We start from the raw sequence: 57,671 nt of genomic DNA, 5'->3' as shown, positions 1-57,671 counted from the left end.
ACTATCCCGAAGGTCGCAACGACGAAGTGAGCCCCTGGATCGAAGCATTCGTAAATGCCCGGACCTGGTGCGAGACGAACAAAAAATAAAGACGGATAGTCCAAATAAAATCCCACTCATTCGAGTGGGATTTTTTTATTAGGTACCTGGTTGACTCAACAACCTACTGCAAAAAGTTATTTACTCCGCCACGATCACTTTCACACCCATCTTCTCGATCTTGTTGACGGTATCCTTGCTGACTTCTCCATCGGTGATGATGTAATCGATCTGGTCCAGGTTGGCGATCTTACCCAACCCGCGGCGGTCAAATTTGGAACTGTCGGCCAGCACCACGACGGTTTGGGCCAATCGGATCATTTTTTGATTCAGACTGGCTTCTACGATGTTGGTGATGGTAAGGCCATGATCGAGGTCGATGCCGTCTACGCCCAGGAAGAGTACACCGCAAGACAGCTCATCGAGTATTTTTTCGGCAAAGAAGCCAGCGGTCGAAGACGAACTCTGGTGAACGAGGCCTCCGAGTTGCAGGATTTCTACATTGGGACGGTTGATCAACTCCAGCGCTACTTTCAGGGCCGGGGTAATCACGATAATCCTTTTCTCAGGTTGTAATTGGCGGGCTACTTCAAATACGGTAGTGCCGGAGGCGATGATGATAGAATCATTCTGACCGATCAGGCCCAGTGCCGCTTTGGCAATCTTCTTTTTTTCGTCGGACTTGATAAACTCCTTTTCGTCGATGGGTCGCTCGATTGCGTAGGGGTTGTTGATCGATCCACCACCACGGGTGCGGAAAAGCAACTTTTTCTCTTCCAACAGTTTCAGGTCTTTCCGGATCGTCACGCCGCTTACCTGCATTTCATCCATTAACTGCGGAATGCTCACCTGCCCCTTTTCCGAAAGCTTCTTGAGGATGAATTGGTGCCTGTCTGTGATCGTTTTCATATAATAAAGTTATGTTTCACAAAGTTGTCTTTTATTCCCAATATTTTCAAAAGCTTCCAAAGAGTTTACGATTTAGTAAAGTTTCTGGCTACTTGCTCACCTATTTATACTTACAAAAGCTTTCTTTTTATTTAAAATTGTTTACTTTGATTTAAGTTGGTTACATTTGGTTTGTATTATTGGTACAAACGAAAGCAAATATCTGCTTTTTTACGCCAATTTTGACCACGATTGCCTTTTTCGTCCCGTTATTTCTTAATGATTTGTTTACTGAGGGATAATGTTTTGTTTAATTATGGATCATTCTTTTGCAAAACGTTAATTCTTTAAAAACTAAATGAAACGAAATGAAAGGAATTGACGGGGTAGGAAATAATTAGTTGGATTAAAAACTAAAAGCTGTTATGAAAAAAACTCCCTGCTTTGCCCTAATACAGCAGCAAAGCAATCCCCGGAAACTAGCCGGCAGCTGGCTCCTCAGCCTGTTATGCCTTTTGTTACTTGCTGTGCCTGCCGCGGCACAATCGAAGCGGATCACCGGAAAGATTACGGACGAACAAAACAAACCACTGGAAGGGGTTAGTGTAAGCCTTAAGAGGGCTGGCACCGGAGCGGCCAGTAATGCTGCAGGCGAGTACGCGCTCGAAGTAGCCAACGGGTCCGACGTATTGGTTTTCTCCATTGTTGGGTACGTTGCCAAAGAAGTGGTGATCGGCAATTCGCCGGTGATCAATGTGAGCCTTCAAAAAGACGTTGCGGGGTTGAATGAAGTCGTGGTGGTAGGTTATGGAACGCAGAAAAAGGCCAACCTGACGGGGGCTATTGCGGTGATCGGTAGCGCGCAGATGGAAAGACGCCCGAATACCTCCACCTCCAATGCATTGCAGGGCCTGGCAGCCGGTGTAACCGTTACCTCACAAACCGGTTCGCCGGGTGGTGATGGCGGCCAGATCCGTATCCGTGGTATTAACTCCTTCGGAGGATCCAGCAGCAATCCGCTCGTGATCATCGATGGGGTGGCAGGTTCTCTCGACGATGTAGATGTTAACCTGATCGAGTCGATCTCCGTATTGAAAGATGCTGCTTCGTCAGCTATCTATGGGTCCAGAGCTGCCAATGGGGTAATCCTGGTCACCACGAAAAGAGGAAAAGATAAGCTATCAGTAAACTATAAGGGATTCGTGGGTAAGCAAACGCCCACTGCTATTCCCAAAGTAACGGATGGCTTGACATACATGAAGGTGTTCAACGACGCCAGCATGAACGACAACGGTATCAAGATCTATAGTGATCAGGATATCGAGAATTTCAGGAAGAAGTTTGAGGCTGATCCGAAAAATTACGATTGGCAGGATGCCATTCTGGATGGCAGCGGATTGCAACAAAATCACTTCATTTCTTTGACGGCTAATAGCGGCATTATCCGGGTGGCCCCATCGCTGAGTTTCACCGACCAGGAAGGGATCATCAAGAATACCAATTTTAAACGGTACATCTTCCGCAATAACCTCGACATAACGCCCAGTAAGAAAGTGAACATTCGCTTTGATGTGGCCGTCACCAACCGTAACCGGAAGCAGATTGCCGATGAAGGAACCATCTGGAATTACCTGGGTAGAATGCCTACCAATATCCCCATTCGCCAGGGCGACAAATGGTCCGACGGCTGGGTGAAGATCAACCCGGTGGGATACATCGAAAATGGCGGTAACCGCAAAACCAATAACCTCGAGTTTTACGGAAACCTCAACCTGACCTACAAGCCGGTGGAGTGGTTGTCGCTGACCGGTATGTTTGCTCCCCGCTACCTCACGACCAATGTGCACACCTTCCGCAAAAGCGTGATGACCTATTATGAAGATGGGTCAGAGGCTGGAGCTGCCAACACCTTCACCGAATTGAACGAGTCGGCCATGCGTTATTTCTATGGCACTTATCAATTCCAGGCTACGGCGCAGAAAAGTTTCGGTGATCATAACTTTAGCCTGATGGGCGGCGCTTCGCGCGAAACCTATGATGAAAAGCTGCTGTCTGGTTACAGAAGAGATTTCGTGTACGACACCTACGAGCAACTGACGGCTGGTGCCGACAACGCCACCAAGGATAACAACGGTACACAGAACCAGTGGATCCTGATCTCCAGCTTTGGCAGGTTCAATTATGACTTCAAAGGAAAGTACTTGTTTGAAGCCAATTTGCGGTACGACGGCACATCGCGTTTCACTGGTCAAAACCGCTGGGCTGCCTTCCCTTCTTTCTCTGCAGGCTGGCTTGTTTCGAGAGAAGATTTCTGGGACAATATGAGTTCAGTGGTAAACATGTTGAAGCTTCGTGGATCCTGGGGCAAGCTGGGTAACCAGAACATTGGGTCTTCTTATTATCCTTTTGCAGAAGCTCTGTCGTTGAGCAGTGTGTCTATGGGCGGCAATATGTACCAGATGATTACCCAGACGACCTTGTCCAACCCCAACCTGCGGTGGGAAGAGACAGTCATGAAGGGTATCGGTGTAGACGCCAACCTCTTCAAAAAATTATCGGTAACATTCGATTACTACGACAAAAGAACGGACGGTATCCTGATGAAGTTGAATACTTCGCAGCTTACCGGATTGGCTTCTCCTTATCAAAATGCCGCGGTCGTTACCAACAAAGGCTGGGAGCTTTCTGCACGATATGATGACCGGATTGGTGATTTCCAGTTTGGTATCGGCTTCAACCTGTCGGACGTTAAGAACAAGATCGTTGATATGAAAGGCCAGACTTCCGGCGACCTGTTGCGCCAGCAGGAAGGTTACTCCATCAACTCGATCTATGGATACCTGGCGGATGGACTCTACCAATCGCAGGAAGAGATCAACGCCGGACCTGTACAGATTGGAACATTGAAACCGGGTGATGTACGGTACAAAGACCTGGCAGGCGCCGTAGACGCCAATGGTAAGTCGATCCCCGACGGAAAGATTACCGATGCTGATAAAGTGATCATCGGTAACACCATCCCACGCTACACCTATGGTGGTAACCTGGATCTGGGGTGGAAAGGCTTTCGCCTGGGCGCCCTCGTACAAGGCGTAGGTAAAGTGGACGGCTACCTCAATGCGCACTATGTAATTCCTGCGGCCAACTCCAGCTCCATCAAGCCCTGGCAGTTAGATTATTGGACACCTGAGAACAGGGATGCAGCATTGCCCCGTGTGTCAGTTACTTCCACCAACAATACCCAAAACTCCACCTTGTGGATGCGGAGCGCAGCTTATCTCCGACTCAAGAATGTACAATTGGGATACGAAGTGCCCCAATCGTTCCTGAAGAAGGTGGGATTGCAAAAAGCATTCATCTACGTAAACGGACAGAACATTTTTACCCATACCAAGTTTTACGAGGGATATGATCCCGAGATCAATTTTGACGCCGGTGCAGCAGATGGTGTGTCATTGGGCGGCGGCAATTTCTATCCCCAGGTTAAGGTATTCACATTTGGTATCGATATTAAATTCTAAGAACAATGAAACGCAATAACTCTCTTCATAAAATAGCGGCCATTGCCGTCGGGTCGATCCTGGCCCTGTCTTCCTGCAAGCCCGACCTGCAGTCACTGAATGGACCATCAACGGGCTCCTTTCCGGCAAATGCCAAAGAAGCCGAAATGGGATTGTTCGGCGCCTACCAGATCATCAGCAAAATGGATGCGGCCAGTACACCCATCTGGCATGTCTTGGATAATATTACCGATATCGGGTTTGCCCGTCCGGGTACCAACTATACCTCGCCCATCACCAGTGCTATTACGACCGACAATGCGCTGACCAACAAACCCTGGCAGGTACACTACCAAACCATTGCCCGGGTACATACGGTGCTCGACAACCTGGAGAAGCTGAAAAGCACAATGACGGATGCGGGGTACAAACAACTGGATGCTGAGCTGCGGTTTGTTCGGGCCTATTGTTACTCGCAACTGATCGAGCTCTATGGCGGCGTTCCTTTATTGAAACATGCGGTTGACCTGAGCAATGCCAGCGTACCAAGAACGCCCAAGGCGGAAATCGAACAGTTTCTGTTGGATGAGCTGACGGCGATCGCAGACAACCTGCCTCCTTCCCAATCTCAGTTTGGCAACGTAAGAGCATCGCGCGTGGCTGCCTATATGCTGAAAGCTAGAGTAGCCCTGTACGCAAAAAAGTATAAGGACGCAGCAACGGCGGCCAACACCGCCATTACCCTGTCTAGTGGCCAACATGACCTGACGCCTTTTAACAGCACCATCAACTTCGTGGGCAAGGATCATACGACCGGTGAGCCCGAGCTCTCCAACATATTCGGCCATGCAGGTTTCAAGACCAGCAAAGAGTGGATATGGGTCACCGAGTACAACATGAATATTCCCGGCAATACGCACAACCAGCAATACTACTCGGCTTCCCGCCTGGGTAAGGGTGTATGCTATTGGGGTCCTACGCAAGACCTGATCAATACTTTCCAGGCGAAAGATGGGTTGCCCATCACAGAGTCTCCGTTGTATGACGCTGCCAAGCCATTCGAAAACCGCGATCCAAGATTGGATATGTATTGCGCGCGTCCACACGCCCGCTACGTGGGCTATCAGTTTGAGCCAGCAACCAGTTTCACGACCGTGAAGAATTACTGGCCGGTGATCAATGGCCAGGCAACAACCGCGCCTTCCGTGGCGAATGCTGATGCCACGAATGCTTTCAGGTCGTTCAGTGGCTATCTCTGGCGCAAGCCCATTGACCTGGTTGATTTCAATTCTACTTCTGTAAGTGGCGTGTCTGACCTCAATGTAGGGATCTTCCGCTTTGCGGAGTTGCTGCTGATCTACGCCGAAGCAAAGATCGAGGCCAATGAATTGGACAATACCGTTTACGAAGCAATCAATCGCATTCGTCGTCGGGCACTGATGCCTGAATTACCAACCGGATTGTCGCAGGCGCAATTGAGAACAGCCCTGCGTTATGAGCGTAAAGTAGAGCTGGCCAATGATGGCCTTCGCTGGTACGACCTCCGTCGCTGGGGTATTGCCAATAAAGTCATGAATGGCTATATCTACCTGAACCGGGATGCCAAAGCATGGACCAAAAACGTGCTGACTGGATTTGACGATAGTTATACACCGCTCTATAACCACACGGAGGCAATTAAATATTTCACGACACAACAGGTCGTGTACAAAGAGCAGAAAGATGAGTACTGGCCGGTTCCCAAATCCGAAATGGATGCCAACAAAAAATTGGAGCAGAATCCAGGATATTAAAATGGGAAGGTGCTGTTTCAAAGATCATTAAGTTCATGGAATGAAAGTATTGCTTAGCCCTGATAAGAGACGTTGGTTCATCGTTGCCATTATTTTCCTGGCCATAGTATTCAACTATGTCGACAGGCAGATCGTGTCTATTCTGAAACCAGTACTGAAGGCAGAGTTCACACTCGACGACAGGGGCTATGCAATGATCCTGAACATTTTTACGATATGTTATGCCGTCATGTATCCGGTTACCGGATGGATGGTAGACAGGTTTGGGGCCAGGCTGGTGATGTTTTATGGCATCATCACCTGGTCCCTGGCCTGTATAGGCGGTGGCTTATCCAGGAGCATTGGCCAGTTTAGCTTTTTTCGTGGCTTGTTGGGAGCGGCAGAGCCCACCAACTTTCCGGCCCAATTGAAAGTAATAGCCGTTTGGTTTCCGGGGAAGCTGCGCGCGACTGCCAACAGCCTGTGTGTGGCGGGTAGCTCGATTGGTGCCATCATTGCGCCACCAGCCATTGCCTGGTTGGCACTTACCTATAGTTGGCAGGTGGCTTTCCTCACCATGGGGGCTATTGGGATACTGATTGCGCTGTTGTGGAAACTCGTGTACAGAGATCCTCCGGCAGCCGTGTTGGCAGCCTCCACTACATCCGCCACGGGCGTACCGGTAGAGCCGTTCCAGTGGAAGCAGCTATGGGGTACCCGCAGTTTATGGGGCATACTGCTGATTCGATTTGTCAGTGACCCCGTGTGGTACTTTTGCCTGTTTTGGTTGCCGGGGTATTTGCAGGAGTCTTCCGGACTTACATTGGCGCAGGTAGGTATGTTTGGCTGGATACCTTTTTTGTTTGCCGACCTGGGTGCCATTGCCACTTCTGCCTGGTCCGACAGGTTGGTTCGAAAAGGATGTGCACCCTTAAAGGCAAGGAAAATGATGCTGACCCGGATTGCGGTGCTAAGTCCCCTTTGCGCGTTGACACCCTATCTGGGTGGCGCCTGGGCAACGCTGGCTGTATTCAGCATTGTGGCCATAGCGTGCCTGAGTTGGCTCTTTACCGTGAGTGTGGTCGTGGCAGAAGCCTTTCCGGTCAAGAATGTCGCCAGCGTATTAGGAATCGCCGGAGGGTTTGGCGCATTGGGAGCTGTATTGTTCAACTATTTCGTGGGCCAATTCATGGGTACACTCGGGGCAGAAAAAATATTCATCGCCATGGCGTTCCTGCATCCATTGGCGGTTCTGATCCTGTGGACGATGGTAAAGCCGGAGAAGCCAAAGCCGATGCTTCAATGAACATAGATTATTAAACTAATAAACTGTAAATACAATAGCATGTCAAAAACATTCACAGAGCCAGCCAGAGAAATTGCGGTGCGAAAAGAAACAGATGTACTGGTTATTGGCGGAGGCCCTTCCGGTATCATGGCGGCCCTGGCGGCAGCGGAAGATGGATTAAATGTAATGCTGGTAGAGAGCCGCAGTTTTGTAGGTGGCAATATGACGATCGGCTTGCCCATCCTCGGATTTCTGGGGCAAAAGGGTAACCAGATCATCAAAGGGCTTCCCCAAAAGCTGATCGACCGGTTGAAAGCGGTACAAGCCTCCAGCGAACACCGTCCTTGTCCATTGCACATGAGTCTCACCCTGGTAGAGCCGGAGGCTGTGAAAACAGTCGCCCTGCAAATGCTGGTAGAAAGCAAGGTGGAGGTGTTGTTCTATGCGTTCTGTGCGGGTGTGGTAATGGAAGACGATGCTTTGAAAGGAGTCATCATTGAAAGTAAAGCTGGACGCGAGGTGATCCTGGCCAAAACGGTTATCGATTGTAGCGGAGATGCGGATGTGGCCTACCGCGCCGGTGTTCCCTGCGAATATGGTAATGAGCATGGAGGTGTACAGCCGCCCACCTTGATGTTTTGCCTCGGCGGCGTAGATACCGAAAAGTTGCGCACGAGCGTTGCAGAAGAACCCAGAACATACTTGACCGATTTTATTCCAGCCGAGTATTTTGGGCAAAACAATCAGTTCGTGCTGGTAGGTATGCGCAACCTGATCAAGAAAGCACAGGATGCCGGATTGACCCTGACAACCGAACGCACCATCCTCATTACCGGATTGCGCAAAGGCGAGGTGTGGGTGAACATGACACGCGTAAGTGGCGTCAATGGAACCGATCCCGGAAGTCTTACCCACGGAGAAATTGAAGGCAGGCACCAGATACACGATATACAGCAATACCTGATAGAATACGTGCCCGGCTTTGAGAATGCCTATTTCCTGAAAACGGCCCCCTTCCTCGGCATTCGCGAAACCAGGCGCATACAAGGGCAATACACCATGACGCGCGACGACATCATGACCTGTCGGCACTTCGACGATTCGATAGCCGTGGCTAGCTATCCCCTCGATATCCACCACCCACAAGGTGGCGGCTGTACGCTGGAATGGTGTGGCGATTGTTATGATATCCCTTATCGCTCGCTGATACCGCAAAATGTAAAGAACCTGATCGTGGCCGGACGTTGTATTTCCACCACCCACGAGGCGATGTCTGCCATCCGCGTGATGGCACCCTGTATGGCCATGGGCGAAGCGGCAGGCCGCGCGGCAAAGATGGCGGTTCGCCAAGGTGTTCAGCCCGCAGCGATCGATGTCACACAACTACAGCAGGAACTGCTGGGCAGCGGCGCTTACCTGCGTATTCCCCAAGCAACATTCGCATCATAAAAATAAGTATCATGTCATCTGGCAGAAGACAATTCATAAAAGGAATAGGAGCCGCCGCATTATTGCCGGTATTGCCGGCTGTCGTAAAAGCGGCAGACGCAACACCCGCGAAGTCGGGTACCCACCGCATCCTGAGTTGCAATATCCGCGTAGCGTTGGATGAAGACGAGGCGAAAGGGCTGGGATGGTCAGCGCGAAAGGATATCTGTCTCAAAGTGATCCGGGATAGAAAGCCCGACATTGTCGGCTTTCAGGAAGTGCTGAAGGTGCAGGCCGATGATCTCAGGAGATATTTTACCAACTACCACTTATTTGGCTTTGATGGTCCGGAGATGGATGCCCATACGACTGGCTATTACGGGATCGCCAAGAACCCCATCCTGTTTTCCAAAGACCGTTACGAGTTGCTGACCGGTGGTACCTACTGGCTATCCGAAACACCCCTGGTAGCGGGTAGCAAGTCGTGGGATACGGCAAGGGCCAGGCATGCCAACTGGGTACGGCTGAAGGAAAAGAAGACCGGAAAAGAATTAAGGCTCATCAACCTGCACCTGGATCACATATCGGCCGAAGCAAAGATCCAACAGGCGAAAATGGTGGTAACCGAAAGTGCCCAATACCTGCCCAGTTACAATCAATTGCTCACCGGAGATTTTAACAGCCGGTTCGATAGCAACGTATTTGACGCCGTAAGGCAGGGAGGCTGGAAAGAAAGTTATGAATCCATTCATGGCGAAAAAGAGGCGGGCCATACCGGTCACGAATTTCAGGGAGCTGCTTATGATAAAGCTTCCTCCAAAGGAAGGATCGACTATATCTGGTACAGGGGGCAAATAAAGCCAACAGACGCAACCATTATAAAAGATGCCATCAATGGCAAATACCCCAGTGATCACTTCTTTTTACAGGCAGACTGTATAATCGACTAAACGAATTACCAATGATGAAAAGATTTTTTGTTTGCATAGGCTTGTTGTTGGGAGTCGTGTCCCTGGCTGTTTCCCAGGACAAGTATAAGAAACCTGCCCTGGAGCAAAAAGGATCCTGGTCAATGATCATGGTGCCGGACCTGCAGAACTACGTAAAATGGCAAAGAAATCAACCCCTGGTGGATCTGATGATGGCCTGGATCGTAGACAATATCGATACCCTTAATATCAAGATGGTCATGGGCGTGGGTGACCTGGTGGAGAACGACGGCAAGATTACCAACGATTACGATGGAGATCAAACCTCCAAGAGTCAGTGGGAATATGTCTCCAAAGCGTTTAGCAAGTTAGATGGCAAGGTGCCTTATATGGCTGCCACGGGTAACCATGACTACAGCATCGATCCCAAAGGCAACCGTACCTCCATGTACAGTCAGTTCTTTACGACAGAGCGAAATCATTTGAACCAGAAACTGCTGGTGCAAAACACCCGCAACGAGCAGGGGCAACCTACGTTGGAAAACTCGGCCTTCGAGATCAAAGGGCTGAATGGTAAAGACTACTTGTTTATGACGGTAGAGTTTGGTCCGCGTGATACCGTCCTCGCCTGGGCACACCGCGTAGCTGCTTTGCCACAATACAAAAATCACCGGGTGGTATTGGCTACCCACGAATACCTGAATGCCAAAGATGCGCGTACAACTGGTAAGATCAATTGGATCTACTGGGAGCCTTACAATGTTGACAACATGATCCAGAAGTCGCCTCGCATCGAACTGCCGGGCGCCAACAATGGTCAGCAGATCTGGGAGAAGACCGTGCAACCGGCTTCGAATATTGAATTGGTGTTGTGTGGTCATATCTCCGGCGAAGGGTACAGAAAGGACAAGAACAACGCAGGAAAAACAGTACACCAGATCTTGTTCGACGCACAGTCGATGGGTGGCGGACACCGTGAAGGCAATGGAGGAGATGGATGGCTGCGGATACTGGAATTCTTTCCTGATGGGAAAACCGTAAAAGTAAGAACATTCTCTCCCCTGTTCGGCATATCGCCGACAACGCGCCAGTTTGCCTGGAAGTTGGATGCGCGGAATGAATACACGATCCGGTTCGACTAGAACACACCATTAAACGATTGCTGCATATGAAAAGAAACGAGACCATTGCTGACAAGTTGGGCATTCCTATGCCCTTGCTGCCAGGGTACCTGGGCATTTTGATCTTTATGATGGGCGACGGCATGGAAACTGGTTGGCTAAGCCCTTATTTGATAGAGCGCGGTATGAGCATGCAACAAAACGCTACATTGTTTACAGCCTACGGGGTGACGATTGCCATTGCTTCCTGGTTTTCGGGAGTCATGGCAGAAACATTTACACCAAAGAAGACCATGCTGATCGGTCTGCTGACCTACCTGGCAGGTACGATCGGGTTTGTGGGTATTGGTCTGAAGGACCTCAATTATGCTACGATGCTGATCACCTATGCCCTGCGCGGCTTTGGTTATCCCTTGTTTGCCTATTCCTTCCTCGTATGGGTTTCCTATGCTACGCCGCCTGCTGCACTGGGTCGCGCGGTCGGCTGGTTTTGGTTCGTATTTACCGGCGGACTGAATGTGTTGGGTGCCTTTTATTCCAGTTGGGCCATTCGTGCGCTGGGGCATATCCCGGCGTTATGGAGTGCTATCTTCTGGGTGTTGTTGGGCGCATCCTTTGCCCTGCTGTTCAACAAAGCGCCTTTCCGGGTCAATGAACAGGCGAAGGAAAACAAGTGGAAAGAGCTGCTGAAAGGGTTGACGATCGTGCGCACAGAGCCCAAGGTGGCGATTGGTGGCATCGTTCGGGTGATCAATACGACAGCACAGTTTGCCTTTCCCATCTTTTTGCCAACCTATATGGCATCCCATGGGTTCAATACCACCGATTGGTTATACATCTGGGGGACCATCTTTACCAGCAACATCGTTTTTAACCTCGTGTTTGGGTTTGTTGGTGACCGTTTGGGCTGGCGACAGACGATTGCCTGGTTTGGTGGCGTAGGCTGTGGTATTACCACCTTGTTGCTGTACTACATGCCGCAGTATGCGAATGGAAGTTATTGGCTGATCATGCTGGCGGGCATCGCCTGGGGCGCTTGCCTGGCGGGATATGTGCCGCTTTCTGCTCTGGTGCCGTCATTGGTCAAAAAAGATAAAGGGGCCGCGATGGCCATTTTGAACCTGGGCGCCGGATTGCCGGTTTTCGTAGGGCCCGCGATCGTGGGTGTATTCATAGGCCTGGCTGGTGTAAAAGGCATTATGTGGATATTGGCGGGCTTGTATTTTATCAGCGCGTTGCTGACACGCTTCATCACGTTGCCGGCTGAAGCTGCCGGTAAGGAGCCTATAGTGACCGCTGCAGATACATCGGTATTGCCATCGTGAAATAATAGAATGATTGTAAATAATTAATGTGAAATATGAGAGTACTAGTAACTGCACCTTACCATGAAAAAGGATTATTCGATATCAGGCAAGACCTGGGAGAAGTCATATATCGTCCCTGGAAAGTAAACGGACGTGCTTATAATGAAGATGAACTATTGGCCCTGCTGTATGAAACCGAGGCGGAAGCCCTGATAACCGAGCATGACCATGTGACCGAAAAGGTCATTGCCGCCAATGCACACCTGCAATTCATCGGTGTATGCAGGGGTACACCTTCAAATGTGGCCTTGGCGACAGCGACGAAATATGGCATTCCCGTTTTTTATACGCCCGCGCGTAATGCACAGGCCGTGGCAGAAATGTTTATTTCCAATGTGATCGCCTATATGCGGAAAACGCTGCCCGCCGTCAATTGGCTGCGTGACCGTGGTTGGAATGCAGGAGCCCATACTTCCTACCTGGAGTTTAAGGGTAATGAGCTGGCGGGCAAAAAGATTGGCCTGGTAGGTTTTGGTGCTATTGGCCAACTCATTGCCCGGCTGGTAGAAAATTATCCTTGCGCTATCGCGTACTATGATCCCTATGTAGACGCGGCTGCCTTTCCTGCCTACCACCAACTAAGCCTGGAAGAATTGTTTGCTACCTGTGATATCGTTTCGGTGCACCTGCCGGTATCAGATGACACGAAGGGGATGATCGATCGCCGTTACTTTGACCTGATGAAACAGGATGCGATTTTTGTAAATACAGCCCGCGCGGTGGTGGTGAATAGAAATGACTTGTATACTACGTTAGCAAGCAATAAGATCAACGGGGCCATCCTGGATGTCTTTGATAACGAGCCACCGGATGAGCTGGATTATAAAATAATTGATCTGCCCAATGTGCTGCCAACACCGCATATCGCAGGCGCTACCCATGAAGTAGAGGATCACCATGTGCGCATCTTGAATGAAGTGCTGGTAGCGTGGTTCGTTCACGGCACACATAGCGCGAGCCGGTTGGCCAATAAAGAAATTTTGTCATCAAATATTCAACGATAAAAATAAGTGGATGATACAACAGGAGGCATACCTGGTGCTTGATATTGGAACGGGCAACGTGCGTTCGGCCATCGTATCTCCGGCAGGAGCAATACTGGAGGTAGCAAGAGCCGATATCCGTTACTACCGTGACGAGCTGTACCAGGATTCTATCTACTTCAAGCCAGACGAGCTTTTGGCGCAACTGAAAGACCTCACGGCTGAGGCCATGAAACAGGCAGGAGCTGTGATGATAAAAGCGGCCACGACCACCAGTCAGCGCGAAGGCATTGTACTGGTAAACAAGTCGGGCAGGGCGGTCGTCGGATTGCCCAATATTGATCACCGCGGCCGGGAGTGGGAAAACACGTATACAGATAAAAGCAGAATATACCAGCAGACAGGCCGTTATCCAACCTCGTTATTTTCCGCCTATAAGTTGGTCGGCACAAGGGAGCGGAGACGTGAGATGTGGAGTGAATTATCTTTCTTTCTCAGCATCAGTGACTGGGCCGCCTGGGAACTGAGTGGCGTTGCGGTGTACGAGCATTCGCAAGCGTCAGAAACATTGTTGTATGATGTGGCGGAAGGCCAGTGGAGCAATGAGCTTAGTGCGCTATTTAATATTTCACCGGATGCCTTGCCCCCGTTGTCGCAATCCGGCAGTGTTTTGGGCTCATTCAAGGAGGATGTTGCTGAAGCATGGGGATTGACGCCGGGCGCCCTTGTTGTGACCGGTGGTGGCGACACCCAGCTCGCCATCAAAAGCACCGGACCTTCCGTGGGCGATGTGGTCATTGTTTCAGGCACCACTACACCGGTAGTTAAGTTGGAAGGAAACTATATATTGGATAAACAGGAAAGAACCTGGACAAGCCGGGACATAGCGGAAAACCGGTTTGTGTTTGAAGCCAATGCGGGTGTTACCGGGTTGAACTACCAGCGGTTGAAAGAGGTGTTCTATCCCAATGAAGGTTACGAAGTGATTGAGCAAGAGTTGGCTGCGGATGCACACCGGGTATGTGTGGCGTCCCTGGGTTCGTTGGTGGCTGGTGAAACAAAACCAGTAACCAGGGGTGGGTTTATTTTTCCGGTGCCTGTCACGCATGAACTGCGTCGAAGCAGTTTTGTGTGGGCTACGCTGATAGACATTGCTTTCTCCATCGCGGAGAATTATCGGGTATTGGCGGAAGTGTCGGGCCATGACGAGCCGCATATCTGGGCTTGTGGGGGTGGATTACAAAGTAAAACCCTGCGTGGACTGATTGCGGCTATTACCGGCAAGGAAGTGCGGGTGCGGAATGGATTTGAACAGGCTTCAGTAGTAGGGGCCGCTTTGCTTTGTAAGGAAGCACTCGGCAACGACGGGCAAACTGCAGCAACGGTACAGGAGAGCTCGATGCCCATCGGTAAAGAAGCAGAGAAATACAGGGCTTTTTACGAACAATGGAAGCTGGCCAGGGAGCAGTTCAGGGCCATCAGTTAAAACAGGAAATGAAATGAGTCGGGTATATTTTATAGGAGTCGATATTGGAACGCAGGGAGCGCGCGTGGTATTGATAGATGAGTTGGGACAGCAATATGGAGCTGTAGAGGAAGTGTTTTCATTGGATGCGCGTTACCGCGAAGAGCAGTCGCCACTTATGTGGTGGGAGGCTTGCTGTCGATTGATCCCGGCGTTGTTGCGGGAGGTGAAAACGGATATTCGTTTAGAAAGGATAAAAGCGGCGGCAGTGACTTCTACGTCTGGCACCATAATCCCCCTGGATGGAGATAACAATCCCTTGCATCCGGCGATCATGTACAGCGATCCGCGGTCTGCGCAGCAGGCAGCTTTCTGTAAGCAAATTGCTGAACAGGCCGTGAAAGAGGGGTATACGGCTTACAATGCTTCCAGCGGTTTGCCCAAGATGTGGTGGTTTCTCGAACAGTATCCCGATCAGGTGCCTGTATTGAGAAAGTTTGTACATGCTGCCGACTTTGTCACTGGCAGACTATGTGGTGAATATGGAATTACCGATTATACGAATGCGATGAAATCCGGCTATGACATTCATCGGTATGAATGGCCAAGCTATATTGGGGAGCAGGTCGGCATTAGAAAAGAATGGTTGCAGCAGGTAAGACCATCCGGTGAGGCAATCGGTGTGGTAAAAAAAGCGCTGGCTGCGCAATGGGGATTGCCGGAGGGTGTCGTGGTGACAACAGGTGTTACAGACGGCTGTGCATCTCAAATCGCATCGGGGGCAGTCAGTCCCGGACAATGGAATACGACCATAGGAACGACCCTCGTTATCAAAGGAGTTACCACGCAGGCGGTACAGGATCCGTCTGGCGTTATTTACAATCACCGCCATCCCGCTGGCTACTGGATGCCTGGAGGAGCCAGCAACACCGGCGCCGATTGGGTGAGCAAGCTGTTCGCCGGTAAAGACCTGCTGCAGCTAGGCAGGGATGCAGGGATTCATTTACCCGCCGCATCCTTGGCCTGGCCGTTGATACAGCTGGGGGAGCGGTTTCCCTTCGTGGCGCCACAGGCGGTTGGTTTTTGGCCTGAAGGGGACGATGTGGAAACATTTGCGGCATGTATGGAAGGGGTCGCATTTATAGAGCGGTATGCTTATGAAAGGATCTCTACATTGTCTGGGGAAAAGATAGAGCAGATTTTCTCAGCCGGTGGTGGTAGCAACAGCGATACCTGGTTGCGGATCAGGAGCAGCGTTAGCAAGGTGCCTGTCTGCAAAATGCAAAACGTATCGGGGGCCGCAGGTGCGGCTATACTGGCGGCGTCCAGTAGTCATTATGGATCTTTGCAGGAGGCCGCTGCGGTGATGGTGAAGCCAGACACAATCATACAGCCAGAGGCCGAGTTGGTCATCGCGTATGACCATAAATACGATCTATTTATTCAGGAACTGAAAGCAAGAAAAATACTGGACTAATCATGCTAAAGATCTTTTTACTCCGACATGGTGAAACGGCCTACAATGCAGACAACAATCGCTATTGCGGACGCACGGATATTCCGTTGACCGATAAAGGTTTAGGACAGGCGCAGGAAGTGAAGCGGCATTTGGAAGGCATTGAGTTTGCGGCCGTCTATTCCTCTCCTTTGCAACGAGCCGCAAACACAGCTTGCCTGGCATCCGGAAGAGATCCCATTAAAGATGAGCGGCTGATAGAAGCGGACTTTGGAAATTGGGAAGGAAAAACAAAAGAAGAATTCATTGCGGAGAATGAGTCGCTGTGGGTGAACTGGATGAGCGACCCCGCGGTTTATCGCGCTGGCGGTACGGGTGAAACAGGCACTGAGATTGTAGAGCGGGTCGATGATTTTTTTCGGTCCATTCAGCAGCAACATACTGTGGGGAATATTATGGTGGTGGCGCACAACGGCATCAACAGGTTGTACCTGGCTTACAGGCTGGGCATGCCGCTGCGGAATTACCGCCAGCTGGTACAGCAAAACTCTTCCATCACGTGCTTTACCCTAGACGGTCAGGGGGTATTGACACTTGAATTGTTGAATTCAAAACTCCGTTAAATGAAAGGGTATAATGTAAAAGCAGGGTTGTTCCTGGCGGGGCTATTGGTGGGCTCGGTAGTGCAGGCTCAATTAAACATATTGCCAATCAAGAGTAGCGCAGATCTGCATGCCTTTTTTAAGTATACCAATGGTAGTAAGAAGATCATCAGCGGGCACCGGGGAAGCTACCTGTCAGGCTATCCTGAAAATGCCATTGAGACCTTTGCGTATGTACTGAGGCATACGCCCGCATTTTTTGAAATAGATCCACGGCTTACGAAAGACAGTGTGATCGTATTGCTGCACGATGCCACCCTGGACAGAACAACTACCGGCACGGGCAAATTGTCCGATTATACCTATGCACAATTGAAGCAGCTACGTTTGAAAGATAAAGACGGCAAAACCACTCAATACCGGATACCGACGCTGCAGGAGGCTATTGATTGGGCACGGGGTAAAACTATCCTTAACCTGGACAAGAAAGATGTACCCTTGCAGATGACAGCGGATATCATCCGGAAAAACAATGCTACCAGTTTTGTGATGGTGACTGTACACAATGCAGAGCAGGCAAAATTCTATTACGATGTGGATGCGCAGCTGATGATGTCGGCTTTTGTGAAAACAGAGGAAGCGTTAAAGGCCTATGAGGCTGCTGCCGTTCCCTGGAAGAATATGATTGCATATATAGGTTCGGAGAATAAGCCGGCCAATAAAATGATGTTTGATCTGCTGCATGCCCGTGGGGTGATGTGTATGATCTCAGCTGCACCGGTATACGATAAGCTGGCTTCGGTGGAAGAGCGTGCTGTGGCTTACCGGAGTATTTTTGAGCAGGGGGCAGATATTCTGGAATCCGACCTGCCGGTTGAGGTCGCTGCAGCTACGACGCGTAACGATAAGCCTGATTGATGGCGCAGGTCTATTGAAAAATAAACTTGTCGTGGTAACCACACTAACGGCTGGGGGGCACAGTCTTTGATGCTTCCTGGTTATGGGCCATCAAATCTATAACCGAACGATAAAGGTCGACCAGGTCGACATCTTCTACCGGGAGGCTGGAGACAGCAATAATCCTTCGCTATTACTACTGCCTGGTTTTCCCACCTCTTAGATCATGTTTAAAAACCTGATGACGGCTTTGTCAGACAGGTATTACCTGGTGGCGCCTGATTTTCCCGGGTTTGGGTTCAGTGGATTCCCGTCCCCGGAGGAGTTCGAATATACGTTTAAGAAGATAGGCGCCTGCATGAACCAATTTACAGAGGCGATTGGGTTGAAGTCCTTTACAATCTATTTGCATGACTATGGGTGCCCTGTTGGTCTTCAGCTGTGTATTCATCATCCGGAAAAGATTGAAGGCATCATTGTGCAGAGTGGTAATGCCTATGAGGAAGGCGTTGAAAAGATATGGGATGAGATGCGGGCGTACTGGGCCAATCCCACACCCGAAAAGAAGGAAAAGCTGTATGGGTTCCTCAGTGAGGAAGGAGTGAAATGGCAATACACGGCAGGGGTACCAGCGCATTTGTTGTCAGCCATCAGTCCGGAGTTGCCCCTGCTGGATTGGGAATCCATGAAGCGGCCGGGTAATATAGACATGCAGTATGAACTCAATTGCGATTATAAGAACCACATGGCGATGTATCCTGTATTTCAGGAGTATTTCCGCACGCACCAACCGCGTGCCATCGTAATATGGGGGAAGTATGATCCGTTCTTTAATGCTGAAGTAGCTGCCTGCTATAAGCGGGACCTGCCCAATGCCGAAGTGCATATGATCGAGGGCAGCCATTGGGTGCTGGAAACGAACTTTGAGGAGGTGCTGGGGCTTATTGGCAATTTCTGTAAGCCCCGATTGTAATCTGCATTATTTGAAAGTTGTGTAATAAGTTTATCTCCTGGTGATCCAGGTAAAGAATGTTGAGATATTAGTGTGTCTTTTAATCGGCCTTTGCAAACCTGGGATCTGCTATGATCCTTTTTAACTGATCGATATGCCTCATACGATGGGCGACAAGCAGCAAGCCCAATTGATGAGCATCTTTGATGCTCCGAACGCCTTTGCTATCTATCCTGAAAACATATTGTCTTCTCAGGTCTTTTGACGCATTTGCGATATAAAACTGTTTGGCCAACTCGTTGGCTTCGGTAAAAATGCGCACACAGGTTTGCTTATCGCAGTATCGGTTCCTGGGCAAATTGGTTCCCCTGGCTCTGCCTTTTTCAGGTTGAGTAGCATAGGCCATCGCTTTTTCGTCACCCCCTTTTGTCGAGTCTGCGTAGCTGTCTGGAAAAACCGGTTGAGCCAATGTAAACCACAATTCCCGTATGTAGCCCTCATCGATGAGGCCCAGGTGTTCGACTATATCGTTCGCAGACCAGGAGACGATGTCGACGTGGTGGGAGAACTGCTGCTCAGAAAGCCGGCTGACTATGCTCAACAAGGCCTGGTGAGTGGAGTCCAGTAGCCGTAATAGCCTTTCATTCTCTGCCTGCGTGTATAAGTGTTTGTGCGACTGAGCATGGACTGTCACTGAGCAGGCTAGAAGGGCAATAATTAGTAAGTATTTCATTGGTTGTCTCTATTTAAACACGCCCGCCTACGTCATGCACTTCAGAGTAGCAGATAGTGTACGATGTTAAGCCGGTATAGAGCGTTAATGAGGCAGCAAGTTATCGGCTATGGGTGTGTAGCCGGGTATTATTCGTGTAGCTGGAAGATAAATTGAGTGATTGGCGCCGGTTAGGCTATCCGTTGGTTGCTGGTATAATCCTGCGTGTGGGCGCTATTCTGCGAATTGATTTTCGGGAGTTGAACGAGACCTCGTAGTTGTTGGCAGGAATTAGCGCGGTGTAAGACCTAATCAATTTGCATTAATTTTAAGGCACATTAACTATTCTTCCGTTCCCGGTGTAATCATAATCTGGTCTGTTTGGTCATCCACGATAGCCCTTACTTCCGTTTAAAATAAAGGCAAGTTTCTCCGGGTAACCTTTTCATCTATCCCGTAAGTTTTTCAGGGCTGCAAGCACCAGTTGGAAATTGCTGGCAAAAAACAAAAAAGGCCGCTGACGCGACCTTCTAAGTTCTTGATATTTAAGCTCCCCCTTCAGGACTTGAACCTGAGACCCTCTGATTAACAGTCAGATGCTCTAACCAACTGAGCTAAGGAGGAATTTGTTTGCCAAATTGACCTTTTTAGGTACCTGGCTTACCCCTTTTTCGGAATGAATGTCAGGACTTTAGCCATCCTTTCAACGCATGTCCCTGTAAGGGGTTGCAAAAATAGGAATTTATTTAAATCTCCAATTCCTTTTGACGTTTTTTTTCAGAAAATATTTTCACTCCGCCACCCCCTGCAATACCCCATCATACACAACAAATTATAGTAACTTCCTATCTGATCCCGTCCCACCGTTCAAGCCATGAATTAATAAGCCCAATCATCCATGAAGGCATACAGGTCTATATTATTTGTCATAGTGATAGTTATCGGTGGCGTAGCCTTCTTTTTGGGCGTAGCATCAAAAGACCGGCGTCGTGCCCAACAAGCCCAGCAGCTGCTTACCCACAACAACAGTGTCATCAACGCACTCGACACCGTTCAGATCCTCATCACCTCCAAAGAATCCGCCGTTCGGGGATACACCATCACCGGTGACTATATTTTTATCAGCCACCTGCCTAGATACAACAAAATCATCGCCGCCAGCATCGACAGTGTACGCAGCCTGGTCGCTAGCAATATCGACCAGATTCAGCGACTCCATACCATCACCCGGCTCATCAACGAAAAAGACGCCTTCCAGCAAGAGATCGTGCAGGCGCGCAAGGTCTCCATCGACAGCGCCATGCACCTCACCGCCAGCCTGCGGGGCAAAAAACTGATGGACCAGATCTCATCAAGTCTCGCCACCATGAAAGCAGCCCAGGAACTCCTGCTCGAAGACAGCATCATCCGCTTTCGGGAGTCCAGCCGCCAGGCCTTGCGCACCTCCATCATCGGCGCAATAGCCGTATTGGTATTTATCGGCATTCTTCTTTATCGCCTCAGCAGGGATATTCAACTACGCCGCAAAGCAGAAGAAGAGTTGATGCAAAGCGAAGCCAAATACCGCGAGTTTGTAGAGAACGCCGACGTCATTACCTATACCGCCGACATCCAGGGCAACTTCACCTTCATCAGCAAACAGGTCGAAACATTAACGGGATACCTTCCGGAAGAGCTGCTGGGAAAACATTTCTCCGTGCTTATTCCGCCCGACCATATCCCGAAAGTCGCCGCCGCCTATTACGAACAGTTCCAGGCCCGCATCCGCGAGACTACCCTCACATTCCCGATCATATACAAAAACAATGGCATCCGGTGGGTAGAGCAAAATGCAATACTGTTAGAACGCGATGGGAGAGCTGTGGGTTTTCAATGTGTGGTAAAAGACGTTACAGAACAGGAACTGGTACGACAGAAGCTCGAAAAGATCGAAGCCGAACAGAAAGAATACCAATACCGCATACAAGCCATCCTCGACAACGCACCGTTGATGATCTACGTCAAAGACCTGGAAGGGCGTTACCTGGTAGCCAACCGGCAGTGCCGGGAAGTATTCGGCCTCGCCGACGAAGATATCATCGGCAAAACGGTGTACCAGGTACAGAGCAACCGACAGTCGGCCGAACGGTACGATACCGCCGATAAAGAAGTGCTGCAAAACCGCAAGTCGGTCGAACTGGAAGATGTCTTGCAACTCGCCGACGGCGAGCACCACATGCTGACGATCAAATTCCCGCTGTACGATAAAGACAATAACCTGATCGGACTGAGCGGCTTCATGAAAGACATTACCGAGTCCGTCAAAGCCAGACAGGAAATGATTGCTGCCCGCCAGAAGGCGGAGTCTGCAGAAACCCTGCAGGAGCAGTTCCTGGCCAACATGAGTCACGAGATCCGCACCCCCATGAATGGTATCCTGGGCATGACGAACCTCCTCATGCAAACACCCCTGCGCGAACAGCAGCGGGAATACGTGCACATCATCAAGCAGTCGTCAGATAACCTGTTGGTGCTGATCAATGATATCCTCGACCTCTCCAAGATCAAAGCGGGCAAGATCAGCATCGAGAAAATTCCTTTCGATCTCAAAGAAGTGCTGCAAACCATCAATGCCACCTTCCGCATGAAGGCTGCTGAAAAACAATTGACCTTTTCAACGCTCCTTCACCCTGGTGTTCCGATATACCTCCTGGGCGATCCCCATCGTCTCAGCCAGATACTCAACAACCTGCTGAGCAACGCCATCAAGTTTACAGAACAAGGATATGTAAGCCTGGAGATCAATGTACGGGAACGACAGGATAAAGCAGCCATCATCAATTTCCAGGTCAGCGATTCAGGGATTGGTATCGACAGCAAACAACTGGACCTCATCTTTGAAAGTTTCTCACAAGCCTCTTCCGATACCACCCGCCGTTTTGGTGGTACAGGCCTTGGCCTCGCCATCACCAAACGTTTGGCAGAGTTACAGAAAGGAAGCATCGATGTGGCCAGCAAACCCGGTGCAGGCACAACCTTCACCATATTGTTGCCCTTTGCCATTTCTACTAAAGAAGAAGTCGCTCGCGGCAATACGCAAGCCATACCACAGCGTAGTGAGCTGGACAACTATTCAGGCCACCATGTGCTCATCGTAGAAGACAATGACGTCAACCAGCGCGTACTGAAATATAACCTCGAACAATATCATATCGACACAACCGTCGTGGAGAATGGTCGTGACGCCGTACGGTGGCTGGAAAAAAACAAGACAGACCTGGTCATGATGGACCTGCACATGCCGGTGATGGACGGTTTTCAGGCCACCGACTACATTCGCCGGCAACTCAAACTCAATGTGCCTATTGTCGTGCTAACAGCCAGCGTACTGCGCAACGAAAGATCACGTTGTCTGCAGATCGGTGCCAATGATTATGTCGCCAAGCCATTCGCGCCGGAAGAGCTGCGCCGTTGCCTCGATCGATTCCTCTTACGCAAAGATGCCAATGCCCCACAAACGTTCATGAAATCACCCGTAGCAGATAACCCCGTGTTCGATATCTCCATGCTCATGCAACTCAATAATGACAAAGCCATCCGGGAGATCCATACCGTATTTGAGAACACGGTTCCTGCGGGCCTCGATGAATTGAAGCAGTTGGCCATAAAAGAAGATTGGAAAGGCGTAGTGGAGCTCGCGCACAAGCTCAAAAGCAGCCTCGGTATCATACAGGTAAAAGACCTGCACGAAATAATGACCACCATCGAAACCAGCGCCCGTAACCAACAAGGGCTGAAGGAGATTGTCCCGATGATCAATGAATGCATCGCCGCCTATTATCACGTGGCCCCCATGATCAAAATGGAGATTGACCGGGCGCTGATATGAGGCAGCACCCCAGCCGACCAGTAGCAAACACTACCGCAACAGGTACAATCCATAGTGCTCTACGGCAGCAGACCGCGTAGCATGGTTGAGCAAGGTAAACGTCAACCTGCTTACGTGAAAATGATCAAAGGTTTTCAGCGGCTGCCAGCCAGCCGCTGAAACCAGCTCTACAGGCGTATACACCACGACAGGCCGTTGCACCAGTCGCGACGTGTCACTCAATTGCTGCAATGTCGTTAATGGAGCAGCAGCATAAAACTCCCAGGCATACGAATAAACACCGATCTGTACGACTGGAATGCCAGGGTATTGTTGGTTTGCCACAAACGCCGCTTCACTACCCGATTGATATTTCAGCAAGGCGGGATAAAAGACGAGGTTCAGGTAAAGATTGATCACAACTGCTACCAGTGCCGTTCTGGCCAGCATATACAGAACACCGGGCCCCCTGGACAACACGGGGCGCAGATAGAAAGCAAGTCCCGCAGCCAGCACGATTACTACCATCAACTCGATCGTATGCCCCGGACGAAACAACCAATGTACACCTGCCGCCAATACTGGCAGCAACACGATGATCACGGTTTGCACAACACGTACAAACCTTTGCATGCCCGGCTTGAGTTCTCCCAACACAAACTGGGCGGTCAGGATAGCGAAAAAGGGGAATATGATATTGATATAATGCGGCAACTGAAACCGCGATGCCGAAAACAACAGGAAACAAGGCAGGGCGCCCCCCAGGGTGATCCATTCAATGGCAGCCACCTCCCTGAAACCTGCACGGATCTTTCTCCCCACAGCCACGAACAACAAGATCGACCAGGGTAAGAAGGCCCATAAGGTGGTATGCAGGAAGAAGGATGGATCACCCTTACCTTTGATTGGTCCGGTATTCATAAACCGGCCAAACTGGCTATCCCAGAAAAAGAACTTGATGCCCGATACGCCCGTTCTGCCAAATACCACCTTCTCAGGGTGTGCATCGAATTGATACCATAGGCAATACAATTCAGGAGTGATAAACATGCAGATTAATACAGCAGCCACAACCCAGCGCCAGTGGAATACCTGCTTCCAGTTCCTTTTTAACAACAGGTCCGCAGCGATCGCTCCCCCGATCGGCACAATCGCAAAAGGCCCTTTGGTCATGATCGCACAACCGGCAAACAAAGCCCCCGCCACTACTTGCCAATAGCTGCCACCATAAGCCGCCCGGTAAAAATGGTACACACTGGCAATGATCAGTCCGGTAAGATAGGGCTCTGCGCGAACGTCGTTATTGGATAAGATAATATGTTCTGCCGTCAATAAAATGATCGCCGACCACCAGGCCACTTTTTCACCATAGAGATCCCTGGCCAGTAACCAGGTATAGCGTGCCCCCATCAACAAAAATGCGATAGCCGGCAGTTTATAAGCCCAGCTGGTAAACCTAAAAGCCTTGAACGATAACGCGGTTATCCAAAAGGGAAAGTGTGGTTTGTCGAGCCATTCCTTGCCTTCCCCAAACAACTCGATGTAATTGTTCCTTTGCACCATCGTCTTCGCAATGGATGCATACAGCGCGCCATCAGGCCCGAGTATGGTAATGAACAAGCCGCTCAGGTTGACCAGAACGGCTAAATACATCAATAGCTGATACCGGTTGTCGGTAGCACGTACAGAAGGAGTATTGCGCATGAGGGCCTAAAGGTAAAACGACGGCGTAAAGAAATTATGAACTAAGTCCGGGCATAGGTTGGTAACTCGATTTACGCCGCTCGGGAAACAACCACCGGTCATAGAACCAGGCACAGGTGGATCCTGTAACAACGCCCAACAGCGCCCCACCCATCACATCGAGTGGATAATGTTTGCCCACATAGACCTGCGCATAACAAACGGCGAAAGCCCACACCCACAGAATGAACCATTTTTTGCCAGCTATCCGTTGTATGGTCAGGAACCAGAAAGTGGCAAGCCCAAAATGATTGGAAGCATGAGACGAAGGGAAACCATATTGACCACCACAACCAACCAGGCCGCGAATGATCGATTGCAGGTCGGGCTCGTAACAAGGACGTAGCCTGCCTACCCAGGGCTTGATGATACTGGCGCTCACGAAATCTGTAACGGCAAAACAAGCCACCGTCAGCAGGATGAATTGCCACGCATATTTTCGATGAAACCGGATGACCCAGTAAGCCATAAAGGCATACAAAGGAACCCAGGTCGCTGCATTGCGAAGCAATTTCATAAACCCATCCAGCGCGGGTGTTGACGCTTCGGCATGAATGAAGGAGAAAATATTTTTGTCGACAGCCTCGAGTATTTCCCAGAAGTCCATAGCCTTGAGTTTGGTGAACGTATACGGATGTCACCAAAAATCAAGCTTGCTTATTACCCCAATATCACGATAGGATTAATGTTGCATTAAAGGCGACCACTGGGCAGCATCCTTCGACAGCTCCAGTCCTTTTCTCTACAGTTGAGAGGTCAGCCCGCAGGGAGTAGATACAATAAGTTAACGCAGAAATAAGAATGCGATAAGATAACGGGAGCCTGATGCGCGCAGATATAAATCAACAGGGAGAAGTATCGCCAACACGCATTACCACAAACCAAAGAGTCCCTGATCAGGCAACCCTACGAACAAACCTTCTTCACGTTGCTCGATGGGATACGTCTTCAGGTAATATCCTTCGCCACTGGTATTGCGCCCACTCTTGATGCTGAACTTATAGCGGTGCAGCGGACAAACCACATTGCCCAAGGCGTCGATATAACCGTCGGCCATGATGCCGCTCGCATGTGGACATTTATAAGCAAAACCGAAAAGCGCATTGTCAAATTTACCTACGCAGATCTTCTTGCCTTTTACCTCCACCACCGACATGTTATTGGTGTTCAGAAAAAGTTCCGCTTCGCTGGCGGCGATCAGGTGCCAGATGTATTTTTTGTCAGCCATGCGTTGAATAGTACAAAAGCAACATCCCGGGCGCAGCCCGGGATGTCTATGCGTAAGACTAGAAGTAATTGGTCTTGTAGGGATAACGGATCAGGTACAGGTCCTTCACCTTGTTGAGGATCGTTGCACGCAGCTCGTCGAGGTTGCGCCTTTCCAGGGCAGAAATAAATACGCAATTACCTTGTAAGGTGTTTTGCCAGCTTTCCTTCAGCTCTTTCAGGATCTCCCCCTTTACCTCTTCTTCCAGCCACGGGTCAAACGTGTTCTTTTCGTAGAGGTCCATTTTATTAAAAATGGTGATCACCGGCTTGTCATAAGCGCCCATCTCCTGCAGGGTACTGTTTACCACATTGATCTGGTCTTCATACTGCGGATGAGAAATATCTACCACATGCAGCAGGATATCCGCTTCACGCACTTCATCGAGTGTACTCTTGAAACTCTCCACCAGGTGGTGCGGCAATTTGCGGATAAACCCAACCGTATCACTGAGCAGGAAGGGCGTCGTTTCAAACACCACCTTGCGGGTAGTCGTTTCAAGCGTGGCAAACAACTTGTTCTCGGCAAATACATCGCTCTTGCTGAGCAGGTTCATGATCGTCGACTTGCCCACGTTGGTATAGCCCACGAGCGACACGCGGATGAATTCACCCCGGTCTTTACGCTGAATGAAAGATTGCTTGTCGATCTCCGCCAGTCTTCTGCGTAGCAACGCGATCTTTTCCTTGACGATACGACGGTCCGTTTCGATCTCCGTTTCACCGGGACCACGGGTACCGATACCACCACCAAGGCGTTCCAGGTGTTTCCACATACCCTTCAGGCGTGGCATCAGGTATTGGTATTGCGCCAGCTCCACCTGGATCTTTGCCTGGGCGGTTTTCGCGCGGCGGGCAAAAATGTCCAGGATCAGATCCGACCGGTCGATCACCTTGATGCCGATGGCATCCTGGATATTACTGATCTGCGAGCCGGTAAGCTCATCGTCAAAAATGATCAGGTTGATATCCCTTCCCGTAATGAAGGTCTTGATCTCTTCCAGCTTACCCTTCCCCAAAAAAGTCTTGCTATCGGGGTGCGGCAACTTCTGAATGTAACGTTTCACGGCGGTGGCGCCGGCGGTTTCTGCCAAAAATGCCAACTCTTCGAGGTATTCTTTTACCTGCTCTTCCGTTTGCGTCTTGTATACCAGACCGGCCAGTACCGCTTTCTCTTCTTTTTGAATAATGTTCTTGTTCTCTAACAACGACTAAAATATTTGAGTGCAAAAATAACCATTAAAATGGCAATGCACGTTTTGACTCGCCGGAAGGCCCGAAGAGCGTCGGATTACCCATTTACGGGCGCTGCTCAAAACCTGACCACCTTTTGCAGGTTCACATTGAGCGCTTTTCCGATCTTGCCGAGAGCGATGGCTAGCTGGTTGTCAATGGTTTTTACCGATATCCCTAAAATTTCGGCGACCTCTTTGTACCGCAATCCGTCTTCCTTGATCAGCTTGAAAACGAGTTTGCACCGCGGTGGCAGGTGGGTGATCGCCTGCTCTACCCGGGCCAGCATTTCGGCCGTCATCATCAATTGCTCGGGATTATTGTAGTGGCTTTCCAGCTCTACCTGCAGGTCGTCGATGGTGATAGACACCTGTTTTTGATACTTTAGCAGATACTTGAGGGCTGTGTTCTTGGTACTTATATATAGGTATACCTTGAGGTTGTGGATGGCTTCGAGCGAGGAGCGGCGTTGCCAGATGCTGATAAAAACATCCGATACGATCTCTTCCGACATCTCGTGGGAGTGGCTGAAAGTATAGGCAAACCGGAGCAGCGGCTTATAGAACAGGCAAAACAGTTCTTTATATGCCACCTCATCGTCATACAACGCAATACGACGCTGGATTTCCGGGATATGAGCAAGCTTCAACATAGCAACCGTTAATAAAAGACCATCATCGCTCGTCCATAGCTGCCTGCACAAGGTAAATCAAAAAATAAAGTAGATTTCTTCCCCATAGTAATCTAATTTCTCTAATTTTGCCACTCGCCGGAAATCCCGGCGCTTTCTTTGTCCCCTTTAGCGAGTAGAAGTATAACAGCGATCCACAGCTAAAGGCACTAATTTCGATCAGTTCTTTTTTTACATATTTTCTCCTGTCGGAGAGGGCCCTTAGCTCAGTCGGTTAGAGCATCTGACTCATAATCAGGGGGTCGTTGGTTCGATACCAACAGGGCCCACCTTCATACATGCCCGTAGCCTACGCTATGGGCATTTTTTTAACCTTAACCTTTCATTAACCGTTCGTAGGATACATTTGATCAATTATTTATCTGGTATGAAAAAAATCCTGACGCTTTTCGTTGCCCTGGCCTCTATGACTGCTGTAATGGCCCAGGACAGCACTAAAACAGCCGCCGAACCCAAGAAAAAAAGAGATTGGAGTAAGGTAAAACTCACCAACCGGCCCAACGACCACTTTATGCTGCAACTCGGATACAACAGTTGGAGCCAAATACCAGATACCATCAACACAAAAGGCCTGCCCCGCACCTTCAACGTATATTTCATGTTCGACCTGCCCTTCAAAAGCGATCCCCGCTTCAGCGTAGGTATCGGTGTAGGCGTAGGCAGCGATAACATGTATTTCGATAAAATGGAGATCGACATCACCGGTCGTCGCGGCAATACCCTCGGGTTCCGCAACCTGGCCGATACCAACCACTTTAAAAAATACAAGCTCAACACCACATTTGCCGAAGCGCCCATCGAACTGCGTTTCGTGTCAAACCCCGAAAACACCAACCGCAGCTGGAAATTTGCCGTGGGCGGTAAAGTCGGTACCATGCTGAGCGCACACGTAAAAGGTAAAACCCTGCAGTCCCGGACAGGTAACACGATCAACGCTTACACGATGAAAGAAAAATCCAAGCGTTATTTCAACGGAACCCGTCTGTCGCTGACTGCCCGGGCAGGCTACGGAGCACTGGGCATTTTCGCCAGCTACCAGGTCAACGCTTTCGTGAAAGAAGGGTTTGGACCAGATGTAAGGCCATTCCAGATCGGCTTATCCCTCAGCGGATTATAATAGTACCGGACCCCACCGTCCGGCTGACATAAGAGCTTAAAAAAATGCCCCGCGCAAAGCGGGGCATTTTTTATTACCCGTAATATATTGAACGACCAGTGTACACGCCCTACCCTTGTTGGGGGGAATGCCGCAGGGCAACAGCATAGCTAAAGCGTCGATAGCAGGTAGCTGTCGCGTATTTCAAGTAAACCAAAAGTAAAGCGAGAGTAAACCGGAAGTAAACCTAGAGTAAACCGAGAGTGATTTTGTACCCCCAGCCGGGCAGTAAGGAGAGGCCCCAGGGCGACCAACAACTGATATGGAGCAGATAGTTGGCATAAGTAAGAACGCCTGGTATACCTCAAAAATAATGCGGGAAGCGCCCGATTCCTACTAATTATTTCGTGTTCTCCATCCTTTCCATGACCCATGACCGGGAAAATGACAAAACTTGTCACGAAACCGACGACAACCATAACCCCTTCTATTCGCAACTTTGCTTCCTGGCACGTCACCACGCGTTGGCCATTCCTGCAAGTCCATCGATGATTGCTTCCTGCACCGAAAAATAATTTTTATAACCCTTTGGGGGATTTGATCAGGTTTCAGGCTCCTTGACAATAAGACACCTAACCAACCAGGCAACCAACCACTCTATGTCGACTGAACGAATTTGGGAACTAGTGGCGAGAAAATTGGCGCAGGAAGCCTCGGCCAACGAGCTGGAGGAGCTGGAGCAACTGTTGCGAACACACCCGGATCTCCATGTGCCCGTACAGGCCATCACGGATCTGTGGCTGCAAGGTTCATCGCCGTTGGAGGAAGCGATCCTGGCAGCAGGCTACCAGCAACACCTGGCACGCATGAACGCACAAGGGGTTTCCATCGGTCAGTCACCAAACGACAACGCATTCCTGCTGGAAGGGGCCCGAAAGCCCCGCGGTATTTATTGGAAGTATGTGGGCATCGCGGCCGCCGTACTTGCCACGGCATGGTTTTTTTACTGGATGATGCTCCCTTCGGCTGCCAGCCGACAGACCGCAACAGTAAAGAACCAACCCAGCGAGATCATAACTAAAAATGGTTCCCGGACAAAGGTCCAATTACCAGACGGCACACAGGTATGGCTGAATGCGGGTAGCAAACTCACCTACGACAAAGAGTTCAACACTACCCTGCGCGAGGTCACCTTATGGGGCGAAGGTTATTTTGACGTAGTGCGGAATGAAAAGAAACCATTTATCATCCATACGGCACAAATGGATATAAAAGTGTTGGGCACGCAATTCAACCTGCGGTCTTACCCCAACGACAAAACCGCCGAAGCTGCCCTGATACATGGTAGTATAGAAGTACGGTTAAAAAACAGACCAGCCGAAAAGATCATTTTGAAGCCACATGAAAAGATCGTCGTCAACAACAACGACACCTTGCCCATGACCGAAAACATAGCCAAAAGTCAAAAAGATCAGCGCAATGCATTGGTTGTGATCAAAGGACTTTCGCAGCAGGACGATAGCACCTATGCCGAAACGTCCTGGCTCGATAACAAACTGGTCTTTACGAACGAATCATTTCCGGAGCTGGCCACCAGGCTCGAACGCTGGTATGGCGTCACGATCCGGTTAACAGATGAACACGTGTCCGCCATGCGGTTTACCGGGGTATTTGAAGACGAAACGATTGGAGAAGCATTAAGAGGACTGGCCATTACCTCCCCCTTTACCTACCGCATACAGGGAAAGTCGATAACGATATCCAGATAGCGATTACTAACTAAACAACAGACTGCCGATGTACCAATTGAACAGCACTTAAATACATCCGGAAAAGCAAACAGGATTCCGTTGGCGCGGAACCCCGTTTGTTGGCGAAAAAGATTAAGGTATGCTTACAACCCTCGCAAAGTTGAACGTACCATTTGATAACCCTTTTCAAAGCTTAAAGTATGAAAAAAAAGAGGACTTTTCCCGATTTCTTCGGGAGGCCTGGACTATTAAAGCTCGCATTAATCATGAAGTTGACGGTTGCCATACTCCTTATTAGTTGTCTGCATGTGTCAGCCGGCGTCTATTCGCAATCCCGGATCACCCTCAACATGCAATCCGCCGATATCAAAAAGGTCCTGGCGGCGATAGAAAAGAAGACTGATTATCGGTTCTTATACAATGAGAACTTGTTGACGGCAGGGCAGAAAGTAAACATCAGTGCAGTGGAAGAAGAAGTACTGTCCGTGGTACAGCGGGTGTTGCAAAACACCTCACTGACTTACGAAGTACTCAACAAAAAGCTCGTCGTACTGAAACGCGCTGATATGGTCGTGCAGCCCGCCGAAGTCACGGGTAAGGTCACCGACTCCGTCGGAAGTCCCATCGTAGGCGCCTCCGTCCGGATCAAAGGCTCCAACGCCGGCACCGCTACCGACGCCAACGGCAATTTCTCCCTCACCGTGCCCGACAATGCCACCCTGGTCATTTCTTCCGTAGGCTTCGAAACCCAGGAAGTCGTGGTGGGTACCCAAACGACCATCAATATTACCCTCAATGCCAGCTCCTCCGCCCTCGACCAGGTGGTCGTAGTAGGTTATGGTACACAACGCAAAAGAGACCTCACCGGCTCCGTCGCCTCCGTAAAAGGAGCCGATCTGGCCAAGCAGCCAGTGCAAACACCCACCCAGGCCATGCAGGGACGCGTAGCTGGCGTACAGGTCATCAGTTCCGGACAGCCCAACAGCCTACCCGTAGTACGGGTTCGCGGTACCGGCACCATGCTCGGTGGCGCCAATCCGTTGTACGTGGTAGACGGGGTCATCACCGATGATATCCGCAACATCAACTCTGCCGATATCGTGACGATGGATGTGCTGAAAGACGCATCTGCCACCGCCATCTATGGTATGCGGGCGGCCAACGGCGTATTGCTCATCACCACCAAAAAAGGGCGTACCGGTAAAATGGTAGTAGCATACGATGGAACGGTAGGCGTACGGGAAGCTACCAGCCTGGTCGACATGGCTGGCCCCAACCAATATGCCAATTACCTCAACGAAGCCAGTGTTTACTACGGCAGTGGCGACAGCCTCGTACCCGCATCCCGCCTCACAGGCCACCAAACCGACTGGTTCGATGAAATACTTCGCACAGGCTTCATCCAGAACCACAACGTGTCGCTGTCCGGCGGCAACGATAAGATGACCTATTTCCTGAGTGCAGGCTACCTGTCCGAAGAAGGCATCGTAGAGCAGAATAAGTTCAACCGCTTTACCCTTCGTTCCAACAACGACTACAGGATCACCAGCAAGCTGAGGTTGTCAACCCTCGTATCCTACAGCCGCTTCGATCTCGATGATATAGACCCCAATGTGCTGAACAATGCCTACCGCGCCGCTCCCTATGTACCAGCCAAGATCGGCAACCGCTATGGCAATACCTCAGCCGCCAACAACGTGGCCAATCCCCTCCTGCAACTAGAAAAGCGCTACAACAACGGCATCGGCAACCGCCTCCAGGGAACCTTCGCGCTGGATTATAAACCCGTCGACTGGCTCACCCTGCGCTCCAGCATGGGTGTCGACCTGGATTTTTATAAGAACACCACCTACCAATACAAGTACGGCAGTGATACCGTTACCTTCCTCACAGCAGGCGGCAACCAGCAGCAAACAAACAGCGTGCTGACCGCTACCTCCAACCAGGCCAGCAAATGGGTATGGGACAATACGGCCACCTTCGCTAAAACATTCGATAAGCATAGCCTGAACGTACTGGTGGGCATCACCTCCGAGCAGTACCGCTTCAGCAGCCTCGTAGGCAGCCGCCGCGACGTACCTGAAAACAGGAACCAATGGTTCCTCAACACCGGTACCGCAGATAACACCATCACCAATTCCAACTCGGGCGATAAATGGACACGCAACTCCTACATCAGCCGGGTCAATTATTCTTACGACAGCCGCTACCTGCTCACGGCCACCTTCCGGGCAGATGGTACATCGCGTTTCAGCAGCGACAACCGCTGGGGTTATTTCCCCTCGGTCGGTCTCGGCTGGAATATCACGGCCGAAGACTTCATGGCCAACCAGGATGTCTTCAGTAACCTGAAACTGCGTGGTAGTTGGGGTAGGGTTGGTAACGACAACATTCCCACCTCGCTCTATTACTCGCTGGCCACTATCAACGTGCCGTATTATTTTCAGGGCACAGGCCAACTGGGCATCTCCTTCGATCAGTTGAATGACAAGAACGTAAAGTGGGAGATCACCGAAGAATACAACGTAGGGCTGGAATTTACCACACTCGGCAAACGCCTGAGCGGTGAAATTGACTACTACAACAAGAAAACAACCGACGCCCTGGTGTATGTAAACATACCAGCCACCCTGGGCGATCAGGATGGACAGGCCATCGTAAATGCCGCCAACTTCCGCAATGCGGGTGTGGAACTCTCGCTGGGATGGAATGATAAGATCACCAACGACCTTACCTACAACATCAGTGGTAATATCGCTTACAACAAAAATGAGATCATTGGACTCAACGGCGGCCAGGCGCTCTTCGCAGGCGCTGTATCGGGCCAGGGCAATATCACCAAGTCAGACAATGGACAGCCCATCGGTAGCTTCTTCCTGCTGCAAGATGATGGCATATTCCAGTCACAGGCCGAGATAGATGCCTCCGCCCAGAAAGATGCCCGCATCGGTGATCTTCGCTACCGCGATATCAGTGGCCCCGATGGTAAACCCGACGGTATCATCAACGACCTCGATCGTACCTACCATGGCGCTTATATTCCCAAGATCACCTACGGCTTTACCATTGGCGTAGACTACAATGATTTCGATTTCAGCCTCAATGCCTATGGCACCGCAGGCGGAAAGATCTACAATGGTAAAAAAGCGACCCGTGGTATCGATGCCAGAGACAACCTCGAAGCGTATGAAGCCAAGAACCGCTGGACGCCCAACAACACCAATACCCCCGTGCCCAGGGCACATACCGGTCAGCTGCCGGCATCTACCTGGTTCCTCGAGAAAGGTGACTTCCTGCGGTTAAACAACCTGACCATCGGTTACACCATTCCGAAGAAGACACTCGACAGATGGCGCATCAACAACCTGCGTGTATACCTCACCGGGCAGAACCTGATCACCATCACACCGTTTACCGGTTTTACACCAGAGTTGCTGCCAACAGGCGACAGGCCTACGCTCAATGCGGGCATTGAACTGGGTGTATATCCCACCACCCGCACATTTGCATTGGGTGTAAACCTTGGTTTCTAATTAATCATTCAGACAAACGCATTTGATATGAGAACGATAAAACAACTTGGTAAATGGATGCTGCTGCTGGCTGTGCCGCTGCTGATAGCATTGAGTTGTGGTAAAAGCTTCCTGGACGTGCCGCCCCAGGGGCAGATCACCGAAGAGCAGGTACTGACCGACCCCAACGCGGCCACCAACCTGGTGACCGGGGTGTACAACACGCTCTATTTTGGCGGCTTTGGAAACAATACCGTTGGGTTTCTAATGGCCTTTGCCGGCGATGTCACTTCTGACAACTCCGATAAAGGCAGTACGGCCGGCGACTACTCGGCAGGCGGTCAGCTGGATAATTTCACATTCACACCAGCCAATGACATTTTCAACAACCTGTGGCTGGGTCATTACCAGGCCATCGCCCGCACCAACAAAGCGATCGATATCCTGAACACCAGTACGATTGATGAAACGGTCAAGCGCCGGCTGCTGGGCGAAGTACGGTTCCTCCGTGGACTGTACTACTTCAACCTCGTAAGAATGTTCGGCGGCGTACCCAAGATCACGCGGGTATTGACACCGGCAGAGGTCAACAGCGATGAAATTCAAATAAGGGCCTCAGCCGCCGACATCTATAAGCTCATAGAAGAAGACCTGCAATACGGGGTCGACAACCTGCCGGTGAAAGGAGATGCAGGAGCAACCATAGGCCGTGCCACCAAAGGTGCTGCGCAGGGTTTGCTGGCCAAGGTATACCTGTATGAAAAGAATTACCAGAAAGCCTTCGACCTGTCCAGCGCAGTCATCACGTCGGGCCGGTACGCACTGACCGATGACTATGCCGGCATGTTCCGGGAAGTAGGAGCCAACAACAGCGAGTCGATCTTTGAAGTACAGACCGGCACACACCGCGGACAAACCAACTGCGATGCCGTAAGCCAGATATACAGCAATGGTCAGGGCCCCCGCTCCAAAGCTGCCTGGAGAAACAATGTCAATGGCCTCCAGTATGATGGAGATCTTGGCTTTGGCCTCAATACCCCGTCAGCCGATCTCGCCAACGCCTACGAGCCGGGTGATACCCGCCGGGCAGGCACCATTATATTCATCAATGCGACCGGTGGCGCCAACGCAGGCACCCTGCTGTGGGATGGATTCCGCATTCCCACCCAGGACTCGGTCGAGAACCAGCGCTATAACTACAAAGCGTATCATAGCCCCTTCCGGGAAACCGCCAGCTGCAATGGCTATACCGATAAAGATTACAAGCCCAAGAACATCAGGATACTCCGCTATGCAGAAGTCGTGCTGATCTATGCAGAAGCGGCAGCCAGGCTGGGCAATGGCGATGGAACGACCAAGCTCAATGAGCTGCGGGCAAAAAGAAACCTGGGCACCACCACCGGCACCGTAGATAATGTTTGGAAAGAACGCCGGGTAGAGTTGGCCATGGAGCACGATCGCTTCTTCGACCTGGTACGGCAGGGACGTGCCGGTACCGTCATGCGTGCCCATGGAAAGGCTTTTGTGGATGGAAAACATGAGTTGTTTCCCATTCCGCAAATACAACGTGACCTCAGTGGCAACCGCCTCACACAAAACCCCAATTACTAATCATCATCGGTTAAAACGATTGTTATGACAACGCAATATAAAAATAGCAGCCGCCTGGCCAGTGTAGCGCTCGGTCTGATGGTATTGGCTACAGCCTGTACCAAGGCAGAGCTGGAAGATGATTTTCCCAAAGGTGATCCGCCACCCATCGGGAATTACACGAACTCAAACGAGATCGCTCCGGCAGACCTCGTAGCGTACTGGCCGCTCGACGGCTCCTACGCGGATAGCAAAGGTGGCGTAACCGGCGGTACCCTCACCGGCCGCGGTGGCGGTTTCACTGCCGGCAAGAAAGGACAAGCCTACCAGGCGGGTGATAGTTCTTTCATTGCATTCGCCAATGCAGGCCCGCTGGCATCGCTCACCAGCTACACCGTATCGATGTGGATCAATACCGAAAAGCATCCCGATGGAGCGCAGGGTGTTTTCACCGTGGCCAAGCAGGATGGCTCCTTCTGGGGCAATTTTTTCATGCTGATCGAAAGTGCAGGTGCTTCTGAGAACCGCATGCTGGTGAAGGTGCACTTTGAAAAGAACGTGACCCCCGCCGTGCCCAATGCGGAACACTGGATGGAAACCACCGGTGACAAGCGGATCAATGATATGTACAGCGGCTGGCGGCACATCGCCTATACCTACGACGAGGCCACTTCCACCTTTGCCATGTATGCCAACGGCAACAAAGTAGGGTTTACAGATGCTGAATCCAAGAGGACCGCGTCTACCGGTGTACCATTGGGTGCATTGGCCTTCAAGAATGCTACGCGGTTCATTCTCGGGGGATATCAGAACCACTTGGGCAATCCACCCTTCAACGGACTGGAATCCTGGATGAAAACCTACACGGGCAAGCTCGACGAGTTCAGGGTGTATAAGAAAGCACTCTCCGGTTCAGAGCTCATCTCCTTGTTCCAGTTGGAAAAACAAGGAAGATAATTATTCATGATAAAGGCCGCCGGCCCATAGCCGGCGGCCTTTTAGTCGAAATAACGGTAGATGATCGTACCTAAGATAGTACTGATAACAGGCATGCTCGGTCTACTGGCAGCCTGCGGCAAAAGTGATGATCCGGCACCACCTACGCCGGCCACTTTCAGCTATGTGGCCGCTTCTGTCAATGGTGTCAGCAACGGCAGTTTTGAATACAATGTCAGCGGCCGTCCCGTAGTTCGGCTTAACTTCTCTGCGCCCATCAAACGTAGCACCGTGGCCGAAGGCGTTATATGGCGCGAACCTGGTGGTGCAGTGGTAGCCTATCAGGCAAACTATACAACGGGCGATAGTGTACTGGTGTTGCAACCTACTACGACCTTAAAAGGATTTGCCAGGCACACGCTGACCCTTTCTACAGCCCTGCAATCGACCGCCAACGCCGCCCTGAAGAATACACTGACCTTCTCGCTCAATGCCGGCATCGATTCAACCCGCAAATTCCCCACCATCACCGACGATGCCCTGCTGACCAAAGTGCAGCAGCAAACCTTCAAATACTTCTGGGACTTTGGACATCCGGTATCCGGATTGGCCAGGGAAAGGAATACCTCGGGGGATATCGTCACATCCGGCGGTTCAGGTTTTGGCATCATGGCCATCCTCGCAGGTATACAACGTGGCTTCATTACAAAAGCGCAAGGACTCACACGCCTGCAAACCATGACATCATTCCTGAAGAATACAGCCCAGAAATACCACGGCGCCTTCCCCCATTGGCTCAACGGAGCTACCGGCGCCACGGTACCCTTCAGCGCCAAAGACGATGGCGCCGACCTGGTAGAAACGTCTTACCTCATTGCAGGACTGCTCACAGCCCGTCAGTACTTCAACGGTGCCGATGCGGCCGAAACCGCCTTGCGCAACGACATCAACGCCATCTGGAATGGCGTGGAATGGAGCTGGTTTCGCAAGAACAACGAAAACGTCTTGTACTGGCACTGGAGCCCCACCAACAATTGGGATATCAATCTCCCGATTAGAGGCTGGAACGAATGCCTGATCACTTACATACTGGCAGCCGCTTCCACCACCAGCACCATTCCAAAAGAAGTATATACTGCCGGCTGGGCTTCCAATGGTAGCAACACCTTTGTCAACGGCAATACCTATCTCGGTATACAATTACCGCTCGGTCCACCGCTGGGTGGCCCCTTGTTCTTTGCGCATTACTCCTTCCTCGGTATAGATCCGAACGGACTGACCGACACCTATGCGAATTATCGCACGCAGGTGACCAATCATTCCAGAATAAATTATGAATATTGCAAGGCGAATCCCAAAGGGTATTATGGCTATAGCGACTCCTGCTGGGGCCTTACGGCCAGCGACATACAGGGAGGGTATACCGCCAGTTCGCCTACCAATGATGTAGGGGTCATCGCGCCCACTGCAGCATTGTCCTCTTTCCCCTTTACCCCTGCCGAGTCATTGGCTGCCCTTCGGTTCTATTATTACGTACTGGGCGACAAGCTCTGGAAGGACTATGGGTTTATAGATGCCTTCTCGCTGAAAGATGCGTGGTTTGCCGATTCATTCCTGGCCATCGACCAGGGCCCTATCATCGTAATGATCGAGAACTATCGCAGCGGCCTGCTGTGGAATCTGTTGACAGGTTGCCCGGAAATAAAAGCCGGTATGAAGAAGCTTGGCTTTACGGCACCCTATCTTTAATAAAGACATAGTATGAAAAAACGATTGATCGTATACGCTCTGCCGGTGATACTGGCAGCTTGCGGCGGCCCGGGTGGTACGCCGGATGCAATGTCCGGTTCCGATACGGCCACGGCCCGGGAAGACAAAACACAAATAGCCGACACGGCCCTTTTTCGCCTGGTACAGGAGCGCACGTTCCAGTATTTCTGGGACGGGGCCGAGCCAACGAGCGGCATGGGCCGCGAACGCTTTCATGTCGATAACGTGTACCCACAAGACGACAAGGAGATCGTAACCAGCGGTGGCAGTGGCTTCGGCGTGATGGCCATCCTCGCTGGCATCGAAAGAGGTTTTGTTGCCCGCGACTCCGGCAGGGCCCGCCTGGAAAAGATCGTAGGCTTTCTCGAAAAGGCAGATCGTTTTCATGGAGCCTGGTCACACTGGATCAATGGAGAGACCGGCAAGGTCAAGCCCTTTGGACAGAAAGACAATGGTGGCGACCTGGTAGAATCATCCTTTATGCTCACCGGCCTCTTGTGTGTCCGCCAGTATTTCGCCGAAGGCAACGAGGCCGAAAAGCAACTGGCAGCCCGGGCAGATAAGCTATGGAAAGAAGTAGACTTCAACTGGTACCGCAACGGCAAAAATGTGTTGTACTGGCACTGGAGCCCTTCCTATGCCTGGGAAATGAACTTCCCGGTAAGAGGCTACAACGAATGCCTGATCATGTATATACTGGCCGCGTCCTCTCCCACACATGGAGTGCCCGCAGCCGTATACCACGAAGGATGGGCCGAGGGCGGTAAGATCGTTGCCAATCCACCCAAACAAACGGGTACACCCGCTAAGAAGTTTCCCTATGTACTGAAGCTGCGCCACCAGGGCAATCCGCCCAATGGAGGACCGCTGTTCTGGGCACAGTACTCCTACCTCGGCCTCGACCCACGTGGGCTGAAAGACAAATATGCCGACTATTGGGAAGAGACCCGCAACCAGGTACTCGTCAACTATGAATGGTGTGTGGCCAATCCTAAAAAATACAAAGGCTATGGCCCCGATAATTGGGGACTCACCGCTAGCTATTCCGTAAATGGCTACGCGGCCCATGCCCCCGACACCACCAACGACCTGGGGGTGATCACGCCTACAGCTGCCCTGTCATCATTCCCCTACGCCCCCGAACAGGCAACAGCCGCCATGCAATACTGGTACAACAATCTCCGCGATAAACTCTGGGGACCTTATGGGTTTTACGATGCCTTCAGTGAAACCGACAACTGGTTCCCGCCCCACTACCTGGCCATCGACCAGGGCCCCATCGTAGTGATGATGGAGAACCACCGGAGCGGCCTGCTGTGGAACTTGTTCATGAGCTGCCCGGAAATAAAAGCAGGCTTGAAGAAGCTGGGATTTGAAAGTCCGCACCTGAAATAATACTCATTAATAGGGGTAACCGCATCCCCGGTTGTTTTATAAGCGTATGAAAAGGTTGTTATTTGTTGGCGTACTGATCGTGCTTGCCTGGCTGCCCTCCCGGGGACAGGCAAAACCATCAACCTATTGCAACCCCATCAATATTGACTACGGCTACTCACCCATTCCCAACTTCAGCGAATGGGGGCGCCACCGCGCCACCGCCGATCCGGTGATCGTCAACTACAAAGGCGACTTCTACCTCTTCTCCACCAACCAGTGGGGATACTGGTGGAGCAGTGACCTCAGCAACTGGCATTTTGTATCCCGCAAATTCCTGAAGCCCTGGCACAAAGTGTACGATGAATTGTGTGCACCGGCAGTAGGGGTGATGGGCGATACCATGCTCGTATTTGGCTCCACCTATTCCAGCAACTTCCCCATCTGGATGAGTACCGATCCCAAAGGCAACCAGTGGAAAGAGGCGGTAGACTCCCTTGCCATCGGCGGCTGGGACCCCGACTTCTTCCTCGATGACGACGGCCGGTTTTACATGTACAACGGCAGCAGCAACCGCTATCCGTTATACGGCATCGAGCTCAACCGTAAGACCCTCCAGCCAATCGGTACCCGCAAAGAGATGTACCTGCTCGAAGACTGGCGCTACGGTTGGCAGCGATTCGGCGAATACAGCGACAATACTTTCCTCGATCCTTTTATTGAAGGCGCCCATATGACAAAGCACGGGGCAAAATACTACCTGCAATACGGAGCACCAGGCACCGAGTTCAGTGGTTATGCCGACGGTGTAGTGGTGGGCGACCATCCCCTGGGGCCCTTCACCCCGCAGCCCGACCCCTTTAGCTACAAGCCTGGCGGCTTTGCGCGGGGCGCCGGGCATGGCAGCACCTTCCAGGACAACTACAAGAACTACTGGCATGTATCCACCATCTCCATCTCGGTAAAGAACAATTTCGAGCGTCGCCTCGGCATCTGGCCCGCCGGCTTCGATGCTGCAGGCACCATGTGGTGCAATACCGCCTTTGGCGATTATCCGCATTTCCTGCCTGGGGCCACCTCCCAAACACCAGATAAGGTTTCCACGGATCATGGCGCTTTCACCGGCTGGATGTTGCTCAATTACAACAAGCCGGTGACCGTGTCTTCTACCCTCGGCAGCTTCTATCCCAACTATGCAGTCGATGAGAACATCAAAACTTACTGGAGCGCCGCTACCGGCAACAAAGGCGAATGGATCCAGACCGACCTGGGCAACCTGAGTACGGTGCGGGCCATTCAGCTCAATTACGCTGATCAGGAGGTAAGTTTCCCCCAAACCATGGATTCAGTGTATCTTGGCAAAACGCTGGGACTGTATCACCAGTACCGGATCATGCATTCGGTTGATGGCAAGAAATGGAAAGTGCTGGTAGATAAAAGCAACAACAAGACGGATGTGCCGCATGATTACATTGAGCTCGCTGCTCCGGTACAAACAAGATATATCCGGCTGGAAAACGTACAGATGCCCACCGGTAAGTTTGCCATCAGCGGCCTGCGGGTATTTGGTCATGGCAATGGCAGTGTACCCGATACAGTCAAGACCTTTGTCGTATTGCGCACAGAAAAGGACAAGCGCAGTGCCTGGATCAAATGGCAACCGGTTGACAATGCCTATGCCTACAATATTTATTTCGGCACTGAACCAGGCAAATGGTACAATTGTATCATGGTGCACAGCGCCAACGAGTATTATTTCAAAGGCATGGACAAAACCTTACCTTATTATTTATGTATCGAATCCGTCAACGAGAACGGCGTTTCCAAAAAAGCCCATATCATAAAGGTGGAATAGTACATTTGCCCCACCAACGTACAACCCAACCAAATTATGCAAGTAGTAGAATTATACCCGGTCCTTCGTCAATCCCATGCAGGTAGGAGCATTACCAGACCGTCGTCCATGCCTATTGCTGTTGCCGGCAAGTTCCTGTTGCTGGTGGTTTGTCTCACCCTCTCCGTTATGGCTGGCTATGCCCAGGACGGACTGTGGGGCGAGATCAAGGCCTTTAAGAAACAAGACAGCCTGACCCCTCCACCCAAGAACGCTATCCTGTTTACAGGCAGTTCTTCATTCAGGATGTGGCATGATGTACAGGCCGCCTTCCCCAACCACACGATCATCAACCGGGGCTTTGGAGGCTCCACGCTGAACGATGTGATCCTGTATGCCGATGACATTATATTCCCCTACCAGCCCAAAGAGATCGTGATCTATTGTGGCGAAAACGATATCTCATCCTCCGATAGCATCACCGCCAAAACGGTATTCGGTCGATTCGAAAAGCTGTTTACCCTGATCCGCAAGAAAATGCCCCAGGTCCCCATCGTGTTTGTGGCCATGAAGCCCAGCCCCAGCCGGGAGAAGTTTCACCACAAGCTCTTACAGGCCAACCAACTGATCAAGAGCTACCTGGGCAAGCAAAAGAAGGCGGCGTATGTCGATGTATATAAACTGATGCTCGACAACGGAAAGCCGGATGAAAGTTTGTACCTGAGCGATAGGCTGCACATGAATGCGAAAGGGTACGCCATCTGGCAAAAAGCGATCCTGCCCTATTTGATCAAGTAGTTATAACCGGGTGAAAGCCCGGTACCTAATAAAACAAGATATATGTCGAGAAAACTATTATCGGTGGGTTTGCTGGCGGTCTGCCTGCAGGGCCAGGCGCAGTTGGACAAAGAGGTAAAGATGAATCAGTACATTACCATCCTGATGCAGAAGATGACGCTGGAGGAAAAGATTGGCCAGCTCAACCTGCCTTCGGTAGGGTTCGATGTTACAGGGCCGATCCTGAGTCAGGGGGTAGAAGAAAAGATTAAAAAAGGGCTTGTGGGTGGCGTGTTCAATACCTATACCCCCGCGGCTGTACGTAAGCTGCAGGAGTTAGCCGTCAACGAAACCCGTTTGAAGATACCCTTGCTGTTTGGTTATGATGTCATCCATGGTCACCGGACTATTTTCCCTATACCATTAGGGTTATCCGCCACCTGGGACCCCGCTTTGGTACAGCGTACTGCCAGGGCCGCCGGCGATGAAGCAGCGGCAGATGGGCTTAACTGGGTGTACTCCCCGATGGTAGACATAGCCCGCGATCCCCGCTGGGGCCGCGTGAGTGAAGGCGCGGGAGAAGATCCTTATCTCGGGTCGCAACTGGCCACAGCTTATGTGAAAGGCTACCAGGGCAATGATTTCATCCTGGATAACACCGTACTGGCTTGCGTAAAGCATTTTGCCCTGTATGGCGCCGGAGAAGCTGGCCGCGATTATAATACGGTCGATATGAGCCGCCTGCGGATGTACAACGAATACCTGCCGCCTTATAAAGCCGCCATCGATGCTGGTGTAGCCACCGTGATGACCTCCTTCAATGAGATCGATGGTGTACCCGCTACGGCCAACAAATGGCTGCTGCAGGACCTGCTCCGTAAACAATGGAAATTCAATGGACTGATCGTTACAGACTATACAGGTATTCCTGAAATGAGCGCCCATGGTATGGGAGATGCGAAGAAGGTAGGCGAACTCGCGCTGAATGCTGGTAATGAAATGGACATGGTAGGCGAGGTATTTCTGAAGTATGGAGCGGAGCTCGTGAAGTCGGGAAAAGTTGACCAGGCAGTGATCGACGCCGCTTGTCGCAACGTGCTCGAAGCAAAATACAAGCTGGGCTTGTTCGACGATCCATATCGCTACGTGAATGAGGCCCGCAATAAAACGGCCATCATGAACGAAGCCAAACTGGCTCTGAGCAAAGAAGCAGCCATCAAGAGTATGGTGCTGCTGAAGAATGCCAACAACACGCTGCCTTTGCAAGCGGGTAAGAAGATAGCCTTCATCGGTCCGCTGGTACAGGATCAACGAAACCTGATCGGCAACTGGAGTGGCGCCGGCGACTGGAAAAAAGCCGTCAGCATCTGGTCTGCCCTCGAGCAGAAATACGGCGCGGGTAAATTCCTGTATGCCAAAGGAGCAAACCTGATCGATGATCCCGCCTTGCGTAAGCGGCTGAACGACCACGATGGTCAGATCACCCTCGATGAAAAATCTCCTGAACAACTGATCACCGATGCGGTACAAACTGCCCAGCAGGCTGATGTAGTAGTAGCCGTATTGGGAGAAGCATTCGGCATGACAGGTGAAGCCGCCAGCCGCAGTATGATCGGATTGCCCGATAATCAACTGGAATTGTTAAAGGCGTTAAAGAAAACCGGCAAGCCGATTGTATTGGTATTGATGAATGGTCGCCCGCTTACCTTACAGTGGGAGAACGATAATGTGGAAGCCATACTCGAAACCTGGTTCGGAGGCACACAAGCCGGAACCGCTATCGCCGAAGTCTTGTTTGGCGAAGCCAATCCTTCCGGTAAGTTGAGCATGACCTTCCCACGCAATGTGGGCCAGGTGCCGATCTATTACAATCATAAAAACACAGGACGTCCTTTTGACGAAAACCAGAAGTACACCTCCAAATACCTGGATATACCCAATAGCCCCCTGTATCCTTTCGGTCATGGGTTGAGCTATACCACCTTCAGTTATGGGGAGATCAAGCTCAGCAAACCGACCATAACAAACGCAGACAAGCTGCAGGTGACAGTACGGGTTGAGAATACCGGCAACTTCGATGGCGTGGAGACCGTACAACTGTATATACGCGACCTCGTGGGCAGCATAACCCGCCCGGTAAAAGAGTTGAAACGTTTTGAGAAAGTATCGCTAAAGAAAGGAGAAGGAAAAGACGTTACCTTCACCCTCTCGGTAGACGACCTGAAGTTCTACAACACCGACCTGAAGTTCGTGGCCGAGCCGGGCGACTTCAAAGTGTTTGTAGGCACCAGCTCGGAGCAGGTAAAAGAAGTTGCATTCAGTTTAAAATAGTTGCATTGGTTTGACGCATGAACCAGTGTAATATGCAAGGTGGGCTACGTAGGGGTAGCCCACTTTTTTGTGCCTGCCCGAAAGGGACTTATCTTTAGTACCAACCCAATCCACGCAACATGAACGTGCAAAAGCTCTTTGGTAGCCTTGTCTTTTTACTGGCATTGAAGGGAGCCTACTGCCAGCCAGCCGGCAACCGCGCCAAACCCATGAACATCATTTTTATCCTCGCCGACGACCATCGCTACGATGCCATGGGATTCATGAACAAAATGCCCGGACTGCAAACACCCGGTATGGACCGCATGGCGCGGGAGGGAGCACACCTTAAAAATGCGTTTGTGTCCACAGCACTGTGTTCACCCAGCAGGGCTTCCATCCTGACTGGCCAATATGCCCATACCCACACTGTGGTAGACAATGAGGCACCGCTGCCTGCCGACCTCACCTTTTTCCCGCAGCAGCTGCAACGCAGCGGCTACCAAACGGCTTTTCTCGGTAAATGGCATATGGGCAATACCGACGACCGGCCACAACCCGGTTTCGATCATTGGGTAAGCTTTCAGGGACAAGGCGTTTACTACGATCCCACGTTCAACATCAATGGTCAGCGGGTAAAGCAACCGGCTGGCAGCTATACCACTGACTTGCTGACCGATAATGCACTCGACTGGCTGAACCATCGGAACAAACAAAAGCCCTTTTTCGTCTATCTCTCCCACAAAGGGGTTCATGCAGAATTTAAACCAGCGAAAAGGCATGCCGGCAAATATGCCAACCTGCCCATCATCTGCCCACCTTCCATGTACCTGACGGCTACCGATAGCAGCAAAGTATATGGAGAAGTCACAGCACCCAAAGGGCCGGTCAACTATAAAGACATTCCTCAATGGGGTACGTCATCAGCGATATAGCTGGCATGGTGTAGACTTCATGTACCATGGCGACATAAAGTTCAATGACTTCTACCGCCAATACCTGGAAACCCTGTTGGCAGTAGATGAAAGCATACAACGGGTGTTGGATTGGGTAAAAGAGCAGGGGCTGGAGCAAAACACCGTAGTGGTGTATATGGGCGATAATGGCTTTTCTTTCGGAGAACATGGGCTGATCGATAAACGACATGCCTATGAAGAGTCCATGCGGGTGCCCCTGCTGTGCTGGGCGCCGGGACTGGTAAAGCCGGGCACGGTAGTGCCCCAGATCGTGATGAACGTAGATATTGCGCCCACCTTCCTGGAAATGGCCGGCGTGACAAAACCTACTACCATACAAGGCCAATCGTTTGCCGACCTGCTGCGCGGCAAACAGGTGGCCTGGCGGGATAAGGTCTTTTATGAATATTACTGGGAAGCCTCTTTCCCCCAAACGCCCACCATATTTGCCATCCGGACAGACCGCTACAAATACATCTACAACCACGGCGTTTGGGACATCAACGAACTCTACGACCTGCAAAATGATCCCTACGAGATGAATAACCTCATCCGGGATACCAGTTTGCGCAAAACTGGAACCGCCTTGAAGAAGGAGCTTTTCTCCTGGCTGGAGCAAACCAATGGCTTGCAGATACCCTTGAAGCAGCCGCCCGGCCGCATCGATCACCAATTCCGGAATACGTATTAGGGGGCAGGCTAATCCGTCTGGGCGTACAACCAGCTGCCGCGGTATAGGTTTTGCAGAGGTCTGCCAAAAAAGCATATGCGCATATTAGGCGTCCTCCTGCTGATCGGTGGTATCCTGTTGGGATACTTTGGGTACCAGAAATTTGATGATAACAAAGCCGGCGTGAAGATTGGCGATCTGGAAATTACCGCTAAAGATGAGAGCAAAACCACCTCGGGTTATATCATGATGGGAGCCGGCGTGGTAGCCATTATCGCGGGTGCCGTGATGTTGTCCAGAAAGGGCAGTTGATTGGTCAATTCCATCCTGTCACCAATAACCGGGACGCGGCCGTGTCAACAGAAACATGGCCTGCATGAACGGTATTGCCCCGCTGATTACAGGCCATGATCAGTAGAGCTCACTACCACACGTATGTGCCAGCCGACCCGGCCCCCAGCGAATGAGTGGCCCACTTACCCTTATAGCGGATATTAAACGTCTCCGGTGCATTACCGTCGTTGGAAATGATCAATACCTTTTTGCCGGCGGGCGTTACAAAAGCCACATTGAGCAAATTGCCGGCTGGGTTGCTGCTGATGCGTACGGAACCTGCGGGTACAAACTTCGAGGCATGGCCGATGATATAGTAAGCTACATTCCGGGTAGCAGCAGCGCCAATGGTCAGCGCGCCTTTGCAGGTGGTACAACCGCCGGGCGTGTGCGGACCGAAGCTGGCGTCGTTGGCCAGGTTCCACTCCAGGGCAATCCGGCTCCAGTTACGGGTGGCGCCGATGATCACGTTCTTCATATGCCATTTCAGATCGCCGTCGAAGCTGCCGTTGGAGGCGGTGTATTGTTCGGTGAAGTACACGTTCTTGTCCGGGTGCGCATTATGGACCTGCCCCAGGGCAACAATATCCCCGGCATAAAGGTGAAAGGCGCTGCCATCCACAAAGGCCTTGGCCGCCGCATCGTTCAATATGGCCAAAGGATAATCTGGCCGGTCGCAATTGTGATCATACACAATGATTTTGGTATTGATATTCGCCGCTTTAAACGCCGGGCCGAGATGGCTCTTGATGAAAGTTGCCTGCTGTTCGGCCGTCATGTGCAAACTGGGATTGTTGCCGTCGTGCAACGGTTCGTTTTGCGGTGTGATGGCATCGATGGTAATTCCTTCTGCTTTCATGGCTTGAATATACTTGACAAGGTACTGCGCATACACAGCGTAGTACTCCGGTTTCAGATTACCGCCGATCGTGCTGTTCTTGTCTTTCATCCATACCGGCGGACTCCACGGACTGCCCAGGAATTTAATGGCAGGGTTGATCGCCAGGATCGCTTTGAGCAATGGAATAACATCTGTCTTGTCAGGCCCCAGGTTAAATTGGTCGAGGTTCGGATCGGTTTGGCCCGCAGGCAGGTCATTGTAGCTAAACACCGAGGGACTGAGGTCCGAGGCCCCGATGCTCAGGCGTAGGTAGCTGATGCCGATCGAGTTTTCTTCGTTGCCAAATAATTCGCGGAGCAGGGCATTCTTTTCAGGGGCACCCATGCGGTTGATCACATACGCGCTGCCGCCTGTCAGGGTAAAGCCAAATCCGTCGATCGTTTGGTATTGCTGGCTGCTGTCCACATCGATGTTCACAAAGGCATTGGCCAACGTGCCAAAGGAAAGCACGGCCGTTTGCTTTTGTAGCAACGATTGCTGATCACCGGTGGTGATCCAGGCTGCCACTTCGGCATTGCCAGCTGGTGGATTGGGCGGTGGTGTACCGCCACCATCATCCCCTTTGTTACTGCCGCAACGGCAATTCGTAAGGCAGGTAACCAGCAGGATCAAAAGAAGGCGTTGTCGCATGGGCTCTTAGATTAAAGTGTAAAGAATAGGCGGGTGTATTCAACCCGCCTATTGCGATAGCCGGACCGGCCAGCTGTTTATTTATTGATGTTTGGATTCCGGTCAACCTCATCCTGCGAGATCGGAAAATACAACTTGTTTTCCGTGACATTATAGTTCAATGGGTTGCCATTGCCATCCACCTGGGCATTCATCACAGCTATAGCGCGGTTGGTACGGATGAGGTCAAACATACGGTGCCCTTCAAAGGCCAGTTCCAATTGACGTTCTTTCTCAACCGCCAGCCGCAACGCTGCCTGTGTGGTGGCAGGCGTATTGCCCAGACCTACACGTTTACGCACCTTGTTGATATAGAATTGAGCACCGGTAGCATTGTCAAGCTGATTCAGCTCGGTCAGCGCTTCCGCTTTCAGCAACAGGATATCCGCATACCGCAGGCGGAAGGTATGGCTCTTGGCATCCGGATCGCGGTACTTGTAAATAACAGGCGTAGGCTTGGGCCAGTAGTCATCCGTCCAGTTGGGTGTTACATAGGTGATGCTGGCATTCTTGCGTACGGCATCGCCTTCGGCATCCCAGGCCTTCACGATCGTGTGCGTGGGTATGTTGAATTTCTTCCAGTCGCCCCACATGAACGGAGTATTCATACCGGTCACCCAGTTTTGACGCACCGTGCCGTCAAACTGCGTTTCCCAGATCGATTCGATGCTGTTGATCGTGGCCGTCAGGAAGAGATCGCCATAGCTGGGTAGCAGGTCAAAGCCCAGTGCCGTTACGGCATCGCAATATTGCACCACCTTATTCCAGTCCGGATTGGGCTTTTGTGCGTATACCTTCGCCAGTAGGGCGTTCACTGCTCCGCGGCTCACCAGCGATTTGTCATTGATCTTTTCCCGCACCTTGGGCAGCGCAAATTCAAGGTCCTTGATGATCAGCGCATAGATAGAGTCGGCGGGCTTTTTAGTAGGAAACATGTCGCTCACAGAGCCAGGTACTCCGAGAATGATCGGCAATTCCTTCCAACTTCTGATGGCATTGAAGTAATGCCAGGCCCGCAGAAAGGAGGCTTCACCCAGTATCTGCTGGCGCCGTTCTTCGGTGATTGTCCGGTCTTCGATCGTAGGCACAAAGCTTAATACGATATTGCTGTTCTTGATATCGGTAAACAGGTAACGCCAATCTCGTTTCAGGTTGTTGTTGCTGGCATCAACGGTATACTTGTCGATACTGAAATTAGCGGCATTATCACCACCCGCGTAGGCATTGTCGGCCATCACATCCCCGTTGACGAGAAAGTCGAGCGTGTAGTATTCATCGTACATGTCGCCATAGGCACCGCTCAGAAGGGCTTCGGCCGTTACCTGGTCGGGCAGGGCATCGGAAATAGGTTCTTTATCGAGAAAGTCTTTCGTGCAGGAGGTTAAACAGGCCATGCCCAGTAACCCGGCTGCAACATATAATGATAAGCGTTTCATAGCTTTTACATTAAGTGGTTGAATTAGAAATCGGCACTGATGCCAAAAATGAATGAACGCGATTGTGGATACGTACCGTAGTCAATGCCCATGGCCGGGCCATTGGGACTATTTTGGCTCACCTCCGGATCAAATCCCTTGTAATTGGTGATCGTAAACAGGTTCTGGGCGGTTACATACACACTCAGCCGACCGATGCCCGCTTTTTGTAACAGGTCGTTGCCAAACTTATAGCTAAGCGTAAGCGCCTTGAGCCGCATATAGGAACCGTCTTCGACGAATCGTGACGAAACGATACTGTTGTAATTGTTGTTGAAGCCCTGGGGTGCACCAGCAGTTCCCCCGGTAGCTCGGGGAACATCTGTAATCTGCCCTACGGTTTTCCAACGATTCAGTACCCGCGTGGTTTGGTTCTTCGAATCGTACATCCCTTCTGTTTCAATACGCGAAGCATTGAAGATGTCATTGCCCTGGATGCCCTGCAGGAATACGTTCAGCTCGAAACCGCCATAGCTGAGGGTATTGGTAAGTCCGTAGATGAAATCCGGCTGCGCGTAGCCAATAAAGGTACGGTCGCCATCATTGAAGGTGCCGCTCTTGTCCAGGTCGGTATATTTCATCATGCCTGTGGACGGGTCTACCCCTTCTGCCACGTAGCCATAGAAGGAACCAAGCGGTTTACCAGGCATCGCCAGGATAGCATTGTCTCTTTCATACACACCACCGTAAGGAATGCTTTTGCTGAAGGGGCCGAGGCTGGTGATCTTATTGCGGTTGAACGATAGATTACCATTGATGGACCAGCGAAATGATTTGCTGGTGATCGCTATGGCATTGACGGTAAATTCAAGCCCTTTGTTCTCGATGGCCCCTACATTATAAGTCTGCGCACCATACCCCGACGAAGGCGGAGGTTCAACGGCCACCAACAGGTCGGTAGTCTTCTTGATGTAGCCGTCGATGGTAACGCTTAGTCGGTTATTTAGAAAGCTTGCATCGATGCCCACATTGGTTTGGGCGGTCTTCTCCCAGGTAAGCCCTTCTTTGGGCAGGTTGCTGAAGGTAAAGCCACCGGCGCCATTGGGGGCAAACAAACCATAGTGCGCGTATTCGTCGATGCCATCATTACCTGTTTTGCCCCAGCCTACCCGCAATTTGAGGTCCGAGAACAGGTGGGAATTGTCCATAAAGTCCTCGTTGCTGATGCGCCAGGCCACCGATACGGAGGGGAACAGGCCCCAGCGTTCGTCTTCAGAAAAGCGGGAGGACCCGTCATAACGCAGGTTGGTGGTCAGCAGGTATTTGTCTTTGTAAGAGTAATTGATCCTGCCCAGGTAAGAACGTTTGCTCCACTGCTTCATTGTCGTGGGCAGGCTGATGCGCTGAGCAGCGGCATTCAGGGTGCCTACTGCATTATTGGGGAAATCCCTTCCTTCTGCATAGCTGTATTTGAAATCACTCTCCTGCATGGTATGCCCCACCAGGGCTGTGAAGATGTGGTCGCCAAAGGTCTTCGTATAGTTCAGCGTATTTTCCCACAACCATACAAAACGCTGGGTGGAAGAGCTATAGCCTACGCCTTTTACAGAGCGGCCATAGTCGGTCATGTAAGGGTCCTGGAATTTATCCCAGCGGGAACTTTGCGATTCGACGCCGAAGTTCGAGCGTAAATTGAGCCCGCTGATGATGCGGATGTCAGCAGCCACATTACCGATGATCCGGTTCTCGATACTTTTTTGCTCCGCGCCATAAGCCATGGCAATGGGGTTCTCCCAGCTACCCTGGTTCACGTTGGAGGTATAAGTGCCATCGGGTTTGTACACACCCAGTGTAGGCGGTGAGCTCAACGTAGAAAGAATGGTTCCGCCACGTGCACCGCCTGCATTATCGGTAATGTCTACAAACTCCGACCGCAGGAAGCTGAGGTTGGTAGCCACGCTCAGCCAGTCCTTCACTTTGTTGTCGAGGTTCACCCGGATCGAATAACGATCATAGTCTGCCGGTGCTACCACACCTTGTTGCTTCTGGTAGCCCCCGGAAACATAATACCGGTTACCGGCACTGCCACCGGAAAAGCCCAGTTGAATGTTTTGTTCTTTCCCCGTATGGAAAGCAAGATCCTGCCAGTCGGTATTGTTGTTGTTCGGATCGGTATACCCCATCGATTTGATCAGGTCGAGGTATTGATCACGGTCCAGCACATCGATCTTTTTGGCAAAGCTGGAGAAGCCTGTATAGGCATTCAGCGTAAGTTTAGGCTTACCGGTAGCGCCCTTCTTCGTAGTAACCAGTACCACACCATTGGCGCCGCTGGCCCCATAGATCGCTGCTGAAGAGGCATCTTTCAGCACGGAGAAACTTTCGATATCTGCGGGGTTAATGAAGTCGATCGAGTTGACGATCACGCCATCTACCACGTACAGAGGATCATTGGTAGCCGTGAGGGAAGTGTTACCGCGCACACTTACGGTCAGCCCCCAGCCGGGCTTGCCGGAAGAAGCGAAGACGTTAACGCCCGCTGCCTGCCCTTGCAGGGCCGCTGCGGCACTCACGATCGGCCTGTTCTCAAAGTCGCTGGCCTTGACAGTCGATACGGCGCCGGTGATATCTTTCTTGCGTTGGCTGCCATAACCCACCACCACGACCTGGTCGAGTGGCTGGTCGGAGGGAGCCAGCTCTACATTGAGCACATTCTGGTTGCTGACCGCCACCTCTTTATCGAGGTAACCAATATAAGAGAACTTGAGGGTCGCATTTTCCGGTGCCGTGATGCTGTATTCTCCCGCATTGTTGGTAGAAGTACCGGTCGTGGTGCCTTTTACCTGTACCGACACGCCGAAGAGTGGTTCGTTATTGGGGCCGGTCACCTTACCGGTAATACGGATATCCTGTTTGATGACGTTGCGCGAGATGATCGCGATCAGGTTATTATCAAGCAGCTTATACGTGAGGTCGGTGCCGGTGAGTATTTTTTCCAGTGTTTCGCGGATGCCCGAATTCTTGACATCGAGGTCCACTTTCTGCTTGAGGTCTTTCAGGTCATAATTATATAGGAACCGGAACTCTCCCGCTTTTTCGATCCGGTTCAATACCCGGTCGATGGACGTTTGCTGAAGTTTGAGCGTAATATTGCCCTGTCCGTACACATGCGCGTGGACCTGGCACATACTGAGCACAATGAAAAAGAGGGTCAACTTCATAATCACAAACAGTTTAAAGAGCAATGGGGCGTGGGCATACCTCCTCCCGGGAGGCGTACTTTTTTTCATATATTTACGCTTTAAGGTGATCAAATCAGAACCCTGGACCGATTTACCAGATCTCATTCCGGGATTCTGTTACTGCCTTGATGGGATCCCGCTCCAACGGGATCCTGTTTTATGATATCCTGAACCGGATAACCTGCTCCAACAGGTAGGCCGGGCTTGAAAGCTTACTGAATAATCACTTCTTTTCCTTCCATCTTATAAGTAAAGGGCACGATAAGCTGCAAATACTCCAGCGCCTTGGGCAAGCTTTCGGTACCGAAGCTTCCTTTCAGGTGCATGTCTTTCAACTTCTCCGACCGGATGGTGATATGTACATCATACCATCGTTCCAACTTGATAGCCAGCTCCTCAAAACTGTCGCCATCGAAGTTGAGCTTGTTGTATAGCCAGGAAGTTTCTTTGATCACACTATCAGGTTTGTTGGCCGGTAGGGTCAGGATCGATATACCGGGTTGGTTGTCGGGCGAGTCGGTTGTGGGGGGGCTGTATACATCGGGACTTACTACTTCAGGTGGTTCTTCCTTATTAAACACCAGTTTTTCATGGGGGCGCAAAATGACCTTGGGGGCCGTGGGGTCATTTTTACGTACCACCTCGATCGAGCCCCGGAGTAACGTGGTTTCAATGGTGGCATCGGCGGCATAGGATTTCACGTTGAAAGCCGTACCCAACACTTTGATATCGATGCCAGAAGTATGAACGATGAACGGCCTTTGGGCATCGTGCGTCACTTCGAAAAAGGCTTCGCCTTCCAGGTTCACTTCCCGTAGCAAAGTATTAAAATGGCTGTTGTAGGTGAGGCGGCTGCCAGCATTTAGAAACACCTGCGTGCCATCGGGCAATAGCATGCGGCTGCGGCTCCCGCGGCTGGCGACTACTTCGCTCACAGGTAGTGGGTCGCCGGGGTCTGTAGCAGAAAGCCTTTTATAGCGATAGAGACCGTACGAACTACCAGCTACGATCACCAGGGCTGCAGCGTAGGGAACCCAGCGGCGCCAACGATGGCGGGCAGGCATAGGAACTGATGCGGCGGTGCGGCCATCGCTGGCTGCCAGAATGCGCTGAAACCTGCTTTCTTCTTCTTTGCCCTCCCCTTCATCAGGGTCAGGTTGCTGATGCCAGTAGGTGTCGAGCACATCGTACAAGTATTCTTCATGCCCATTGCCCTGCATCAAAGTTTGTAACTCTTCCAGTTCGGCAGGGGTGGCTTCACCGGCGAGCTTCCGGGCAATCAATTCATATATACGCTGTTGTGGTATCAGCTGGCAATGCTTTCTACCATAAGACAATGGTTTTGCCACCATCTACTAAAGGTTTTTGAAATAAATGTTGGGAGAGGCGGGATAGCCGTGGAAGTCGGGTCGACGGGGTGGAGCCAAAGAAACAAGCCTCGGTAATTCGCCAGTACACAGGCACATGAGCGTCCAGTAACCCCGTAATAGGCTCTCCTTTCAAAGCGAATAGCGAAATGTCGGGGGTAATGTGTGAAAGACTTCAGTCTTTTTTAGCCGGGCCGGTTTTGAAGCGGGGCAGTTTGTCGAAGTCTTTCCGTACGGCGTCGGAGATGCGTTGAATGGCAATGGCCATTTGGGCGTCGATGGTGTTGACCGAAATATTGAGGATTTCCGCCACTTCTTTGTACCGGAGTCCGTCTTCACGAATAAGTTTAAAGATCATTTTGCAGCGCGGCGGCAATGCCTCCACCGCCCGCCGTATCTTTTGATAGATCTCTCCCGTGATCATGATCTGCTCGGGCGACACACCAGTTTCACGCAGCATAACATCGATATGGTCAAAAGGCTCCACGATGGCCTCTTTCGCTTTGCGCGACAGGTAGTTCAGCGCCGTGTTTTTGGTAGCCGTATAGAGATAGATCCGCAGGTTATTGATCTGGGGTGCGGTGGCACGCTGGTTCCAAAGACGGATGAATACATCCTCGACAACTTCCTCCGCCGCCTCCCGCGTTTTGACCATCGCCAGGGCGAAATAATGCAGTCGTTTATTATAGATGTGGTAAAGCTCCCGGAAAGCTGGCTCATCGCCCGTAGCCATCCGCCGTAGCAGCAACATGGATTTTGCAAAATCATGATCCTGTAAAGGTTCCATAATCGGCAATCGTTAACGGTCAGGCCCTCCGGCAAAATACAGGCAAGGGGAATTGCGGGAGCGGCAATGGTTTCTAACAGTTTTGAAAGCAATGCAAGCCAACGGCTTACGTTCTCTACATTCGACACTTCGGGCAGCAGGTTTGCTGCTTGTACCCACAAAATACAACAAAACAATAAGCTAACAGCCGTTAGTGCAACTGCAAATAATAAATTATCTTTGAAAGACTTAAACTTGCCACACATGTCAGTACAGGAGCTGGAGCAATTATTCCAGGCCAAGGTCGATCAGGAAATAAAGATCGAACCCAAGGATTGGATGCCCGATGCCTACCGTAAAACGCTGGTGCGCCAGATCAGCCAGCATGCCCATAGTGAGATCGTGGGTATGCTGCCCGAGGGCAACTGGATCAGTCGTGCTCCTACCTTGAAGCGGAAGGCCATCCTGCTGGCCAAAGTACAGGATGAGGCTGGCCATGGGTTGTATCTCTATTCGGCCGTGGAAACCCTGGGCACCACCCGCAACCAAACCATCGAAGACCTGCACAGCGGTAAAGCCAAATATTCGTCCATCTTCAACTACCCAACGCTTACCTGGGCCGATATCGGCGCAGTAGGTTGGCTGGTGGATGGGGCAGCCATCCTGAACCAGGTGATGCTTTGTCGTACGTCCTATGGTCCCTATGCCCGGGCCATGGTGCGTATTTGTAAGGAGGAGAGTTTTCACCAGCGCCAGGGATTTGACATCCTGCTGCAGTTGTCGCAAGGCACGCCCGAACAAAAGGCCATGTGCCAGGATGCCATCAACCGCTGGTGGTGGCCATCGTTAATGATGTTTGGGCCCAAAGACGGCGAGTCGACCCATTCGGACCAAAGCATGACCTGGAAGATCAAGCGTAAAAGCAACGATGAATTGCGTCAGCAGTTTGTCGATATGATCGTAGAACAGGCGAAGATCCTGCACATGACCCTACCCGATCCCGAGCTTAAATGGAATGAAGCCCGCGGTCATTATGATTTTGGCGAGATCGATTGGGTGGAGTTCTGGAATGTGGTAAAAGGAAATGGTCCCTGCAACAAAGAGCGCCTGCAGGCGCGTCGCGATGCGTGGGAAGAAGGAGCCTGGGTGCGTGAAGCTGCTGCCGCCCATGCGGCAAAGCGAAAGGACCGGCAAGCACAACAAGTAGCCTGATCATGCTTTAAATCTACTATTGATGAACCTAAGATTGACTAAATATTACTACGGCGATATTCCCGAGGAAAAAACGGGCGGTGGCACTGCTGCCTCCTCGTCCAATACGGAAGCCGGTTGGCCGCTGTGGGAAGTGTTCATCCGCAGCAAGCAGGGCCTCGATCACAAACATGTGGGCAGCCTGCAGGCAGCCGATGCGCAAATGGCGATCGAAAATGCCCGGGACGTATATACCCGTCGGTCAGAAGGCATCAGCATCTGGGTGGTGGAAAGTAAACATATACATGCTTCAAATCCCGATGACGCCGGCGCGTTTTACGAACCCGCTAACGACAAGGTATACCGCCATCCCACGTTTTATGACCTGCCCGATGAGCTCAAACACATGTAATTCCATTATCTCATTTCCAACGAACCAGGATGTACGAACCTGACAACGACGATGCTGCCTCTTTGATCCATTACCTGCTTTACCTGGGCGATAATGCCCTGGTACTTTCCCAGCGCAACAGCGCCTGGTGTGGTCACGGTCCTGTATTGGAACAGGATATCGCCATTACCAATATCTCGCTCGACCTGATCGGTCAGGCACGTAGTTTTTATCAGTATGCCGCCAGCCTGGAAGGAAAAGAGGTGACAGAAGATACCCTGGCTTATCTCCGCGGCGAACGTGCCTATTACAACTGCTTGTTGCTCGAGCTGCCCAACGGCGATTGGGGGCACACCATCCTGCGGCAGTTCTTCTTTAGTGTGTTTCAACAGCAATTGTACAAGCAACTATTACCCTCAAAAGATAGTACCATCGCTGCCATTGCCGAAAAATCACTCAAGGAAGTGGCTTACCACGTACGGTGGAGCAGCGAATGGGTAATCCGGCTGGGAGATGGCACCGAAGAAAGTCAGGCGAGGATGGAAAAAGCCCTGGTTGCCCTATGGGCCTATACGGGTGAATTCTTTCAACCGGCCGAATATGAACTGGCTGCTGCCAGGGAAGGCATAGGGCCCGTTGTG

43 protein-coding genes and 2 tRNA genes (2 of these 45 cut by a window edge) are annotated in these 57,671 nt (G+C 51.1%); 32 read left to right on the top strand and 13 right to left on the bottom strand.

Translation table 11 applies throughout. The features are described 5' to 3' along the window. Nucleotides 1-89, top strand: partial view of a phosphoribosylformylglycinamidine synthase gene (purL, locus tag P2W70_RS07575; protein WP_276480833.1) — the 3' end only. 3,583 nt of this gene lie to the left of the window's left edge; the window shows 89 of its 3,672 coding nt (coding positions 3,584-3,672); its start codon lies beyond the left edge, outside the window; its stop codon occupies nt 87-89. A gap of 91 nt (nt 90-180) precedes the next feature. Here purL and P2W70_RS07570 read toward each other — a convergent pair whose 3' ends face one another. Next, complete coding sequence (locus P2W70_RS07570) at nt 181-948, bottom strand: DeoR/GlpR family DNA-binding transcription regulator (protein WP_276480832.1); 768 nt, start codon at nt 946-948, stop codon at nt 181-183. Between the two features lie 404 nt (nt 949-1,352). Between P2W70_RS07570 and P2W70_RS07565 the strand changes: the two genes are divergently transcribed. The 13 genes from P2W70_RS07565 to P2W70_RS07505 all read left to right on the top strand — a co-directional run bounded on the left by P2W70_RS07565 (nt 1,353) and on the right by P2W70_RS07505 (nt 18,708). Further along, the gene (locus tag P2W70_RS07565) at nt 1,353-4,448 is read left to right on the top strand and encodes a SusC/RagA family TonB-linked outer membrane protein (protein WP_276480831.1); all 3,096 of its coding nucleotides are present in this window, start codon (nt 1,353-1,355) and stop codon (nt 4,446-4,448) included. Between the two features lie 5 nt (nt 4,449-4,453). After that, nucleotides 4,454-6,220, top strand: a complete 1,767-nt coding sequence (locus P2W70_RS07560; RefSeq protein WP_276480830.1) for a RagB/SusD family nutrient uptake outer membrane protein — start codon at nt 4,454-4,456, stop codon at nt 6,218-6,220. 40 nt (nt 6,221-6,260) lie between these two features. Next, nucleotides 6,261-7,505, top strand: coding sequence for an MFS transporter (locus tag P2W70_RS07555; protein WP_276480829.1), 1,245 nt, complete (start codon nt 6,261-6,263; stop codon nt 7,503-7,505). A 39-nt stretch (nt 7,506-7,544) separates the two neighbouring features. Then, complete coding sequence (locus P2W70_RS07550; protein ID WP_276480828.1) at nt 7,545-8,936, top strand: FAD-dependent oxidoreductase; 1,392 nt, start codon at nt 7,545-7,547, stop codon at nt 8,934-8,936. Between the two features lie 11 nt (nt 8,937-8,947). Next, nucleotides 8,948-9,865, top strand: coding sequence for an endonuclease/exonuclease/phosphatase family protein (locus tag P2W70_RS07545; protein ID WP_276480827.1), 918 nt, complete (start codon nt 8,948-8,950; stop codon nt 9,863-9,865). A gap of 11 nt (nt 9,866-9,876) precedes the next feature. Then, nucleotides 9,877-10,986: a metallophosphoesterase family protein gene (locus tag P2W70_RS07540; RefSeq protein ID WP_276480826.1), complete on the top strand. Its 1,110-nt coding sequence runs from the start codon at nt 9,877-9,879 to the stop codon at nt 10,984-10,986. Nucleotides 10,987-11,012: 26 nt separating this feature from the next. Next, on the top strand, nt 11,013-12,290 hold the full coding sequence (locus P2W70_RS07535; protein ID WP_276480825.1) for an MFS transporter: 1,278 nt from the start codon (nt 11,013-11,015) through the stop codon (nt 12,288-12,290). Between the two features lie 35 nt (nt 12,291-12,325). Beyond that, complete coding sequence (locus tag P2W70_RS07530) at nt 12,326-13,336, top strand: NAD(P)-dependent oxidoreductase (RefSeq protein WP_276480824.1); 1,011 nt, start codon at nt 12,326-12,328, stop codon at nt 13,334-13,336. A gap of 10 nt (nt 13,337-13,346) precedes the next feature. Continuing rightward, complete coding sequence (locus P2W70_RS07525; RefSeq protein ID WP_276480823.1) at nt 13,347-14,801, top strand: FGGY-family carbohydrate kinase; 1,455 nt, start codon at nt 13,347-13,349, stop codon at nt 14,799-14,801. 13 nt (nt 14,802-14,814) lie between these two features. Further along, a complete protein-coding gene (locus P2W70_RS07520) occupies nt 14,815-16,257 on the top strand; it encodes an FGGY-family carbohydrate kinase (protein WP_276480822.1) in 1,443 nt (480 codons plus the stop codon). Nucleotides 16,258-16,259: 2 nt separating this feature from the next. After that, the gene (locus tag P2W70_RS07515; protein ID WP_276480821.1) at nt 16,260-16,859 is read left to right on the top strand and encodes a histidine phosphatase family protein; all 600 of its coding nucleotides are present in this window, start codon (nt 16,260-16,262) and stop codon (nt 16,857-16,859) included. After that, entirely contained in the window at nt 16,860-17,756 is an 897-nt protein-coding gene (locus P2W70_RS07510) for a glycerophosphodiester phosphodiesterase family protein (protein WP_276480820.1), read from the top strand. Between the two features lie 205 nt (nt 17,757-17,961). Continuing rightward, entirely contained in the window at nt 17,962-18,708 is a 747-nt protein-coding gene (locus P2W70_RS07505; RefSeq protein WP_276480819.1) for an alpha/beta fold hydrolase, read from the top strand. 79 nt (nt 18,709-18,787) lie between these two features. Here the strand turns inward: P2W70_RS07505 and P2W70_RS07500 are convergent, their stop codons facing one another. Together P2W70_RS07500 and P2W70_RS07495 are read right to left on the bottom strand one after the other, a co-directional pair. Further along, nucleotides 18,788-19,420: a hypothetical protein gene (locus P2W70_RS07500; RefSeq protein WP_276480818.1), complete on the bottom strand. Its 633-nt coding sequence runs from the start codon at nt 19,418-19,420 to the stop codon at nt 18,788-18,790. Between the two features lie 529 nt (nt 19,421-19,949). After that, nucleotides 19,950-20,023 (bottom strand) — tRNA-Asn (locus P2W70_RS07495). Between the two features lie 274 nt (nt 20,024-20,297). Between P2W70_RS07495 and P2W70_RS07490 the strand changes: the two genes are divergently transcribed. Continuing rightward, nucleotides 20,298-23,267, top strand: coding sequence for a PAS domain S-box protein (locus P2W70_RS07490; protein ID WP_276480817.1), 2,970 nt, complete (start codon nt 20,298-20,300; stop codon nt 23,265-23,267). 30 nt (nt 23,268-23,297) lie between these two features. Here P2W70_RS07490 and P2W70_RS07485 read toward each other — a convergent pair whose 3' ends face one another. From P2W70_RS07485 to P2W70_RS07465, 5 genes are all read right to left on the bottom strand, one after another. Next, nucleotides 23,298-24,950 (bottom strand): ArnT family glycosyltransferase, encoded by a 1,653-nt coding sequence (locus P2W70_RS07485; protein WP_276480816.1) that lies wholly within the window; start codon nt 24,948-24,950, stop codon nt 23,298-23,300. 34 nt (nt 24,951-24,984) lie between these two features. Further along, nucleotides 24,985-25,596 (bottom strand): phosphatase PAP2 family protein, encoded by a 612-nt coding sequence (locus P2W70_RS07480; RefSeq protein WP_276480815.1) that lies wholly within the window; start codon nt 25,594-25,596, stop codon nt 24,985-24,987. A gap of 264 nt (nt 25,597-25,860) precedes the next feature. Then, nucleotides 25,861-26,217 carry a Rieske (2Fe-2S) protein gene (locus tag P2W70_RS07475; RefSeq protein WP_276480814.1) on the bottom strand — a complete coding sequence of 119 codons (357 nt, stop codon included), beginning with the start codon at nt 26,215-26,217 and terminating at the stop codon, nt 25,861-25,863. Between the two features lie 58 nt (nt 26,218-26,275). Next, nucleotides 26,276-27,463, bottom strand: a complete 1,188-nt coding sequence (gene hflX, locus P2W70_RS07470; RefSeq protein ID WP_276480813.1) for a GTPase HflX — start codon at nt 27,461-27,463, stop codon at nt 26,276-26,278. Between the two features lie 104 nt (nt 27,464-27,567). Beyond that, nucleotides 27,568-28,140: an RNA polymerase sigma-70 factor gene (locus P2W70_RS07465; RefSeq protein ID WP_276480812.1), complete on the bottom strand. Its 573-nt coding sequence runs from the start codon at nt 28,138-28,140 to the stop codon at nt 27,568-27,570. Between the two features lie 234 nt (nt 28,141-28,374). Here P2W70_RS07465 and P2W70_RS07460 point away from each other — a divergent pair. The 14 genes from P2W70_RS07460 (at nt 28,375) to P2W70_RS07395 (ending at nt 47,067) form a co-directional block, all read left to right on the top strand. Further along, nucleotides 28,375-28,448 (top strand) — tRNA-Ile (locus P2W70_RS07460). A gap of 98 nt (nt 28,449-28,546) precedes the next feature. Next, entirely contained in the window at nt 28,547-29,296 is a 750-nt protein-coding gene (locus P2W70_RS07455; protein WP_276480811.1) for a porin family protein, read from the top strand. Nucleotides 29,297-29,934: 638 nt separating this feature from the next. Next, nucleotides 29,935-31,044 carry a FecR family protein gene (locus P2W70_RS07450; RefSeq protein WP_276480810.1) on the top strand — a complete coding sequence of 370 codons (1,110 nt, stop codon included), beginning with the start codon at nt 29,935-29,937 and terminating at the stop codon, nt 31,042-31,044. Nucleotides 31,045-31,292: 248 nt separating this feature from the next. Beyond that, entirely contained in the window at nt 31,293-34,559 is a 3,267-nt protein-coding gene (locus P2W70_RS07445; protein ID WP_276480809.1) for a SusC/RagA family TonB-linked outer membrane protein, read from the top strand. 27 nt (nt 34,560-34,586) lie between these two features. Then, the gene (locus P2W70_RS07440; RefSeq protein WP_276480808.1) at nt 34,587-36,149 is read left to right on the top strand and encodes a RagB/SusD family nutrient uptake outer membrane protein; all 1,563 of its coding nucleotides are present in this window, start codon (nt 34,587-34,589) and stop codon (nt 36,147-36,149) included. Between the two features lie 24 nt (nt 36,150-36,173). Beyond that, complete coding sequence (locus P2W70_RS07435) at nt 36,174-37,085, top strand: LamG domain-containing protein (protein WP_276480807.1); 912 nt, start codon at nt 36,174-36,176, stop codon at nt 37,083-37,085. A 60-nt stretch (nt 37,086-37,145) separates the two neighbouring features. Continuing rightward, nucleotides 37,146-38,813: a glucoamylase family protein gene (locus P2W70_RS07430; protein WP_276480806.1), complete on the top strand. Its 1,668-nt coding sequence runs from the start codon at nt 37,146-37,148 to the stop codon at nt 38,811-38,813. 12 nt (nt 38,814-38,825) lie between these two features. After that, complete coding sequence (locus P2W70_RS07425; protein WP_276480805.1) at nt 38,826-40,229, top strand: glucoamylase family protein; 1,404 nt, start codon at nt 38,826-38,828, stop codon at nt 40,227-40,229. A 46-nt stretch (nt 40,230-40,275) separates the two neighbouring features. Then, on the top strand, nt 40,276-42,063 hold the full coding sequence (locus P2W70_RS07420) for a family 43 glycosylhydrolase (RefSeq protein ID WP_276480804.1): 1,788 nt from the start codon (nt 40,276-40,278) through the stop codon (nt 42,061-42,063). Between the two features lie 108 nt (nt 42,064-42,171). Beyond that, entirely contained in the window at nt 42,172-42,840 is a 669-nt protein-coding gene (locus P2W70_RS07415) for a GDSL-type esterase/lipase family protein (protein ID WP_276480803.1), read from the top strand. A gap of 42 nt (nt 42,841-42,882) precedes the next feature. Next, nucleotides 42,883-45,150, top strand: coding sequence for a beta-glucosidase BglX (bglX, locus tag P2W70_RS07410; protein ID WP_276480802.1), 2,268 nt, complete (start codon nt 42,883-42,885; stop codon nt 45,148-45,150). Between the two features lie 119 nt (nt 45,151-45,269). After that, nucleotides 45,270-46,064 carry a sulfatase-like hydrolase/transferase gene (locus P2W70_RS07405; RefSeq protein WP_276480801.1) on the top strand — a complete coding sequence of 265 codons (795 nt, stop codon included), beginning with the start codon at nt 45,270-45,272 and terminating at the stop codon, nt 46,062-46,064. Beyond that, nucleotides 45,988-46,776 (top strand): sulfatase/phosphatase domain-containing protein, encoded by a 789-nt coding sequence (locus P2W70_RS07400; protein ID WP_276480800.1) that lies wholly within the window; start codon nt 45,988-45,990, stop codon nt 46,774-46,776. The genes P2W70_RS07405 and P2W70_RS07400 overlap by 77 nt, the downstream gene beginning before the upstream one ends. A 75-nt stretch (nt 46,777-46,851) precedes the next feature. Further along, complete coding sequence (locus tag P2W70_RS07395) at nt 46,852-47,067, top strand: DUF3185 family protein (protein ID WP_276480799.1); 216 nt, start codon at nt 46,852-46,854, stop codon at nt 47,065-47,067. A 112-nt stretch (nt 47,068-47,179) separates the two neighbouring features. Here the strand turns inward: P2W70_RS07395 and P2W70_RS07390 are convergent, their stop codons facing one another. From P2W70_RS07390 to P2W70_RS07370, 5 genes are all read right to left on the bottom strand, one after another. Further along, entirely contained in the window at nt 47,180-48,619 is a 1,440-nt protein-coding gene (locus P2W70_RS07390; protein ID WP_276480798.1) for a glycoside hydrolase family 30 protein, read from the bottom strand. Nucleotides 48,620-48,696: 77 nt separating this feature from the next. Further along, nucleotides 48,697-50,094 carry a RagB/SusD family nutrient uptake outer membrane protein gene (locus P2W70_RS07385; RefSeq protein ID WP_276480797.1) on the bottom strand — a complete coding sequence of 466 codons (1,398 nt, stop codon included), beginning with the start codon at nt 50,092-50,094 and terminating at the stop codon, nt 48,697-48,699. A 23-nt stretch (nt 50,095-50,117) separates the two neighbouring features. Continuing rightward, on the bottom strand, nt 50,118-53,294 hold the full coding sequence (locus P2W70_RS07380) for a TonB-dependent receptor (RefSeq protein ID WP_276480796.1): 3,177 nt from the start codon (nt 53,292-53,294) through the stop codon (nt 50,118-50,120). Between the two features lie 233 nt (nt 53,295-53,527). Further along, on the bottom strand, nt 53,528-54,667 hold the full coding sequence (locus tag P2W70_RS07375; RefSeq protein ID WP_276480795.1) for a FecR family protein: 1,140 nt from the start codon (nt 54,665-54,667) through the stop codon (nt 53,528-53,530). Between the two features lie 190 nt (nt 54,668-54,857). Next, entirely contained in the window at nt 54,858-55,469 is a 612-nt protein-coding gene (locus P2W70_RS07370) for an RNA polymerase sigma-70 factor (RefSeq protein ID WP_276480794.1), read from the bottom strand. Nucleotides 55,470-55,712: 243 nt separating this feature from the next. Between P2W70_RS07370 and paaA the strand changes: the two genes are divergently transcribed. The 3 genes in view from paaA to paaC are tightly spaced (at most 29 nt apart) and all read left to right on the top strand, a layout consistent with a single transcriptional unit that may run on beyond the window. Next, complete coding sequence (gene paaA / locus P2W70_RS07365; protein WP_276480793.1) at nt 55,713-56,660, top strand: 1,2-phenylacetyl-CoA epoxidase subunit PaaA; 948 nt, start codon at nt 55,713-55,715, stop codon at nt 56,658-56,660. Nucleotides 56,661-56,682: 22 nt separating this feature from the next. Next, on the top strand, nt 56,683-57,051 hold the full coding sequence (paaB, locus tag P2W70_RS07360; RefSeq protein ID WP_476704109.1) for a 1,2-phenylacetyl-CoA epoxidase subunit PaaB: 369 nt from the start codon (nt 56,683-56,685) through the stop codon (nt 57,049-57,051). Nucleotides 57,052-57,080: 29 nt separating this feature from the next. Continuing rightward, nucleotides 57,081-57,671 carry the 5' portion of a 1,2-phenylacetyl-CoA epoxidase subunit PaaC gene (gene paaC, locus P2W70_RS07355; RefSeq protein ID WP_276480792.1) on the top strand. It continues 189 nt past the right edge of the window, so 591 of the gene's 780 nt are visible here — the first part of the coding sequence; its start codon is at nt 57,081-57,083; its stop codon lies off the right edge, out of view.

The sequence above is a fragment of the Paraflavitalea pollutisoli genome (assembly GCF_029360705.1).
Taxonomy (GTDB): Bacteria; Bacteroidota; Bacteroidia; order Chitinophagales; family Chitinophagaceae; genus Paraflavitalea; species Paraflavitalea pollutisoli.
Note: the sequence above shows the minus strand (reverse complement) of the source record. Positions and strands in the feature narration are given on the sequence as shown.

What these genes read in the sequence shown, in the direction of transcription:
- P2W70_RS07530 (WP_276480824.1), top strand. Translation starts at nt 12,326, where the DNA reads ATGAGAGTACTAGTAACTGCACCTTACCATGAAAAAGGATTATTCGAT.
- P2W70_RS07510 (WP_276480820.1), top strand. Translation starts at nt 16,860, where the DNA reads ATGAAAGGGTATAATGTAAAAGCAGGGTTGTTCCTGGCGGGGCTATTG.
- P2W70_RS07420 (WP_276480804.1), top strand. Translation starts at nt 40,276, where the DNA reads ATGAAAAGGTTGTTATTTGTTGGCGTACTGATCGTGCTTGCCTGGCTG.
- P2W70_RS07435 (WP_276480807.1), top strand. Translation starts at nt 36,174, where the DNA reads ATGACAACGCAATATAAAAATAGCAGCCGCCTGGCCAGTGTAGCGCTC.
- P2W70_RS07490 (WP_276480817.1), top strand. Translation starts at nt 20,298, where the DNA reads ATGAAGGCATACAGGTCTATATTATTTGTCATAGTGATAGTTATCGGT.
- P2W70_RS07515 (WP_276480821.1), top strand. Translation starts at nt 16,260, where the DNA reads ATGCTAAAGATCTTTTTACTCCGACATGGTGAAACGGCCTACAATGCA.
- P2W70_RS07480 (WP_276480815.1), bottom strand. Translation starts at nt 25,596, where the DNA reads ATGGACTTCTGGGAAATACTCGAGGCTGTCGACAAAAATATTTTCTCC.
- P2W70_RS07380 (WP_276480796.1), bottom strand. Translation starts at nt 53,294, where the DNA reads ATGAAGTTGACCCTCTTTTTCATTGTGCTCAGTATGTGCCAGGTCCAC.
- P2W70_RS07370 (WP_276480794.1), bottom strand. Translation starts at nt 55,469, where the DNA reads ATGGAACCTTTACAGGATCATGATTTTGCAAAATCCATGTTGCTGCTA.
- P2W70_RS07525 (WP_276480823.1), top strand. Translation starts at nt 13,347, where the DNA reads ATGATACAACAGGAGGCATACCTGGTGCTTGATATTGGAACGGGCAAC.
- P2W70_RS07535 (WP_276480825.1), top strand. Translation starts at nt 11,013, where the DNA reads ATGAAAAGAAACGAGACCATTGCTGACAAGTTGGGCATTCCTATGCCC.
- P2W70_RS07455 (WP_276480811.1), top strand. Translation starts at nt 28,547, where the DNA reads ATGAAAAAAATCCTGACGCTTTTCGTTGCCCTGGCCTCTATGACTGCT.
- P2W70_RS07520 (WP_276480822.1), top strand. Translation starts at nt 14,815, where the DNA reads ATGAGTCGGGTATATTTTATAGGAGTCGATATTGGAACGCAGGGAGCG.
- bglX (WP_276480802.1), top strand. Translation starts at nt 42,883, where the DNA reads ATGTCGAGAAAACTATTATCGGTGGGTTTGCTGGCGGTCTGCCTGCAG.
- P2W70_RS07440 (WP_276480808.1), top strand. Translation starts at nt 34,587, where the DNA reads ATGAGAACGATAAAACAACTTGGTAAATGGATGCTGCTGCTGGCTGTG.
- P2W70_RS07425 (WP_276480805.1), top strand. Translation starts at nt 38,826, where the DNA reads ATGAAAAAACGATTGATCGTATACGCTCTGCCGGTGATACTGGCAGCT.
- P2W70_RS07390 (WP_276480798.1), bottom strand. Translation starts at nt 48,619, where the DNA reads ATGCGACAACGCCTTCTTTTGATCCTGCTGGTTACCTGCCTTACGAAT.
- P2W70_RS07505 (WP_276480819.1), top strand. Translation starts at nt 17,962, where the DNA reads ATGTTTAAAAACCTGATGACGGCTTTGTCAGACAGGTATTACCTGGTG.
- P2W70_RS07385 (WP_276480797.1), bottom strand. Translation starts at nt 50,094, where the DNA reads ATGAAACGCTTATCATTATATGTTGCAGCCGGGTTACTGGGCATGGCC.
- P2W70_RS07565 (WP_276480831.1), top strand. Translation starts at nt 1,353, where the DNA reads ATGAAAAAAACTCCCTGCTTTGCCCTAATACAGCAGCAAAGCAATCCC.
- paaB (WP_476704109.1), top strand. Translation starts at nt 56,683, where the DNA reads ATGAACCTAAGATTGACTAAATATTACTACGGCGATATTCCCGAGGAA.
- P2W70_RS07445 (WP_276480809.1), top strand. Translation starts at nt 31,293, where the DNA reads ATGAAGTTGACGGTTGCCATACTCCTTATTAGTTGTCTGCATGTGTCA.
- P2W70_RS07540 (WP_276480826.1), top strand. Translation starts at nt 9,877, where the DNA reads ATGATGAAAAGATTTTTTGTTTGCATAGGCTTGTTGTTGGGAGTCGTG.
- P2W70_RS07430 (WP_276480806.1), top strand. Translation starts at nt 37,146, where the DNA reads ATGATCGTACCTAAGATAGTACTGATAACAGGCATGCTCGGTCTACTG.
- P2W70_RS07395 (WP_276480799.1), top strand. Translation starts at nt 46,852, where the DNA reads ATGCGCATATTAGGCGTCCTCCTGCTGATCGGTGGTATCCTGTTGGGA.
- P2W70_RS07545 (WP_276480827.1), top strand. Translation starts at nt 8,948, where the DNA reads ATGTCATCTGGCAGAAGACAATTCATAAAAGGAATAGGAGCCGCCGCA.
- P2W70_RS07475 (WP_276480814.1), bottom strand. Translation starts at nt 26,217, where the DNA reads ATGGCTGACAAAAAATACATCTGGCACCTGATCGCCGCCAGCGAAGCG.
- P2W70_RS07485 (WP_276480816.1), bottom strand. Translation starts at nt 24,950, where the DNA reads ATGCGCAATACTCCTTCTGTACGTGCTACCGACAACCGGTATCAGCTA.
- P2W70_RS07570 (WP_276480832.1), bottom strand. Translation starts at nt 948, where the DNA reads ATGAAAACGATCACAGACAGGCACCAATTCATCCTCAAGAAGCTTTCG.
- P2W70_RS07415 (WP_276480803.1), top strand. Translation starts at nt 42,172, where the DNA reads ATGCCTATTGCTGTTGCCGGCAAGTTCCTGTTGCTGGTGGTTTGTCTC.
- paaA (WP_276480793.1), top strand. Translation starts at nt 55,713, where the DNA reads ATGTCAGTACAGGAGCTGGAGCAATTATTCCAGGCCAAGGTCGATCAG.
- P2W70_RS07405 (WP_276480801.1), top strand. Translation starts at nt 45,270, where the DNA reads ATGAACGTGCAAAAGCTCTTTGGTAGCCTTGTCTTTTTACTGGCATTG.
- P2W70_RS07560 (WP_276480830.1), top strand. Translation starts at nt 4,454, where the DNA reads ATGAAACGCAATAACTCTCTTCATAAAATAGCGGCCATTGCCGTCGGG.
- P2W70_RS07400 (WP_276480800.1), top strand. Translation starts at nt 45,988, where the DNA reads ATGGAGAAGTCACAGCACCCAAAGGGCCGGTCAACTATAAAGACATTC.
- P2W70_RS07450 (WP_276480810.1), top strand. Translation starts at nt 29,935, where the DNA reads ATGTCGACTGAACGAATTTGGGAACTAGTGGCGAGAAAATTGGCGCAG.
- P2W70_RS07555 (WP_276480829.1), top strand. Translation starts at nt 6,261, where the DNA reads ATGAAAGTATTGCTTAGCCCTGATAAGAGACGTTGGTTCATCGTTGCC.
- P2W70_RS07550 (WP_276480828.1), top strand. Translation starts at nt 7,545, where the DNA reads ATGTCAAAAACATTCACAGAGCCAGCCAGAGAAATTGCGGTGCGAAAA.
- P2W70_RS07465 (WP_276480812.1), bottom strand. Translation starts at nt 28,140, where the DNA reads ATGTTGAAGCTTGCTCATATCCCGGAAATCCAGCGTCGTATTGCGTTG.
- P2W70_RS07500 (WP_276480818.1), bottom strand. Translation starts at nt 19,420, where the DNA reads ATGAAATACTTACTAATTATTGCCCTTCTAGCCTGCTCAGTGACAGTC.
- P2W70_RS07375 (WP_276480795.1), bottom strand. Translation starts at nt 54,667, where the DNA reads ATGGTGGCAAAACCATTGTCTTATGGTAGAAAGCATTGCCAGCTGATA.